Genomic DNA, 57,366 nt, shown 5'->3' on the forward strand with positions numbered 1-57,366 from the left:
TCGGCCTGCGCGGTTATGCGGTCCAGCTCCTTGACGAGCGACAGGGCAAGAAGTTTCCATCGGTCCAGCAATTCGATGGTCTCGCGCACCAGCGCTTCCTCCACCGGGAAATTGACGGTGTCGAAGCCCTCGCCCCGGGCGTGCCCGCCCAGCATCGCCACCGCCGCGCCTGCGCTGCCGATGGCGTCGTCGAGCGTGGCATGCGCCTTGTCGAGCGCGCCATCGAAGGAATGAGGTATGGCCATGAAAGCAACTCTCCCCTGCCTCTGAAGGCGAGACTAGCTGCTTCCGCGCGACATGAAAATGGCAGCGCCATATTATTGGGCGGCGACAGGATTCCTCAGATAGGCAATCAGATTGTCGAGATCCCTATCGCTCTTCAGGCCGGGAAACGTCATCCTGGTGCCCTTCACCAGAAATTGCGGGCCCGGGAGATATTTCCGCAGGAGAGCTTCGTCCCAAACCTTGCCGCCAGCCCCGAAGGCTTTCATCGCAGTTGAGTAATTGTAATCCGGAAAGGTCGCGACCGGGCGACCGACAATGCCCACCAGCGATGGCCCGACGCGGTTCTCTCGCTCGGTTGCGGTATGACAGGCGGCGCATTTCTTGAAAACGGCGGCGCCGGCCACCACATCCCCATCCGCAAAGGCCGCGGAACCCGAAGCGACGGTGGCGATTGCCAGTGTCAGACAGAATAGCTTCATCATGCCTCCCGATCGGCTCAATCCCGGCTGACCCGTGCTACCTTACGACAGGAAACGCCGTGACCACCCGCCGCAAAACGAAAGCGACGAGCCTCACTCCTCCGAAATCGCCGCTTCCCAATGGCGGCGGCAGAGCGAAACATACTTGTCGCTGCCGCCGATCTCGATCTGCGCACCCTCGCGCACGACTTCGCCGGCACCGTCCAGTCGCACCACCATGGTCGCCTTGCGGCCGCAATGGCAGATCGTCCGCACTTCGCGCAGCTCATCCGCGATGGTCAGCAACTCTTGCGATCCGGGAAACAGCCTTCCGTGAAAATCCGTGCGCAATCCATAGGCCATGACAGGCAGGCCGAGGCGATCGACCACATGCGCCAGCTGCCACACCTGCTCGCGCGACAGGAATTGCGCCTCGTCGACAAAGACGCAGGCCAGCGGCTCGCTCGCATGCATGTCATCGATCAGCGCATAGAGATCGTCAGCGGTTGCGAAAGGTATGGCATCCATCGTCAGGCCGATGCGCGACGCGATCTTGCCACGGCCCGCGCGATCATCCAGCGCGGCAATGAAGGCGGCGGTGCGCATGCCGCGTTCCTGATAATTGTAGGCAGCCTGCAGCAGCATGGTCGATTTGCCGGCATTCATCGTCGAATAATGGAAGTAAAGCTTGGCCATGACATTCTCCTTAGATGCTTCATGGGTGCTCCGGGACGATAAGAAAAGATATTCTCGGCGAAAACCACAGGAAACAGGATCAATTCGGTTGCGGAATGCCGACTTCCGCAACCTTCGGCCCGAAAAATGGGGGCGTCGCAATCAGCCCCCTCAAACCGGCGCAAATACACTGTGATCGGTTGAAAATGTCAGTTATTGATGGTTGCTTGGGAACGTTAAACTGGGAGTCACCTAATGATAAAAATGACCCTTACCGCAGTCGCTTTCGCTTCAGCTCTTTCGGCCCTCACATTCGGCGCTACAGCGGCTTCCGCTGCCGAGCCCGCAAGCTGTAGCACCGTCCATTTTGCCGATGTCGGCTGGACCGATATCACCTCCACCACGGCAACCGCCTCCATCCTCCTGAAGGCACTCGGCTACGATACGGACGTCAAGGTCCTCGCCGTGCCGGTGACCTATCAGTCCCTCAAGAACAAGGATATCGATGTCTTCCTCGGCAATTGGATGCCTTCCATGGCCGAGAACATCAAGCCGTTCGCCGAGGACAAGTCGGTTGAAACCGTGCGCGCCAACCTGGAAGGCGCCAAGTACACGCTGGCGACGAACGAAAAGGGTGCCGCACTCGGCATCAAGGACTTCAAGGATATCGCCGCCCACAAGGATGACCTTGACGGCAAGATCTACGGCATCGAGCCGGGCAATGACGGCAATCGCCTGATCATCGACATGGTCGACAAGAACACTTTCAGCCTGAAGGGCTTCGAAGTGGTCGAATCCTCCGAGCAAGGCATGCTCGCGCAGGTTTCCCGCGCCGACAAGGAAGGCAAGCCGATCATCTTCCTCGGCTGGGCCCCGCATCCCATGAACACCACCTTCAAGATGACCTATCTCTCCGGCGGTGATGACGTCTTCGGACCGAATTACGGCGGCGCAAACGTCTTCACCAACGTCCGTGCAGGCTATCTGCAGGAATGCCCGAACGTCGGCGCATTCATCAATAATCTCGTCTTCTCCCTGCCCATGGAAAACGAAATCATGGGCAAGATCCTGAACGACGGCAAGGAGCCGGAAGCAGCGGCAACGGAATGGCTGAAGGCCAATCCGGCAGCAGTTACGCCCTGGCTCGCCGGCGTCACCACCAAGGACGGTGGCGATGGCCTGGCGGCGGTCAAGTCCAAGCTTGGCTTGTAATAGTGGATTGAGGGGCGGCTAAACCGCCCCTTTCTCTTGCTTGGACGGACTGCTTCCTTCGCGTCCCGCCACCCCTGGGACAAGATCCCTGTGGCGCGACAGACCGTTATTCTTCGGCGGCACCTTCCGGAAATACGAGATCATCGGATAAGCCGCCCCCAATCGTGGGCAAAGACGTGAACTGGTTAAACGATTACCGCCTCCCCATCGGGCCATGGGCCAAAGCAGTCGTCGATTGGCTGATAGCCAATTTCACTTGGTTCTTCGACGGCCTTTCCTTCGTTGTCGCGCATGGGATCAATGCGCTGCTGTTTTTGCTGCAGGCACCACATCCGCTGATCGTCGTCGTCGTTTTCGCCGCCGTCGCCTACTGGATGCGCCGAAGCATCACCATCACGGTACTGACCTTCATCGGTCTGCTCATCACCATCAACCAGGGTTACTGGAAAGAGACGACGGAAACGCTCGCGCTGGTGCTGGCCTCGACCTTCGTCTGTATGCTGGTCGGCGTGCCCATGGGCATCGCCGCGGCGCGCCGCCCCTGGCTTTATGCCATTCTGCGCCCGATCCTTGACCTGATGCAGACCATCCCGACCTTCGTTTACCTGGTGCCGGCGATGATCCTGCTTGGCCTTGGCATGGTGCCCGGTCTCGTCGCGACAGTCGTCTTTGCTATTCCTGCCGCCATCCGCATGACCCGCCTCGGCATCATCTCGACACCGCCCTCGCTCGTGGAGGCAGCCGAAGCCTTCGGCGCGACACCACGGCAGGTGCTCCGCAAGATCGAGCTGCCCTTCGCCGCGCCGCAGATCATGGCCGGGCTCACACAGACCATCATGCTGTCCCTCTCCATGGTCTCCATCGCCGCGCTTGTCGGCGCGCCCGGCCTCGGCGTACCCGTGCTGCGCGGGCTGAACAGCGTCAACGTCGCCAAGAGCTTCGATTCCGGCTCCTGCATCGTCATTTTGGCGATCATCCTCGACCGTATGTTCCGCGCCCCCGGCGAAGGAGACCGCTCATGACCGCCGCCGTCGCATTCAACAATGTCAGCATTATCTTCGGTGATCGCCCGGACGCTGCGCTGAAGCTCGCTGATGAAGGTAAAACGCGCGATGAGATCGGCAAGGCAACCGGCATGGTGCTTGGTGTTGCCAATGCCACGCTCGAGATCGAAGAAGGCGAAATTCTCGTGCTCATGGGCCTTTCAGGCTCCGGCAAGTCGACGCTGCTGCGCGCTGTCAACGGCCTGGCGCCGGTGGTGCGCGGGAATGTCATCGTCAACAGCAAGACCGGCCCCGTCGATCCCTATGCTTGCAGCCCCAAGGCGCTGCGCGATCTGCGCATGCACACCGTCTCCATGGTCTTTCAGCAGTTCGCATTGCTGCCATGGCGTACGGTCGCCGACAATGTCGGCTTCGGCCTTGAGCTTGCGGGGGTCCCCGACGCCGAGCGCAAGAAGCGCGTCGACGAGCAGCTCCAGCTCGTCAACCTGACGCAATGGGCCAATCGCAAGGTCAACGAGCTTTCAGGCGGCATGCAGCAGCGCGTCGGCCTCGCCCGTGCCTTTGCAACCGGTGCACCGATCCTGCTCATGGACGAGCCGTTTTCCGCGCTCGACCCCTTGATCCGCACCCGCCTGCAGGACGAACTCCTGGAGTTCCAGCGTCGCCTGAAGCGCACCATCCTCTTCGTCAGTCACGATCTGGACGAGGCGTTTCGTATCGGCAACCGTATCGCCATCATGGAGAGCGGCCACATCATCCAGTGCGGAACGCCGCAGGAGATCGTCAAGAACCCGGCTGATCAGTACGTGGCTGATTTCGTGCAGCACATGAACCCGATCAGCATGCTGACGGCACGCGATGTCATGCAGCAGGGTGTCGGCCATGCGACATCAGGCGGTTCGGTCACCGCGACAGCCACCGCCGCCACCCCGCTTGTCGATATTCTCGATGCGCTGACGCGCCAGCCCGGCAATATCGGCGTTGTTGACAATGGCGCGATTATCGGAACGATCTCCGCGCAAGACGTCGTGGCTGGGCTCACCAGTCACAGGCGAAAGGAGTAGTCGTTCACGCCTGCTCCCGTATTCATGGAGCCGTTAATGAACGATAAACCATCCATCATCCGGGAAACTGATGAGGATGCGCGCAAGCAAGCGCGTGTCCTCATGGACACGGCCGCTCACGCGGCACTTGCCGTCATCGATCCGGAAACCGGCTTTCCCTCCGTCAGCCGTGTGCTAACCGCCACCGATACTGACGGCGCCCCGGTCATTCTCGTCTCGGGTCTTTCGGCCCATACCAGAACCCTGTTGAAAGATCCGCGTGCCTCCATCCTCTTTGGAGAACCGGGCAAGGGCGACCCCCTCGCCCATCCTCGCCTGACACTGCGCTGCCGGGCCGAGCGCGTCGAGCGTGAAGGCGCACCGCACGAGCGGATCCGCGGACGTTTCCTTGAATGTCACCCGAAATCGAAGCTTTATATCGACTTCCCGGATTTTGGCTTTTTTCGCTTCATTCCGCTCGATGCCAGCCTGAACGGCGGGTTCGGAAGAGCCTACATCCTGTCCTCAGAGGACATCGCGATTCTTTAAGCTGAAAACAAATTGGTGACTGCAGTAAGACCGCGGAATAGTGCGAGAATTAGTAGCCCAACACCCTAGCGTAGCATCGACCATTATTGGTAGGTTGCAATCCAAATATACCGAAAATCGGCATATTTGTGGCCCGGAAATGCCCACAATCGACCTAATTTGGGTCATTTCGTGCCCCTGAGAGACATTGATCCCCCATAATTCCATCGCTTTGCTGTCATACATACATATCTAAAACAGCATACTCGATACCTTAAATTTAGGTATATACAATCTTCGACCCGTCTTGGTATTGTTAGATATCGGTTTGGGACCGGCAGAGAAATAGCACAAATTCTGATGTACGCCCCACATTTGGAAGTTTAAAACATGAAGACAAGAAATTTAGCTGAACATTCCAATGTTGCGGCAGCATTATTATCAGCAATGGCAAACCCGAAGCGTCTTTTGATCCTTTGCAGTCTTGTTAAAGGCGAAGTTCCTGTTGGCGTTTTGGCCAATCAGGTTGGCTTGAGCCAGTCGGCACTGTCTCAGCATCTTTCGAAGCTGCGCGCTCAGAAGCTCGTAAAGACACGTCGCGACGCTCAAACGATTTACTACTCCAGCACTTCGGAATCGGTCATTCGAGTTCTCGAAACGCTGGAAGACATTTATTGTGAACCTGAAAAAAGTAGATCGGCTGCTTGAAAGCTTTAACAAAGCCCGAAGTCTGCCGGCGAATGGTCCGATGGGAATAATATGAAACCCTGAAGACCGCCTTGCTTTCATCACCAGGTGTTTAACTATTTTGGCCGGCAAATCTCTGATTTGCCGGTTTTTTCATGCGCATTTCAACGGCGACAACGCAGCCAGCAGCCTTCACGAGGGGTTTCAGCCGACAGGCCGGCATCTCTTTCAGAGATAGCCAATTCATGGCGCCCTTCCCATTCCGGCCACTATCTTTGCCTTGACGCCAAAAGGCCGGCTGATAATTTGACCAGGCAGTAAATATAATCACGCGACGTCACATCGCGATCGGGAAATGGCCCCCGAATGGCCATTGGAGAACAGCATGTCGGACCGTTTGAATGCCACCCCCAACGATTTGCGCGCCTTCTGGATGCCGTTTACGGCCAACCGTCAGTTCAAGAAGGAACCGCGCCTCTTCGTCAGCGCCAAGGATATGTACTACACCACCCACGACGGTCGGCAGGTACTGGACGGAACGGCAGGGCTATGGTGCGTAAACGCAGGACACTGCCGGCCGAAAATCACCGAGGCCATTGCCCAGCAGGCAGGTGAGCTCGACTATGCCCCCGCCTTCCAGCTCGGCCACCCCAAGGCATTCGAGCTGGCGAACCGGCTGGTGGATATCGCCCCGGATGGCCTCGACCATGTGCTTTATACCAACTCCGGATCGGAATCGGTCGAAACGGCCCTGAAGATCGCGCTTGCCTATCACCGCGTGAAGGGCAACGGTTCACGCACCCGTCTCATCGGTCGTGAGCGCGGCTACCACGGCGTCAATTTCGGCGGCATCTCCGTCGGCGGCATCGTCACCAATCGCAAGATGTTCGGCACGCTGCTGACCGGCGTCGATCACATGCCGCACACGCATGTTCCCGGCAAGAACGCCTTTACGCGCGGTGAGCCTGAGCATGGCGGCGATATCGCCAGCGAACTGGAGCGCATCGTCACCCTGCATGACGCCTCCACGATCGCAGCCGTCATCGTCGAGCCGGTTGCCGGCTCCACGGGCGTGCTCATCCCGCCGAAGGGCTATCTACAGAAGCTGCGCGAAATCTGCACCAAGCACGGCATCCTGCTGATCTTCGACGAAGTCATCACCGGCTTCGGCCGTCTCGGCACTCCGTTTGCTGCGCAATATTATGATGTCAAGCCTGATATCATCACCACGGCCAAGGGCCTGACCAACGGCGTCATCCCGATGGGTGCGGTTTTCGTTACCTCCGAGATCCACGACGCCTTCATGCAGGGACCCGAACACATGATCGAGTTCTTCCATGGCTACACCTATTCCGGCAACCCGATCGCATCGGCAGCCGCCCTTGCGACGCTCGACACCTACAAGGAAGAAGGCCTGCTGACGCGCGCAGCCGAGCTTTCGGACTACTGGGCCGATGCGCTGCATTCGCTGAAGGACTGCCCGAACGTCATCGATATCAGAAACACCGGCCTGATCGGCGCCATCGAGCTCGACCCGATTGCCGGCGAGCCCACGAAGCGTGCCTTTACGGCATTCCTCAAGGCCTATGAAAAGGGTCTGCTGATCCGCACCACCGGTGACATCATCGCGCTCTCGCCGCCGCTGATCATCGAGAAGCACCACATCGACGAGCTGTTCGGCAAGCTTCGCGAGATCTTGCAGAATAATATCTGAGGCATAGGCTCCAATACATCAACGCCCCTCTTACCCCCTTCTGATTAGACAGAATGGCCGGGTATGAGGGGCGATCCATATGCGAGGAATGAACAATGACCACCAAACTCGAACGCTATATCGACCAGGGCGTGGGCCGCGAGCCGGCGGATATCGTGCTGAAGGGCGGGCGGTTTTTCGATCTGGTGACGGGAGAGCTTGTCGCCTCCGATATCGCCATCTGTGGTGATCGCATCGTCGGCACTTGCGGCGAATACAAGGGCCGCGAAGAGATCGACATAACGGGCCGCATCGTCGTGCCGGGCTTCATCGATACGCATCTCCACATCGAATCCTCGCTGGTAACGCCGCATGAATTCGACCGCTGCGTGCTGCCCTATGGTGTCACGACAGTCATCTGCGATCCGCACGAGATCGCCAATGTGCTCGGCACCGAGGGCATCCAGTATTTCCTCGACTGTTCGCTGGAAACCATCATGGACATCCGCGTCCAGTTATCCTCCTGCGTACCGGCGACGCATCTGGAAACCTCGGGCGCCGATCTGCCGATCGAAAAGCTGCTGCCCTTCCGCCACCATCCGAAGGTGATCGGCCTTGCCGAGTTCATGAATTTCCCGGGCGTGATCCACAAGGATCCCGTCTGCATGGTCAAGCTCGAAGCCTTCCAGGGCGGCCATATCGACGGCCATGCGCCCTTGCTGCGCGGCAACGATCTCAACGGCTATCTCGCCGCCGGCATCCGCACGGAGCATGAATCGACCACCGCCGAAGAGGCATTGGAGAAGATCCGCAAGGGTATGCAGGTGCTTGTGCGCGAAGGTTCGGTCTCAAAGGACCTGCATGCGCTGATGCCGATCATTACCGAGCGCCTGTCGCCTCACCTCGCGCTCTGCACCGATGACCGCAATCCCCTCGATATCGCCGAGCAAGGCCACCTGGACTATATGATCCGCAACGCCATCGCGCATGGCGTCGAGCCACTGGCCATCTATCGCGCCGCATCCATCTCGGCTGCACGCGCCTTCGGCTTGCGGGATCGCGGACTGGTGGCGCCTGGCTGGCGTGCCGATCTCGTCATCATCGACAGCCTTGAGAATTGCAAGGCAGAGACTGTCTTCTCCGCCGGCCGCCGCGTCACCACCGAACTCTTTGCCACGCGCAAGCCCATCGCGCCGGTCGGTCTCGACAGCGTTAGGGCTCGGCCGATCAATGCCGCCGACTTCGGCGTGCCTGTCACGGAGGGCGAAAGCTCGGTCATCGGCGTTACCCCCGGCAAGATCATCACCGAACATCGCCGCTATCGCCTGCCCACCAAGGGCAACCAGACCGATATCGATCTCGGCAACGACGTCATCAAGGTCGCCGTCATCGAGCGCCACGGCAAGAACGGCAATCATGCCAATGGCTTCGTCCAGGGTTTTGGGCTGAAGAAGGGCGCGATCGCCTCGACCGTCGGCCATGACAGCCACAATATCTGCGTCGTCGGTGTCAGCGAGGATGACATGGCGCTGGCCGCCAATCGCCTCAGCGACATCAATGGCGGCTTCGTGGTTGTGGAAAACGGCGTCGTCACCGGCGAGATCGCACTGCCCATCGCCGGCCTGATGAGCCTCGAGCCCTACGAGAGCGTGCGCGACACGCTGCATCACTTGCGCCAGGCAGCCTATGCCCTGGGCGCAACGCTGGAAGAGCCTTTCCTCCAGCTTGCTTTCCTGCCCCTGCCCGTCATCCCGCATCTGAAGATATCGGACAGAGGCTTGGTCGATGTCGACAAGTTCATGCTGATCGGCTGATCAGTCGCCTAGATCTTGGGCAGCCCGATATCAGGGCAGCCTAATTTCAAACGTCACCATGTATTGGCTGTAATTCGGAACAACCGGCGGCTTGTCGAATGAGTAGGACGTCATCCGCGGCGGCGTGGATGGCGGCTTCACGTCCGGCCTCCAGGAAGCCTTGATGGTCACTCTTTCGGAGGCACGAAAGGAAAGATCGAGCTGACGATCCTTATTGGCGCCATCCCTCGACCGTTTGCCCGCCAAGGACCATTTGTCCCAGGTGGCGTTCACGCTCTCTATGGTCTGGGTGCCCTTTCGTTCATAGCCGCCGCCCAGCGACGCATTGCCGTCCTTGGCCGTCAGCGTATAGGCTTGTCCGGTAACTTTGCCGTCGAAATCCGTCGTGACGGTCGCACCGCCTTCCAGATAGCGTTTGCTGTCATCGCCCAGGCGTGCATGGACATCGAAAATGATGGTCTTGTTGCCGACATAGACGCCGACATTCGGATTGGCGCCGTTCGTTCTAAAGCCGATATCGCTTTTGGCTTTCGTGTCGAGAACGATTGGGCGCTCCGTGGTTGGGAAATACTTTGCCAGCAAATCCTGCTGCGGCTTGGTCGGAGCGACCGGCTTGCCAAACGGGTCGAACGCACCCATCACCGTGCAGCGACGGCCGCTGACCCAGCTGTTGACGGCAAAGATGAGAGATCCGTCGTCCACCATCCCCGCGACGCCCTGATGAAGGCTGTTGTTGAAATTGTAGCGACCGCAGCATGAGAGCGAATTCTCGCTTGCCGCCTCAAAAGAACGACCGGTAAAAACGACCCCCGACGGTAATCCTCCCGCCTTGTCTCCACCCAGAATAGGGCAACTGGAGAGCGGTATCAGATGAAAACGATCCAAGTCAGTTTGCGGCGTCTGGCCCAGCGGCCTCGTAAGCGGTGCTAATCCCATATTTGACCTGCCATTCTTCGATGTGTTGACGATGGGGGAATATGGACATTGCGCGAATGTCCTACCGTTGATTGGCTCCGTTGCAATCTTGATGCGATCTTTGCGTGTCAGATGCAAAAAACTAGGTAGGCAAGCCCATTTGTCCAGTCGGAAAATTCCCGCCCGCTAAAGTAGAGCAAAATTCTCTAGGCTGGCCTTGCAAAGCCAAGGACATCGGTTACGGGAGGTGTCTATTGCTTTTCTCGCAGCAGGAATACGGCTGGCGAAATCAGGTCAGCGACTAGTGTCGCCCTCATCAGGCCGACGACAGCCAGCTTGCGGATTGATCACACAGCCTTCCCGCAAAATACATCGAGCGCGGCCAGCGTTATGACCTTGCCGGCATGAGCAGCGCCAAAGCCCGGCATCGGCACGGTGTTCGCTATCGCAATTCCTGCCGGCAAGGTGACCTTCACCGGTTTGCGGGAAAGATTGAAAACAAAGAGCAGCGCCTCGTTGCCTTTTTGGCGCGTGAAGGCGAGTATATCTTCTTCGGTGTCGAGGAAGGTCATGTCGCCATCGCGCAAGGCGGCATGCTCCTTGCGGAAGGCCAGCGTCTGCCGATAGTGATGCAGCACGGACGCCTCTTCCGCCTCCTGCTTGTCGACGGCAAGCGCCGCATGCTGGTAGGGCACCGGCAACCATGACTTGTCGGCGGTCGTGAAGCCGGCATGGGCACGGCTTGCCTCCCAGGGCATGGGCGTGCGGCATCCATCACGCCCCTTGAAGGCCGGCCAGAAGCGAATGCCGTAGGGATCGCGCAGATCCTCGAAGGCAAGCTCCGCCTCGGGAAGACCGAGTTCTTCGCCTTGATAAAGGCAGATCGAGCCACGTAGCGTCGAGAGCAACGAAATCGCCAGCTTGGCGACGCGCGGCTGCTCGGCCTCCGTCTCGGCAAAGCGGCTGACATGGCGTTGCACGTCATGGTTGGAAAACGCCCAGCAGACCCAGCCGTCGACGACATTGTCCTGGAAATCGCTGACACACCGGCGGAAATGCGCCGGGGTGAAATCCGGTCCGAGCAGATCGAACGTGTAGCACATATGCAGCTTGTCGCCGCCGCTCGTATAGGCGGCTACCGTCTGCAGCGAACGGGCACCATCGCCCACCTCTCCGACCGTCGTGCGATCCTCATACTGATCGAGCAGCGCGCGGAACCGCTTCAGAAAGTTGACATTTTCCGGCTGCGTCTTGTCGTAGAGATGGTTCTGCATCCCGTAGGGATTGCTCTCCGGCGCATCGAGGCCCCCCGTCGCAACGAGTGCCGGCGGGTTATCCCGCAGCTTCTTGTCGCAGAAATAATAATTGACGGTATCCAGACGGAAGCCATCGACGCCGCGCTCGAGCCAGAATTTCACGGCGGCCAGCACCGCGTCCTGAACGTCGGAGTTGTGGAAGTTCAGGTCCGGCTGCGAGGTCAGGAAATTGTGCTGGTAATATTGGCGGCGCACGCCGTCCCATTCCCAACCCGGCCCACCGAAGATCGACAGCCAGTTGTTCGGCGCCGTGCCATCCGGCTTCGGATCGGCCCAGACATACCAGTCCGCCTTCGCATTGTCACGACTTGTCCGGCTCTCCACGAACCAGGGATGCTGGTCCGATGTATGGGAGATGACCTGATCGATGATGACTTTCAGCCCAAGCTGGTGCGCTGCGGCCATCATTTCATCGAAATCGGCAAGCGTTCCGAAAATCGGATCGACATCGCAATAGTCGGCGACGTCATAGCCCATATCGGCCATTGGCGAGGTGAAGAACGGCGCCAGCCAGATCGCATCGACCCCGAGTGCGGCGATATGAGGCAGGCGGCGGGTGATCCCCTTGATGTCGCCGAGCCCGTTGGCATCGGTATCCTGAAACGACCGCGGATAGACCTGATAGATCACTGAGCCGCGCCACCAGTCGGCTCCAGCCGCCTTCTTCGTCGATGTCATCAAACCGCCTCGATATCGCACAAGGCCTCCCAGTTTGCACACTCAGCCGCGACCGGCAAGCAGCAATCCGCCCACCGCTGAATCTCAACCATGACAAGCGTAAATTCGCAGTATCAATTTTAGAGAATTATCAATATGAAAACTGTCACACCAAGCCTCTGCGTCTTTTAGGGGCTTGAAAGCGACGTCGCTTTAGATAACTTCCCGCCTTGACCTGCACGTACGGGTCACCTGCGGGATCAAAAACAGCCTTGTAAAACAAGGATAATAACTCCAGAAAGGTGGGAAAACATATGACTCATTTCACCCGAAAATTTATCGCTGCGGCTTTCGTCAGCACCATATTGAGTGTTTCCGCGCATGCCGCGACCCTCAATATCCACAACGGCGGTGACCCAACATCGCTCGACCCGCAAAAAATTTCCGGCGACTGGGAAAACCGTATCGATGGCGATATTTTCGAAGGTCTGGTGACCGAAGATCCCAAGGACAACCCCATTCCGGGTCAGGCTGCGAGCTGGACCATTTCCCCCGACCAGAAGGTCTATACCTTCAAGCTGCGTGACGGCATCAAGTGGTCCGATGGCCAGCCTGTGACAGCACAGGATTTCGTTTTCGCCTTCCAGCGCCTGATGGACCCGAAGACCGCCGCCCAGTACGCCTATCTGCAATACACGATCCTGAACGCGGAAAAGATCAACAAGGGCGAGATCAAGGATCTGACCCAGCTCGGCGTCAAGGCGATCGACGACAAGACGCTCGAAATCACCCTTGAAAACCCCACCCCCTACTTCCTCAACGCCTTGATGCATTACACGGCCTATCCGCTGCCTAAGCATGTTGTTGAAGCCAAGGGCGACCAATGGGTCAAGATCGGCAATATCGTCACCAACGGCCCGTACAAGCCCACCGAATGGGTGCCCGGTTCGCACGTCAGCATGGTCAAGAGTGACCAGTATTACGACGCCAAGGACGTGAAGATCGACAACGTCAATTATTACACGCTGGAAGACCAGGCAGCCGCGCTGAAGCGCTACCGTGCCGGCGAATTCGATATCCTCACATCCTTCCCGGCCGACCAGTACGACTGGATCCAGAAGAACCTGCCCGGCCAGGCGCATGTGGTGCCGTTCCTTGGCACCTACTATTACGTCTTGAACTCCACCAAGCCGCCCTTCAGCGACAAGCGCGTTCGTCAGGCCCTTTCCATGGCCGTCAATCGCGAAGTCATTGGTCCGAAGATCCTCGGCACCGGTGAATTGCCGTCCTACTCCTGGGTACCGCCGGGCACGGCCAATTACGGCGACCCGGCCTATGTCAGCTGGAAAGACGAGCCCTACAAGCAGAAGGTCGAAGAGGCCAAGAAGCTTCTGAAGGAAGCAGGTTTCGGCCCTGACCATCCGCTGAAGGCACAGCTGCGCTACAACACCAACGACAACCACAAGCGTATCGCAGTTGCGATCGCCGCAATGTGGAAGCCGCTCGGCGTTGATATCGAGCTCTACAACACCGAAACCAAGGTGCATTACGATGAAATGCAGCGTGGTGAGGTGCAGATCGGCCGTGCCGGCTGGCTCGCCGACTATAATGATCCGATCAACTTCCTGAACCTTCTGTCCACCGGCGTCGAGATGAACTACGGCCGCTGGAGCAACAAGGATTACGACGCTCTGATCAAGCAGGGCAATGAAGAGATCGATCTGAAGAAGCGCGCCGAGATCTACAAGAAGGCCGAGCAGCTGGCCCTCGATGACAGCGCCGCGATCCCGATCTACTACTACGTGTCGCAGAACATCGTCGCCCCGAAGGTGCAGGGGTTCGTCGATAATATTCAGGACATTCACCGCACTCGCTGGCTGTCCATCAAAGAATAATAGGAAAAGGCCCCGCCGGCGCTTGCTGGGCGGGGCCTCAACGCACCCATGTTCCGTTACGCTCTCCGTCGTCTGCTGTCGACAATCCCCGTCTTGTGGATTGCCGTGACAGTGTGTTTTTTCATTCTGCGCCTCGCTCCCGGCGGCCCATTCGATGGCGAACGGCCATTGCCGCCGGAAGTCAAAGCCAACCTCGCGGCTCACTACAACCTCGACAAGCCCCTGGTTGAGCAATACCTGATCTATGTCGGCGACGTCATGAAGGGCGACCTTGGCCCCTCCTTCGCCAATCAGGATTTCACCGTCACCCAGCAAATCATGTCGGGATTTCCCTACACGCTGACCATCGGCGGTTCCGCCTTCGTGCTCGCCACGATCCTCGGCGTCTTCATAGGCTGTCTTGGGGCGTTGTATCAGAACCGCAGCGCCGACTACTGGCTGGGCGGAGGCCTGCTCATCGGTCTCGTCATGCCGAGCTTCCTCATCGCCCCGATCCTTCAGCTCATCTTCGGTAACACGCTCGGCTGGCTGCCGGTGGGTGGCTGGGGCGACGGTTCGATCCGCTTCCTGGTGCTGCCCATCATCGTTCTGACGCTGCCGCACGCAGCGCGTATTTCCCGCCTCATGCGCGGCTCGATGATCGAGGTTCTGGGTCAGAACTTTATTCGCACGGCCAAGGCAAAGGGGATCGGCCCGCGGCTCACTATCATGCGCCACGCGTTGAAACCGGCCATGATGCCAGTCGTCTCCTATCTCGGTCCGGCCGCCAGCTACCTGCTCACCGGTTCGCTGGTCGTGGAGAGCATCTTCGGTCTCCCCGGCGTCGGCCGCTACTTCGTCGGAGCGGCGCTTAATCGCGATTACGGCATGGTTCTCGGCACGGTCATTTTCTACATGGTTCTGATCGTGGTCCTCAACCTGCTGGTCGACATCGCCTATGCCTGGCTCGACCCGAAAGTGAGAATGCGATGATCCTCAATTCCGCCAAGAGAGAATTGCTGGAAGCGGAATTGCTTTCAGCAGAAGGGCTTGCACCCAAGGGGCGCTCCCTCACCGGCGATGCGATGCGCCGCCTGCTGCGCAACAAGGCTGCGGCACTGTCGCTGATCGTGCTGGCCGTACTGGTTCTGGTCGCCATATTCGGCCCGTATTTCCTGCCCTTCAACTATGAGGATCCGGACTGGAACTCCTTCCGAGGCGCTCCGGACTTCGCAGTCGGTCACTATTTCGGTACCGACGGCAACGGCCGCGACCTACTGTCGCGTACGCTCTACGGCACCCGCGTTTCGTTGACAGTCGCCCTGGTGGCGACGCTCGTCTCCGTCGTCATCGGTGTGCTCTATGGCGCCGTCGCCGGCTATTTCGGCGGCCGCGTCGACGCCATCATGATGCGCTTCGTCGATATCATGTACGCGCTCCCCTACGTCCTCTTCGTCATCCTGCTGATGGTTATCTTCGGCCGCAACGTCTATCTGCTGTTCGCAGCGATCGGCGCGCTCGAATGGCTGACCATGGCCCGCATCGTTCGCGGCCAGACCTTGTCCATCAAGCAGCGGGAATTCATCGAAGCGGCGCGCGCCTCGGGCCAGCGATCGTTCAAGATCATCCTCAAGCATATCGTGCCCAACCTCGTCGGACCGGTCGTCATCTATGCGACGCTGACCATTCCCGAGATCATCGCTACGGAAAGCTTCCTCTCCTATCTCGGCTTCGGCGTGCAGGAACCGCTGACCTCTCTCGGCACATTGATCGCCGAGGGCTCGGCCGGCATGGAAACGACCCCCTGGCTGCTGTTCTTCCCCGCTGGTTTCCTGATCGCGCTGCTGATGAGCCTGCTCTTCATCGGTGACGGTCTTCGCGACGCTTTCGACCCGAAGGATCGCTGACATGACAGACACGCTTCTCGAACTCAAAGATTACTCCATCACCTTCCGCACACCGGAAGGCGAAGTTGCCGCCGTCTCCAAGCTGAACCTGAAGATCGGCCGTGGCGAGCGCGTCGCCGTCGTCGGCGAATCCGGTTCCGGCAAGAGCCAGACCTTTCTCGGCCTGATGGGCCTGCTCGCCAAGAATGGCCGCACCAGCGGCCAGGCACTGCTCGACGGCAAGGACATCCTTCAGCTCAAGCCGCGCGAACTCGACCATGTCCGCGGCAAGGACATGGCGATGGTCTTCCAGGACCCGATGACGGCCCTCAATCCATCGCTGCGCATATCCAGACAGCTGACGGAACAGCTGGAAGTCCACGGTGGCTTGACTGCACGCGCGGCTTCAACTGCGGCACTCGATATGCTGAAACGCGTCGGCATTCCTGACCCGAGCCGCCGCTTCAACCTCTATCCGCACGAGCTTTCGGGCGGCATGCGTCAGCGTATCGTCATTGCCATGGCGCTGCTCACCAAGCCGAAGCTTCTGATCGCCGACGAGCCGACAACCGCGCTCGACGTTACCATCCAGGCGCAGATTCTCGATCTTTTCAATGAGTTGACGGCAGAAATGCATACGGCTCTTGTGATGATCACCCATGACCTCGGTGTCGTCGCAGGCCTCGCCGATCGCGTCGCCGTCATGTATGCGGGACGCATCGTCGAGGAGGCGCCGGTCGATGAGCTGTTCGAAGACCCGGCGCATCCTTATACGGCAGCGCTGCATGCCTCGATCCCACGCCCCGACCAGGATGTCGACGATCTCGCTGTCATTCCCGGCCGGCCGCCGAACCTGATGCACCTGCCACGCGGCTGTGCCTTCTCGCCGCGCTGCGCCCATGTGGAGGACAACTGTCTCGACGCGGCGCCACCGCTCGACCGGCTGGCGCCACAGCGTTGCGCGGCCTGCTTCCATCCCCTTTCGGCTAATCAGGAACGGAGCCTCGTCCATGGCTGAGCAAACGCTTCTGAAGGTCGAGCATCTCACAACCGAGTTCGAGCTTCCGTCCAAATCCTTCTTCAAGCCGCCGATGATCCTGACCGCGGTCAACGATGTCAGCTTCGAGCTGAAGACCGGGCGCACGCTTGGTATCGTCGGTGAATCCGGTTGCGGCAAGTCGACGCTCGGCCGCTCCATCCTGCGGCTGATCCAGGCGCAAAAGGGCCGCATCATGTGGCAGGGCGGCAATCTTCTCGATCTCACCGACGAGGAGATGCGCGCCGCGCGCCGCGACATGCAGATCATCTTCCAGGACCCGATCGCCTCGCTCGATCCGCGCATGACCGTCGGCGATATCATCGCCGAGCCGCTCACCGTCTTCGAGCCGAAACTGTCGAGAGCCCAGCGTCAAGATCGCGTCCGCGAGATCATGGCGGCGGTCGGCCTGGTGCCGGAGATGATCAATCGCTATCCGCACGAGTTTTCGGGCGGCCAGGCGCAGCGCATCGGCATTGCCCGTGCCGTCATCACCCGGCCGAAGCTCATCATCTGCGACGAGCCGGTTTCGGCGCTCGACGTCTCGATCCAGGGGCAGGTCATTACCCTCCTGCGCCGTCTGCGCAAGGAGTTCGGCCTGACGCTGATCTTCATCAGCCACGACCTTTCCGTCGTGCGCCTGATCTCGGACGACGTGCTGGTGCTCTATCTCGGCAAGGTGGTGGAAGCCGGCGACGCCTCGACGGTCTTCGACCATCCGGCCCATCCCTATACGCAGGCCTTGTTCTCCGCCGCGCCCATTCCCGACCCGAAGCTGGCGCGTGGCCGTGAGCGCATTCGCCTGCAGGGCGACCCGCCCTCGCCGCTCAATCCGCCGCCCGGCTGCGTCTTCTCGCCGCGCTGTTGGAAGGCGACGGATATCTGCCGCACGAAGATGCCGCCGACCGAGCAGGTGCGCCCCGGCCAGACGGCCGCCTGCTACCATATGGACAGACCCTAGCACGTCAAAAGTGGGCGGCACCCGCTGCCGCCCACCTTGCCCAAGCTGCCGCTTACGCGTATGCAGCAGCAAGACAAAGTGCAGGAGGAAGACTTGGGCGGGCGTTTTCTATCGATCGGCGAATGCATGGTGGAGCTGTCGCAGGCCGATGACGGCCATCTGCGCAAAGGCTTTGCCGGCGACACGTTCAACACGGCCTGGTATGCCCGCGCCTGCCTGCCAGCCGGCTGGTCGATCGATTATTTCACCGCCCTCGGCGATGACGGAATGTCGGACGAAATGGTGGCTTTCATGAGCGCCGCCGGCATCGGCACCGCGCAGATCCGCCGCCTTCGTGGCAAGACACCCGGCCTCTACATGATCAACCTGAAGGACGGCGAACGGACCTTCAGCTATTGGCGTGATAGTTCCGCGGCCCGCCAGCTCGCCACAGACGGCGATGCGTTGCGCACGGCAATCGAAGCCTCCGACGTCCTCTATTTTTCAGGCATTACGCTGGCGGTCCTGCCACGCGAGGATGCCTACACACTGCTGGCCGAGCTCCGTCGCGCCAAGGCCGTCGGCAAGATCGTTGCCTTCGATCCCAATCTGCGCCCACGCCTCTGGTCCAGCCTGGACGCCATGCATACGTTGATCGCGGATGGCGCCCGCGCTTCGACACTCGTGATGCCGAGCTTCGACGATGAAGCCGCGCATTTCGGCGACGATTCGATTAGCGGCACCATCCGTCGGTATCGCCAGTACGGAGCCAATATGGTCATCGTCAAGAACGGTGCCGACGGCGCGACCATCGGCATCGACACCGAAGAGACACTTGTTCCCGCAGTCAAGGTCGCCAAGCTGGTCGACACGACAAGCGCCGGCGACAGCTTCAATGGCGCGTTTCTGGCTCATTACCTGCAGCATGACGATCCGCTGGCCGCTGCTGGCTTCGCTGCGGAAATCGCCGCGAAAGTCATTCAGGAACACGGCGCCCTCGTCTCCCCCAAGAAGCTGAAAGTCGCCTGATCGGCGCTGTAATATTTCCATCATGGACACCCCCCACAATAGAGTGGGCGCGGGAATCATGTTTGAAGCACCGCAATCGCTTGCACCGCCATCATGAGGATGCGGTGCGGATGGGTAGTTTTGGGCATGTTGCAACGCTTGTCAGACATCGATCACGATACATGGGCCCAGGCAGCAACGCCTGTCGCCGTGCCGGAACGACTGCTCATCGTCAGCGATGCTTGGCATCCGCAGGTGAACGGCGTGGTCCGTTCGATCGAGAACACCAATCGCGAACTGGTCCGCATGGGCGTCGAAGTGTCGATGATCACGCCGGACGGTTTCCGCAACATCCCCTGCCCGACCTATCCCGAGATCCGGCTTTCGATCGCCAGCTATCGCAAGATAGCCAGCAGGATCGAAGCACTCAGGCCGACCTATGTTCACATCGCCACCGAAGGCCCCCTCGGCCTCACGGCACGGCGATGGTGCCTGCGAAACGGCATGCCCTTTTCAACGAGCTACCACACGCGGTTTCCGGAATATGTTTCGGCGCGCCTGCCGATACCGCAGAGCTGGCTCTACGCCTTCGTCAAATGGTTTCACAATGCCGGTTATGGCTGCATGGTGGCAACGCCAAGCCTCGCCGCCGAACTCAAGCAGCGGGGCATTCACAATCTGTTGCCCTGGAGCCGTGGCATCGATTCGACTCTTTTCCGGCCGCAGCCGCTGGAGGATAATCCCTTCGGCCTGCCGCGCCCGATCTTCATGACCGTCGGCCGCGTCGCTCTCGAAAAGAACCTGCCGGCTTTCCTCGATCTCGACCTGCCGGGATCGAAAGTCGTCGTCGGTGACGGTCCTGCGCGCGCGGAACTGCAAAAGCTCTATCCGAACGTGCATTTTCCGGGTGCAATGTTTGGCGAAGAATTGGCGCACGCCTATTCCCAGGCCGACGTCTTCGTCTTCCCGTCGAAGACCGATACTTTCGGCAACGCCATCCTGGAAGCGCTGGCAAGCGGCGTTCCAGTCGCCGCCTATCCCGTCACCGGCCCGGCCGACATTCTCGCCAGCAATGAACCGGCGGGTATCGTGGATGCAGATCTGGCGAAGGCCTGCCTTGCCGCCCTTTCTTGCTCCCGCGATGCGGCCCGCACAGTTGCCCTCAACTACTCCTGGGAAGCCGCCACCACCCAGTTCATCGGCAACGTCCGCATTGCCAATCATCGTGGCCGGATGCTAACGCACAACCATTGAGTTCACGGCATGACCGGGCTCGAGGTTGAATTCCCGATACATATCTCCAGATAACTGATTGCAAGGCGTGCATGCATGACAGGCGCTTTCATCACGTCTGAGCCCGTCCCTGTGAGGCGTTTTCCGAAAAACACAACAAAACCGTGACAGCCATATACGTTTTGGTGTACGATTGTTTATCGCACGATTTAGATGCTATTCCCTAGGGAGTATTGGAAATGGCGCACGACCCGTTGAAACTGGACACCTTCATCTGCTTCGCCCTCTATTCGGCGAACCACGCGATGAATCGGCTGTACAAACCCATGCTCGACGCGCTGAACCTCACCTATCCGCAATATCTCGTCATGGTGACGCTGTGGGAGCAGGATGGCCAGACCGTCGGCGGCATCGGTGAAAAGCTGTTTCTGGAATCGAGCACGCTGACGCCTCTGTTGAAGCGCCTCGAGGCGGCCGGCTACATCCAGCGTATCCGCAGCAAGGAAGACGAGCGCCAGGTACTGATCCACCTGACCGCCGAAGGCGTTGCACTGAAGAAAAAGGCGGCGGAAATCCCGCCCTGCATTCTCGACGCCTCGGACAAGACGATAGACGAATTGACGCGCCTGAAGGCCGAGATCATCACATTGCGCGAGGCGCTCAGCAAGAACGCAGCCTGACCGGATATATGCTCTGCGACTACCCCGGCGAGTGAAGCGGTTAGGACCGCTTCCTCTTGCTTTCGTAGGGATTGCTCTTCTTGTTTTCGAAGGGATTTTCCGACGTACGGAAATGGATGCGGATCGGCACGCCGGGCATGGCGAAATCCGCACGCAAACCATTGATCAGGTAGCGTACATAGGATTCCGGCAGCGCATCGGAGCGCGTGCAGGAAATCATGAAGGCCGGTGGGCGGGCCTTCACCTGCGTCATGTACTTCAGCTTGATACGGCGCCCGGAAACCGCGGGTGGCGGATGCTGAACCTGCTGCGTTTCCAGCCAGCGATTGAGCTTGGCTGTGGCAATACGCTTGTTCCAGACCTTGTCGGTATCGACGATCGCCTGCATCAGCCGATCCAACCCCTCGCCGGTCTGGCCGGCAATCGGGATGGCGCGGATGCCGCGGGCCTGCGGCAACAGCCGGTCGGTCTTTTCACGCAGATCGGCAAGCACGACCTGACGATCCTCGATCATGTCCCACTTGTTGAAGGCGAGAACTGCGGCGCGGCCCTCACGAAGCACGAGATCGACGATCTGAAGATCCTGCTTCTCGAAGGGGATGGTCGCGTCGAAGACGATGACGACGATCTCGGCGAAGCGGATGGCGCGCAGCGCATCGGCGACGGAAAGCTTTTCCAGCTTCTCTGTCACGCGAGCCTTGCGACGCATGCCGGCCGTGTCGAACATCTTTATGGTACGCCCGCGCCAGCTCCAGTCGACTGAGATGGAATCGCGGGTAATGCCGGCTTCCGGGCCGGTCAGCAGCCGGTCCTCGCCGAGGAAACGATTGATCAGCGTCGATTTGCCAGCATTCGGGCGGCCGACGATCGCGACGCGCAGCGGCTTCGTCTCGTCATAGGCAGGCTCTTCGTCGATCTCCTCGCCTTCATCGTCGGCGGCAGAGCGGGGAATGCTGACATTCGTTTCCGCTTCGTCATCCGTCTCCGGAAAGGCGCGTTCATGGCCGATCGCCTCGACGATCGCGTCGCGCAGATCCATCATGCCCTGACCATGCTCGGCCGAAATCGGGCAAGGCTCGCCAAGGCCAAGCGTATAGGCATCATAGAAGCCGCTGTCGGAACCGCGCGCTTCGGATTTGTTGGCAACCAGCACAACAGGCCGGCCGCGCTTGCGCAGCATTTCGCCCAGCGTCTTGTCGACATGGGTCAGGCCCATCTTGGCGTCGACGACGAACAGCGTCAGATCCGCTTCGTCGATCGCCGCTTCGGTCTGGGCACGCATGCGACCTTCGAGCGTTTCCTCATCAGCCTCTTCGAGACCGGCCGTATCGACGATACGGAAACGCAGATCGATCAGCTTGGCGTCGCCGGGGCGACGGTCACGCGTGACGCCCGGCGTATCATCGACGAGCGCCAGCTTCTTGCCAACGAGACGGTTGAACAAGGTGGACTTGCCGACATTCGGGCGACCAACGATCGCGACCGTGAAACTCATTTAAGGATCCGTCCTTCAGCCCTTTGCGACCGGAGCCTTGCCGGTAGCCGTGATAAGATCGAGCAGCATCTGCGCCCGATTGGCGACGTTGCGTGGGCTCTGCGGATCGTCGACGATCGCCTGGAACCACTGCCGCGCCTTGGCGAAATCGCCGGCCTTGTAAGCGGCAAGACCGAGAACGTCGCGCGCGGAATGCCGGAAGGTGTCTGCCGGTACCGCCAATTCCTGCGCTTCGGCCGCAACCTGATCATAAGTACCGGTGTCGACGAGCAGATAGGCTGCACGCAGGCGTGCAGCATCGCGGACAACCAGAGGAATATCCGTCTGCTTGCCGATAGCCGAGAAAGCGGCAATCGCAGCGGCCTTGTCGCCCTTCTGCGCTTGCAACGTGGCGGCACGCAAGCGCGCGAGCAACGGATAGGAGCCAGGGCCGTCCTTTTCCATGGCTGACAGCGCGGCAAGCGCCTCGTCCGTCTTGTTCTGGTCGGCCAATGTGAGGGCGGCCAGAAACTGGTCGCCACCGCTGCCGGCCTGATTGCCCGCCCAATAACGATAGCCGCTATAGGCCGCAGTCGCGAGAACGATAAGCACGGCTCCCCCAATGATGAGCTTGCCAAAACGGCGCCATACGAACCGCAACTGGTCCGAACGCAGTTCCTCGTTCACCTCGCGGATGAAGCTGTCGTCATTGAATGCCATTCTCGTCTCCGGCTCAGGCCAAGTTATTCCAAAGAGCTTAGGGGTTAGTGGGGCCTTCTACTCCATTTTACGGCTGATGTAAGGGGGAATGGCAGAAATCGTCACATAACCAGCGGTGAAACCCCGATAATCCACGCATGAAGCTTCCAAATGATGAGCGCCCAGGCAACGACACCGATGATGATCGCATAGAGATCGTACTTCGCCGAGACGAAGGGACGCAGCGTGATCTCGCCGGCGCGCTCGCGCCGCTTCAGTGAAATGCGCAGGATGACACCCCAGGCGAGGAAGGCGGCAAAGAGCAGGATTGCCGCGCCGTCACCATTGGACAGCAGATGCGCCAGCGCCCAGATCTTCACCGAAAGCACCATCGGATGCTTCGTCCTGACTGCGATATGCCCCGCCGGCAGCAGCGAGGCGACAAGACAGATCATCGCAAACAGCATCAGGAGGATGGTGATATGGCTCATCCAGAACGGCGGCGACCAGATGGGCGTCATGTCGCGGGCCTGACCGAACCCGTAGATCAGGAGGATCAACGTCAGGATGCTCACGATCGAGTAGGCAGCCTTCCAGCCGGATGCGCCGAGGCTGGAGATTAGGGAGGCCCGCAGACCCGGAGCGACGACGCGAATGAGGTGGAGGCCGAGAAAAAGAACAATGCCGAGAACGAGCAAAGCCATGAATGAAACCCCTTCTATTTTGTGAGCATATCCTTATCGGCTGCCGCAAAAAATTGCCAGCATCACCGCAGCTTCGCCGCATTTGCGCGAAAGGAAGGAAGCTACCCCGGAGCATGCCGCCTGAAATCGCCAGATGATCTTTGGCAAGCCATGCTCGATCCAGCAATGTCGGTGCCCATGTTACGCTCAATTTCCTGCCTCTCCCTTGCGCTTTCCCTTGCCCTGCCCGCCGCAGCCCAGGCCGATGGAAAACCCAAGCAGCTCGTGATGATTTCCTTCGACGGTGCGCATGATGTTGCGCTCTGGACCAAGAGCCGCGAGATCGCTTCGCGCAATGGCGCGCATTTCACCTATTTTCTCTCCTGCACCTTCCTGATGAACAAGGCGCAAGCCAAGGCCTATCAGGGGCCGAAGCAACGCGTCGGCAAGTCCAATGTCGGCTTTGCCAAGAGCGAGGACGATGTGCGCATCCGCATCGCCAACATCTGGGGCGCGCATCTGGAAGGCCATGATATTTCCAGCCATGCGTGCGGCCACTTCGATGGCAAGGGCTGGAGTGCTGCCGACTGGAAACAGGAATTCATGAACGCCCGTGTCGCGCTTCGCGATGCCTGGAAGAATGTCGGCGTCGCCGACAAGGAGCCGCAGGGTTGGGAAGACTTCGCCACTAACGACGTTAGAGGATTTCGCACACCCTATCTCTCCACCAGCGATGGCCTGGTGCCAGCGGAGAAGGAGATGGGCTTTCAGTATGACGCAAGCCTGGTGACCAAAGGCCCTGCCCTGCCGCAGGTGGTCAACGGCATCTATCGCTTTGGTCTGCCGCTGATCCCGGAAGGGCCGGAACATCGGCTGGTGATCGGCATGGACTACAATCTCTATGTCCGCCATTCCAAGGGCGTCGAGGACAAGGCCAATGCCAAGACCTATGAAGACCGCACCTTCGATGCCTTCGAAGCAGCCTTCAACAAGCAATATGACGGCGAGCGCATTCCTCTGCAGCTCGGGTTCCATTTCGTCGAGATGAATGACGGCGCCTATTGGCGCGCCCTCGACCGCTTCGTCAGCGATGTCTGCCACAAGCAGGATGTCGCCTGCGTCAGCTATTCCGAAGCCATTCCGCTGATTGCCGCAAGAGGCAAGCCGCAGCAGGGATGAGGAGTGGTCTTCGGAGCGAAGAGCAATCAACCCGGTGGGTCGATTTCCCCAGCGTCCGCAGCTCTCTCCTCCCCGGCGGGGCGAAGGAGATCAAGGGACTGCCGTCTTTCAAGGCGTATAGCCCCGTGACCCACTCATGAAAAAAAGGCCCCGTTTCCAGGGCCTCATCCCATTAGCCGTCGACGTGGGTGACGGATTGATCGCGTTCCAGATAGTGCTGATCGATCTTCGGTAGCGGCTCGTCGTAAATGGCGGCCTCGAACGCCTTTAGGCGTTTATGAATAGACATGAGCTCGATGATCGTCGTCCAGGAACTGACAAGAAACTGGAAGGAATTGCTGACCTGTCCGAAAGCGGTCAATATCTGCTGCCAAATACCAAGCGTAATCTTGTGAGCAACGATAGTCGGGATCAGCATGAAATTGAGGAAGATCGCGTCGAGCTGACCGTAGGTAAAGCGCGCAATGTTGAAATAGGCGTAGTGGAAGTACATCCTGAAATAATTGCGCCGAACATTGGAGAAGAGTTCCTGCACCGTGGGTGGCAGCGCGCGATCATCACGATCCTCTCCGTAGACAAGCTCCTTTCGATAGGCTGCCTCAACGCGCTGGTTGCGGAAATTCAGTCCCGGCAATTTAATTCCGAAGACCGCCAGCAGGAAAGTGCCGAATACCGACCAGAGCAGCGCCAGCCAAACGAGCGAGTACGGAATTGTGCCGATAATCGGCAGATCAGTGACATATTTCGACAGTTCGAGAAGGATTGGCAGGAAGACGATGAGCGTCATAATCGAGCCGATCAGACTGACGCCCAGTCCTTCGAGACTGGACGCAAAGCGCATCGTGTCATCCTGGACGCGCTGGGATGCACCCTCGATGTGGCGGAGTTTCTCCCAATGCGACATGTAGAAATCGTTCATCGCCCAGCGCCAGCGGAAGAGATAGTGGCTGAGGAAAAACGATGAAACAACGCTCACGGCTACGCCCACCATCCCGAGCTGCGTGAACGCCCATATAAGCGTGTAGAAATCTCCGTTTGTGATACCAGGCTTTCCGGCGAGCGCATTTTGCAGGAGATCAAAGAAGGGACGGCGCCAAACATTGATGGCAACGTCGATCTGAACACCGAAATAGGTGATGAAGACGATAAGTGCCGAACCCCAGACAGACCATGCCGCCCACCGGTTATCTCTCGAAACCGTGTGCCAGAAGCCGCAAAAGATGGCGCCACAGAGAATAAAATAGAGATAAAACAGGAAATTGGTGGGAGCTGCAAAAAACGCAGCGCCAACCGGTTGTTGCTCCTCCGACAAAGGCGGGAAGCCCATCGACGCGACAACGTGGATGCCCACAAAGTACCATAAGAAGACGCATATGAGCGCCCAGACAACTGCTGACGAAAAAAACAATCGCGGATTTGGAAAGAAGGAGTTGAACACGACGGTTAGGCTTCCTGTTGGTTCGGACGACCACGAATGGCGTCAATTTGCGGCAAGCCTAGGACAGTTCGCCAGGAGCGGCAACCGGCAGCGCCGCATTCTTACATAGATGTAATCGCTTATCCCATGATCGTGATGCGATAGTTCAGCTGGGAATTTCCACTCGTCCAGGCATTTCCCCACCCTTCCCTTCGCGCAGCCATCCGCTCAATCAAAAAAAACATCGCCGCATCTTGTAAGCAAATATCTTACGATATATATCGTACGACATGACTAACGATACAAACTCTCACACTTCACAAGGAGAAACGATATGAGAGGTTTTAGAGACCGTATGTGCGGCGATGGCTTTGACATGGTCGAGGCATATATCCTACGACATGGTCGAGGCCGTGAATCACACGGCGACCACAGGAGAGACTTCATGAGAGGCTTCAAGGGCGGCATGTTCGGCGGCGGATTTCGCACCGGGCGGAAGTTCGACGCAGCCGATCTGCAGCTCATCATTCTTGCCCTGCTGTCAGAGCAGCCGCGCCATGGCTATGAGCTGATCAAAACCTTCGAGGAGCGCTCCGGCGGCTTCTACGTGCCGAGCCCGGGCGTCATCTACCCCGCCCTCACCTATCTCGAAGAAACCGGCCAGGCCGAAGTCGAGGCAAGCGGCACGAAGAAGCTCTACCGCATCACCGAAAGCGGCCAGAAGCGCGTCGACGATAACAGCGACCTGGTGGAAGCGACCTTCACCAAGCTTGCCGCCATCGGCGAGAAGATGGCCCGCGTCCGCGAGGTTTTCGACGGTCAGGACGAGGACGGCCGCGACAGCCCGTTCGATCGGCATGGCGCCGGCGACGTCCATCGTGCCCGCCACCTGCTGCGCTCCGCACTGCGGTCGAAATTTCCGTGGGATAAGGCCGAGGGTGCCCGCATCGCGGCAATCCTCGAGCGGGCAGCCGCCGATATCATCCGCGGCGAAACGAAGACCTCGGAAGAGCCGAAAGCCAACGACTGAGCCGCAATGTCACTTGTCCGGCAAGGTCAGGATGACTGGCCCGTTGCGGGTGGTGACGATCGTATGCTCGAACTGAACCGTCGGCGCCTGCGGATCGGCATAAAGCGTCCAGGCATCGTCGCCGCCCTCCGCCCAGGTACCGCCGAGCGATAAAAACGGCTCGACGGTGAAAACCAGACCATCCTCCATGATCCGCGTCTCATCAGGGTCCGCCCAGGTAGAAACCTCGGCGGGCTCTTCGTGCAGCGAACGGCCGATGCCATGGCTGGCGAGATTGGCGATCAAAGTATAGCGGTTTTTTTGGGCAAAAGCGCCGACGGCATGGCCGATCCTGGAGAGCGGCGCGCCGCTGCGCACCTGATTGAGGCCGACCCAGAGCGCCCGCTTGCCATCCCGGCAAAGACGCTCGATCTTCGGCTTGACGGGCGGCACCGCAAAAGACGCGCCGGTATCGGAAAAGAACCCGTCCTTCTCGGCCGAGACATCGAGATTGACCAGATCGCCGGCCTTGATCACCCGAGGACCGGGAATGCCGTGGGCAACTTCCTCGTTGACGCTGATGCAGGTCGCGCCGGGAAACTTGTAGACGAGCTCCGGCGCGGACTGCGCGCCGGCATCCTCCAGCACCTTGCGGCCGATGGCATCGAGCTCCAGCGTGGTAATACCAGGCTCCAATGCGGCGGCCATGGTATGCAGTGCATTGGCGCAGATGCGGCCGATCTCTTTCAGCTTGGTCAGTTCGTCGTCGTTCGAGATGATCATTTGCGGCTTCCGGCAGTCTCGCGCTCTCGTCATTGCCTTGAGAGGTTAAAATCTGGCTTTCGCCTCTTCACTCGGTTCAGTCAATGCCTTTCTGGCGGTCGGCGCGACTTTCGCCTTCGTAAGATGGATCAAAGGCGTGGATCGTCGACAAGCAGCGCCCATCTTTCATGGTCGCACCAGACCCCGCCGATCTTCAGATATTTGGGCGAAAATCCTTCCTTGCGAAAGCCGAGCCGCTTCACGAGCGCGATGGAAGGAAGATTTCCCGGCTGGATATTCGCTTCTAGCCGATGCAGGCCAACGGCATCGAAAGCATGCGCCACAGCCAGCCGCAATGCCTCGGTCATGAAGCCCTGCCCGGCAAAGCCAGCCATGCCATGATAGCCGAGAAAGGCGCTGCGGAACCCGCCCCAGACGATCTGGCTGATGTTGATGACACCAACGATACCGCCCGAGCCGGCATCCCGAGCGACGAGCCCGATATTCGGCCCCGTAATTGTCTGGCCGAACCATCCGTCGAAGCCGTCGCGATCCAGGAAGGGATAGGCCCACGGGGCATGATGGGCGCGGCTGGCGATATTGGCGGCGATCAGTTCGTCCGCATCCGACTGCCTGACTGGTGCGATAATCACTTGCGGCATGGCTCGCTCCACCCTTGTTCGAGGGAGCGAGCCTTAGCAAATCGAATCCGAAATCAAAAGCTTCGCTGGAAGAACGGAATCATTTTCCGAACCGCTTCATATCGAAGATAAAGGCCGCCCCAGGCCATCAAGCCGAGATAGACACCGAACAGCACATGCGAGAAAAGCGGGCTGCCGATCCGCAAATGCGTCGCGATAGCCCCGCCGAGAAGGCCAGTGAGCAGGATTGCGCCCAGGACCGAAGTCCTCGGAATGGCATAGAGGATCGCGCAGCCAAGCGTGATCACGCCAAGCAGTCGCGCAAGCGCCGGATCGGCTGAGTAGCCAAGCCCCGCCATCGTCTCCGTGACAACCGCAAGCGGAATGAGCTTGATCACCCCATCGAAGACGAGGAAGGCGATGAGCACCCCGCTAAGGATCATGCCGACAACGCGTTGAGTGCGCGTGACTGACGGTACAGATGAATCGACCAAATAAGACATTTCACTATCCCCCGGAATTGAATCAGAAATTCAAATCTTTGCCGCCAGCGCGGCAAGCTGGTCGGCGCACTGGGCCCATCCCTCATGGAAGCCCATCTTCTCGTGCGCTTCGCGGTCCTCGGCCGTCCAATGCAGGACCGTTGCGGTGTAACGCGTCTTGCCGTGACCGAGATCGTCAAGCTGAATGGTCACGACCATGAAGGGCTTCGCTGAAGGTACCCAGGCGCTGGAAAAGGCATCGGTGAAGACGATCCGTTCGTTGGGGATGATTTCCAGATAGACGCCGTTGCCCGGATAATCCTCGCCTTCGGGGCTGCGCATGGTGATCGAGCTTGAGCCGCCGGCGCGAACATCTATGCTGGCGGCAGATATTGTCCATGGCAGCGGCGCGAACCACTGCTTCAACAGCTCCGTTTCCGTCCAGCAACGAAAAATCTTCGCGCGCGGCGCATCGATGATGCGGGTCAGCGAAAGCTCGTGGCGTTGGCTCTGTTCAGTCATATCCTGGTCCTCTCTCTGGTTTGACGCGGCCCGTTCGGCCTATGCCCCAAGGACGTGGGAGGAGATGCCTTCCCGACATCCGGAAAACAAAATTTTTGATTATTTTACAGCCGCAATGGCATCCGCATTCAGGCAATCGAGCTGATGCCGGATATGAGCCGCTTCCGCCGGTGAGCGGGCAAGCGCGATGGCCTTGTCGAAGGCAACGCGCGCCTCCTGCGGACGGGCGAGCTGCACCAGCAGGCCGCCTCTCAGCCCATGAAAGTAGAAATAGCTGTCGAGTTGTGCTTCGAGGGGCCCGATCAGTGCCAGCGCCTCCTCCGGCCCCTTCAGCTTGGAAACCGCGACCGCGCGGTTGAGCGTGACGACCGGAGACGGCGTCAGTCTTTCCAGCACCTGATAGAGCAGCTCGATCTCCGCCCAGTCGGTGTCTGCGGCGCGCTTGGCCCGCGAATGCAGCGCGGCAATGGCCGCCTGCACCTGATAGGGACCGGGCCGGCGATGGCGGATCGCCTTGTCGAGCAGAGCCAGTGCCTCGTCGATCGATGTCCGGTCCCAAAGCGTGCGGTCCTGTTCTTCCAGCAGAATGATCTGCCCATCCGCATCGAAGCGCGCCGCCTTGCGCGATTGCTGCAGCAGCATCAGCGCCAGCAGCGCCATGGTTTCCGGCTCGCCGGGGAAGATGCGAAGCAGCAGCCGGCCGAGCCGGATAGCCTCATCTGAAAAGGCGGCCGCCTCGCGATGCGTCCCTCCGACGGAATAGCCTTCATTGTAGATCAGGTAGATCATGGCGCTGACGAGCGCCAGCCGCTCGCTCCGCTCCACGGCTCCCGGTGTTTCGAACGCCACGCCGGCGGCGGCCACACGCGCCTTGGCGCGGGTGATCCGCTGCTCCATCGCACTGTCGCTCACCAAAAACGCGCGGGCGATCTGTTGTACCGAAAGGCCGGACACGATGCGCAGCGCGAGCGCAATCTGTTGGGTCGCGGGCAGATCTGGATGGCAGCAGATGAACAGCAGCCGGAGAATGTCGTCGCGGTAGCCGGAACCATCGAGCCGTTCGGCAAGGTCGCTCTCGGCATCGCCCGTATCGGAAATCGCCTCCTCGTCCGGCAGGCTCTGCATCCTCGCCTGCTTGCGCGTCGCATCGATACCGCTGTTGCGGCCGACGAAAATCAGCCACGCAATCGGGTCGCGTGGCGGCCCCTTGTCGGGCCAGGTCTTCAAGGCCCTGAGGCAGGCCTCCTGAAAGGCCTCCTCGGCGATGTCGAGATTGCGGAAATAGCGCAGCAGAGCGCCCAGCACCTGCGGCCGGGCATTGGTCAGCGCGATGTCGATCCAGGCAATATCCGTCATGTGGCAACCGCCCCCGGCCTGAACACGTAAAGTGGCCGAATCTCGTAGGAGCCGGCGCCGGGATTGGCCACGGCTAGCTCTTTGGAAAAATCAATCGCTTCGTCGAGCGATTCGAAGTCGACAACGTAGAAGCCCAGCAGTTGCTCTTTCGTCTCGGCGAAGGGTCCATCGATGATGATCGGTTCGTTCTTGCCCTTGCGCAGCGTCGTTGCTGCAGTCGTCGGCATCAAACGTGCCACGGGGCCAAGCTTGCCGGCCTCGGCGAGCGGCGTCTGCACCGCGATAAGCCGCGCCATCGTCGCATCCTCCTGCTCCTTGGACCAGGCAAACACGGTATCTTCGTCGTTGTAGCATAGGATTGCGTAGAGCATGAGGACCTCCTTCTCTCTCTAAAGACGAAGGAATAGCATCAGCTCCGACAGACCGCGTCAAAAAATTATGGCTGGGAGTGCTCGGCTTGGCGGAGGAGGTCGATCAAATTGGCGACCTCATGCAGCCGGGGAGACTTCAGCGGCAAATCGCGATCGGTGCGCTCGACAATGATCAGGTCGTCCTGCGGGATGACAAAGGCATATTGCCCACCCGCGCCCCAGGCGAAATAAGCGCCCGTCGGAAGGCGAAATGCATTTGCGCTCGCATCGGTGCCTGACGACGGCCGGTCGGCGGTCCACCAGAGATACCCATATCCGAATCCATGATCGGCGTCCGAATAGGGCGTGGTGCTTGACCGTACCCATTGCTGGGGCACGATCTCCTGCCCGTTCCAGCGCCCGCCATCGAGAAAGAGGAGAGCGAAGCGGGCAAGATCCCGCGTGCTCATCCGGAACGTATACGCGGGATGGATCGATGCGCGCCCGCGGACCTTGTGCTGCACATGCGGATCGTAATCCTGCATCCCGATTTTCCGGGCGATCTCATCCTCGAATGCATCGTAGATGGAGGCGCCGGTCGCCTTCTCGTAGATCGTGCCGAGGGCGTTGAAATCCCAGTTGTTGTAGTACCAGAACATCCCCGGCGCATGGCTGAAGCGCTGTGGCCGCCGCGCGGCCATCGCCTCGGTCTCATAGAGCGCCGGATGATAAATGCCCGATCGCGCCTCGAGAAGCATCCGGACCGTCGCCTGCTTCTCCTGATCGGACAGCGACGGCGGCTTGTCGTCTATACCCAATTGCTGAAGCGTGCTGCCAGGATCGATCTGATGACGCCCGACTGCGATCCCGATCAGGGAGTTAAGCAGGCTTTTGCGAATGGAGGCCAACTCCATCGGCTTGCTCGTATCGCCCCATTCGGCAACGACAGCACCATGCTGGACCACCACGACGGCGCTGACATCGTGCCCGTCGGCAAAGGCCTTCGCCTCGGCCAATTTCGGCGCCGACCATCCGGATGCCTCAGGAGAAACATGCGCCCATTCGGCCAAAGGCACGGTTTGCGCCAAAGCCGGTGTCGATAGCAGTCCAACCAATAGCAACCAGATGAAACGCATAGCCGATGCCCTGTGTCACACATCGCCATCGAATTTCCGGGCGAATAAGTCTTTTCGGCGGCTGAAGCTCGCCCGGCAAGTTTCTGCGACATCAGGGCGCATGCATTCCCCTTCGCGACGCGCGGAACCGGGGAGCTAGATGCCACCACGCCGGATCGTCAATGTCCCCGTTTCCGCATCCAGTTCCGCAACGGCTCCGATCAAGGCGCTGCCGGGGCTGCGCCCATGCCCCAGCGGCAAGCCGCCAAGGACCGGCACGCCGAGCACATCAAGATGTTCGCGCAGAATATCGATGACCGAAAAGCGGAGATCGAATTCGAAATCGGTAAACTGGCCAATCGCGACGCCTGCCAGGCCGTCGAGATGCCCGGCCTTGCGCAGCATGGTCATTTGCCGGTCCACCTGCCCGCGATAAAGGCTGACCGCTTCCAGCAGCAGGATCGCCCCATGCAAATCCGGCAAGGCCCAGCCTGCCGCTGTCGCTACCATATCGAGGTTGCCGCCGATCAGCCGGCCAGTGGCGGTTCCGCTTGTGGTCAGCGCCGATGTCGGCTCCCCCGGACGGGATTGGATAGTGATATCCTCCGTCGTCATCAAAGCCCGGCGGAGGGCACCGATGGTCTCAGGGTTAACATCTTCCTCCCCGGGGCCAGCGAAAAGGGCGCCATGAATGCCGATCAGGCCACTATGTTTCAGGAGGCTGAGATGCAACGCGGTGATATCGCTGAAACCGATGAGGAACTTCGGATCGCGACGGGCGGCCGCAAAATCCAGCCGGTCGGCGATCCGGTATGATCCCTTGCCGCCGCGCGTGGTGAAGATGGCCCGAACCTCTGGCTCGCGAAGCACGCCATCCAGATCCGCCAACCGCTCTTCATCGGTTCCGGCAAGATAATCGTGCTTGCAAAAGGCATGCTCACCGAAATCGACGCGCAGCCCCCAGCCCTTCAGTATTTCGGCGTGCCGGAGGACCCTATCCTTGTCGGGCGGGCTGGCGGGAGAGACAAAACGGATCTTGTCGCCCGGCCGCAATGGCGGCGGCATCACAATCCGATCGACAGTTTCACGGTTCAGTGATTCCATGCCGCGATCTTGGCATGGAATGATGACAGGCGTCAGCCTCGGATCGGATGGCTAGCGCGTCAGCCAAGCGACGGGTTTAAGACGGTAGCCTCTTTCGAGGGGGATCGCGCGGCTTTGGCATGAGCCTCGGATAGCTGTGCGGCTTTCGTCTTGCCTTCCCATAGTGGCAGACCAACCGACTGCGACACGGCGGGGTCAGTCGTGAAGACCGGATAGCCGCGCTCCATCAACCGCTCGAGTACTTCGCGATCCTTGCGAACATGCAGCCGGGTCAGGTTTTCCTGATTGTAGACATGGCCGCCGGAATCCGGGTTGATGCCGGTGATGATGACCGCGCTGGCACCGTTATAGAGGGCAAAAAGAACGGCATTGATGCCATTCGAGCATTTGTCGTCGGCACCGAGCTCGCTGCATTTCACGCCACCGACACGGTCGAGAAGCGCCATGCGCTTGTAGCGGTCGACGATCTGAAGCCTGTCATAGCCATAATTGAAGGCCTTCAACCCGTCTTCAAGACGTTTGAATTCCTCCCGCCAGAGCAGGACATAAAGCATCCTGGTGCGTTCGCCGTTCAGCACACGGCGCACCTCGACGGCATTGGTGTTCTTGCCCTCGATCTGATTGAACTGCACAAGCGTGACATCGGGGGCCTCTATCCCCCATGCCTTCGTCACCACCTGCGAACCATTGATGGTAATCACCCGGAAGGTCTCGTCGAAATCGGCAGGCTTGTTCGACATCGGCGCCGATCCCACGACGAGGACAGGCCCCTTGAACGGCTCTGCCAGCACGGGCGGCTTTGGTCGCGTCAGGTGATATTTGACCTGCCTGTATATATGCTTCTTCAGTTCGCTAAATTGAGCAGCCATTATCCGCCTTGTCATCTCCCAGGGTCGAGCCGGTGAAACGTGATTCGAAACATTCCGTTCCGAACGTTTGACGAGATAAGTATCGCTGCCTCTCCTCATATAAGCAAAATAAAGAAACTTTACACAATATAACCCAAGGTGAGGCAGGCCTGGCTGTCAGCAGCTTTACCGTGTGCTCAAGGTGCGCGACACAGCGTTTTTCCAGCCCTTCAGCTTTGCATTTCTGGTCTTGGCATCCATGTCGGGCTCGAACCTCCGGTCACGCGCCCAGGCCTTGGCAAAACCGTCACGATCCGGCCACACGCCGGCACGGCTGCCCGCCAGCCACGCTGCGCCAAGAGCCGTGGTTTCCAGGATCTTCGGCCGATCGACCGGAGCATCGAGCAGATCGGCGAGCCGCTGCATCGTCCAGTCAGAAGCCACCATGCCGCCATCGACACGCAGCACCGTGTCCTCGCCGTCGCCGTTGCGCCAATCCTTGTGCATCGCGTCCAGAAGGTCACGCGATTGATAGCAGACCGCTTCCAGCGCCGCCCGGACAATTTCCTCAGGCCCGCTGTTGCGCGTCAGCCCGAAGATTGCGCCACGCGCATCCGGATCCCAATAGGGCGCTCCGAGACCGGTGAAAGCCGGCACGAGATAGACTTCCTGCAGCGGGTCGGCCTTGGCCGCCAGCTCGCCGGAATCGGAAGCGCGCTGAATCGTCTTCAGCCCATCGCGCAGCCATTGCACGGCCGCACCCGCGATGAAGATCGAGCCTTCCAGCGCATAGGTCGTTTCACCGTCCAGACGATAGGCGATGGTGGTCAGCAGCCGGTTCCTGGAGCGTACCATGTCGGCGCCGGTATTCAGCAGCGCGAAGCAGCCGGTGCCGTAGGTGGATTTCATCATGCCGCGCTCGAAGCAGGCCTGGCCGATGGTTGCCGCCTGCTGGTCGCCGGCAACGCCGAGGATCGGGATCGCGGCACCGAAGAGCGAGGGATCGGTGATTCCGAAATCGGCAGCGCAATCCTTGACCTCTGGCAGCATCGCAGCCGGCACGCGCAGGATATCGAGCAGCTTTTCATCCCATTCATTGCTGCCGATATTGTACATCAGCGTCCGCGAGGCATTGGTCGCATCGGTGACGAAGCTCTTGCCGCCAGTCAGCCGCCAGATCAGGAAAGTGTCGATCGTGCCAAAGCAAAGGTCACCCTTGGCGGCGCGCGCACGAGCACCCTTCACGTTGGTCAGCAGCCAGGAAAGCTTGGTGCCGGAAAAATACGGGTCGAGCAGCAAGCCGGTATGGCGGGTAAAGAGCTTTTCCAGATCCTGCCGCTTCAGCTTCTCGCAATAGCTTGCCGTGCGGCGGTCCTGCCAGACGATGGCGTTGTGGATGGGCTTGCCCGTCTCGCGATCCCAGACGACCACGGTCTCGCGCTGGTTGGTGATGCCGAGTGCGGCGATGTCCTTCGCCGTGATGCCGGCGGCCTCGATGGCCTTGCGAACGGTGAAGAGGACCGATGACCAGATTTCCTCGGGATCATGCTCGACCCAGCCCGGCTTCGGATAATGCTGGGTGAATTCCTTCTGCCCGACACCGGCAACCTTCATCTTGCCATCGAAAACGATAGCCCGCGTCGACGTCGTTCCCTGGTCGATCGCCAAGACATAGCCGCTCATGCATTCCTCCCGACTGTTGCGTCCCAATCAACAGATACGCGAGCAAAACGAATGTGAAAAGAAAGCAAAACGAAATTTTTCATCGAAAATCCGCTTCCCCGCTCCCACCATCGTGGTCAACAGCCTCACAAAAGGATCTAGCGTCAATGCGATTGCCAGATCCGCAGGTTTGGGACTACAGCGCCGCGCGTCTTTTGAGACGCGCTAAGGACGCTGTAGCACCTTGAAATGCTGCATAATTTCATCCTTAAATCGATTCCGATTTAAGGAATTATGCAGTAGGCTCAAGCCACTTTTGCGTTGCAGCAAGACGCTGCGCTGTACAGGGAGAAGATCATGGCTAGAACAGTTGTCGTCACCGGTTCCACGAGCGGTATCGGCCTCGCCATCGCCACCGCCTTCGCCGCCAAGGGCGATAACGTTGTCATCAACGGCTTCGGCAAGCCCGAGGAAATCGATGCGATCAAGACCAGGCTCGAAGCCTCCGGCGGCGGCAAAGTGATCTATCATCCGGCCGACATGACCAAGCCTGCCGAGATCGCCGACCTGATCGCCACAGCCAATTCGACCTTCGGTAGCGTCGATGTTCTCGTCAACAATGCCGGCGTCCAGCATGTCGAGAAGATCGAGGACTTTCCGATCGAAAAGTGGGACCAGATCATCGCGATCAACCTGTCCAGCTCCTTTCACACGATCCGCGCCTCCATTCCATTGATGAAAGCCAGGAAATACGGCCGCATCATTAACATCGCTTCGGCGCATGCCCTCGTCGCCTCTCCCTTCAAATCCGCCTATGTCGCGGCAAAACATGGTATATTGGGCCTGACCAAGACGGCAGCGCTCGAGCTTGCCGAGTTCGGCGTCACGGTGAATGCCATCTGCCCCGGCTACGTCCTGACCCCGCTTGTCGAAAAGCAGATCCCGGACACGGCCAAGGCACGTGGGATGACCGAGGAACAGGTCAAGACCGAAGTCATCCTCAAGGCGCAGCCGACGCATGAATTCGTCAAGGCCGAAGAGATCGGCGCCTTGTCGCTCTATCTCGCCAGTGACGAGGCGCGCCAGGTCACCGGAACACACGTCTCGATTGACGGTGGCTGGACCGCGGCATAACGATAGACGGTTAGGGCCGGTTTCGCACAGGCACATCCGGCCCCGGCCAACGACAGAGAATTCGGGAACGATATGAACGACAGCATCCGCTTTATCCTCAACGGCGAGGATATTACGCTCTCCAATCTGCGCCCCACCGAGACGCTGCTCGATTTCCTGCGCCTGAAGCGGCGCCTGACGGGAACCAAGGAGGGATGCGCGGAAGGCGACTGCGGAGCCTGTACGGTGCTGGTTGGACGGTTGATCGACGGCGGGCTTCACTATGAGTCGGTGAACGCCTGCATCCGCTTCGTCGGCTCGCTGCATGCGACCCACGTCGTTACTGTCGAACATCTGGCTGCCCAGAATGGCACGCTGCATCCGGTGCAGCAGGCCATGGTCGATTGCCATGGCTCTCAATGCGGTTTCTGTACGCCGGGCTTCATCATGTCGCTCTACGGTCTCTGGCTCTCGACCGAAAAACCGAACCGGGCACAGATCGAGAAATCGCTCCAGGGTAATCTCTGTCGATGCACCGGCTACGAGCCCATCGTCAAGGCGGCCGAACTGGTCAGCGAGAAGCGCCCAAGCGCCCTCTTCGATCCGCTTGAGAAAACCAGGGCCGACATCATCGCACGCCTCTGGCCGATGCAGAGCCACGACACCATCACCATAACCGAAGGCGAGGATCGCCTGATCGTACCCGGCTCTGTCTCCGCCCTGGCGCAGGTGCTTGCGGACGAGCCGAAGGCAACCGTGGTCGCCGGATCCACAGACGTCGGCCTCTGGGTGACCAAGCAGATGCGCAGGCTGAACCCGGTGGTTTTCATCAATCATTTGAGTGAGCTGCAGAGGATCACTATCGAAGATGACGGCCTGACCATCGGCGCCGGCGTCACCTATAGCCGTGCTTTTGCTGCCATCGGCGAGAAGATCCCTGCGCTCTCGGGCCTTATCAACCGCATCGGCGGCGAGCAGGTGCGCAACATGGGCACCATCGGCGGCAATATCGCCAACGGCTCGCCGATCGGCGATTCCCCGCCGCCGCTGATTGCCCTCGGTGCGACCGTCAGGCTGCGCTCGGTGGCCGGTACGCGCAGCCTGCTGCTCGAGGATTTCTTCATCGACTACGGCAGGCAGGATCGTAACCCCGGAGAATTCGTCGAAAGCATCTTCGTGCCCTACCCCGCCGAAGACGTGCATTTTGCCGTCTACAAGATCACCAAGCGCCGCGACGAGGATATTACGGCCGTGCTCGGCGCCTTCCATCTGGTGCTCGATGATGTCGGCAACGTCGCCGATATCCGCATCGCCTTCGGCGGCATGGCCGCGACCCCGAAGCGCGCCCGCACGGTCGAGGCCGAGCTGATCGGCAAGCCATGGACGGAAGAGACCGTCACGGCCGTCCGCCCCGCCTTCGATGTCGATTACAAGCCCTTGACCGATTGGCGCGCCACCGCCGAATATCGGCAGCTGACCGCCAAGAACCTGCTTCTCCGCTTCTATCTGGAGACATCGGGTGCGCCGCAGGAGCTGAAACGCTTCGCGATGGCGGAGGCTTGAACCATGGATAAATCCGCTTTCGAAGAACGCAAGGTTGTCATCAACGGCTCGATGCATGGATCGCTGAAGCATGATTCGGCCCATAAGCACGTGACCGGAGCCGCCGACTATATCGACGATATTCCCGAACCGGCAGGCTTGCTGCACGGTGCGCTTGGCCTCTCCGACCGCGCCCATGCCGAACTCGTCTCCATCGATCTTTCGGCCGTCAAGGCCTATCCCGGCGTCGTCTGGGTCTTCACCGGCGCCGACGTTCCCGGCGTCAACGACACCAGCTCCAACGGCATGCATGACGAGCCGCTGCTCGCCGAGACCAAGGTCGAGTTTCACGGCCAGCCGATCTTCGCCGTCATCGCCGAAACGCGCGATGCGGCCCGTCGCGCCGCTCGCCTCGCCAAGATCGACTACCGCGACCTCACGCATTGGAGTGATATCGATGGCGCGCTCGCCAATGGCGCACCGCTCGTCTACGAGCCGATGACGCTGAAGCGCGGCGAGCCCGAAACGGAGATGGCAAACTCCAAGCACCGCATCAAGGCGCAGATGCGCATCGGCGGCCAGGAGCACTTCTATCTCGAAAGCCATATCGCCATGGCGATCCCCGGCGAGGACGATGAGGTCACCGTCTGGTCGTCCACCCAGCATCCAAGCGAAATCCAGCATATTGTCGGCCATGTTCTAAACATTCCGTCCAATGCCGTCACTGTCGTCGTGCGTCGCATGGGCGGCGGCTTCGGCGGCAAGGAAACGCAGGGCAATCAGTTTGCGGCTTTGGCCGCCGTCGCCGCCAAGAAGCTCGGCCGCGCCGTCAAGTTCCGCCCCGACCGCGATGAGGACATGAGCGCCACGGGCAAGCGCCACGACTTTCTGGTGGATTACGAAGTCGGCTTCGACGACGACGGCCGCATCCATACTGTCGATGCCACCTATGCCGCTCGCTGCGGCTTTTCCTCCGACCTCTCAGGCCCGGTCACCGACCGCGCGCTGTTCCATGCGGATTCGAGCTATTTCTATCCGCATGTGCACCTCACATCGAAGCCGCTGAAGACCCATACCGTTTCCAACACAGCCTTTCGCGGCTTCGGCGGCCCGCAAGGCATGGTCGGCGGCGAGCGCATGATCGAAGAGATCGCCTATGCGCTTGGCAAGGACCCGCTGGAAATCCGCCGCGCCAACTTCTACGGCCAGCCTGGTTCCGGCCGGACGCTGACGCCCTATCATCAGGAGGTCACCGACAACATCATCAACCGCATCGTCGATGAATTGGAAGCATCCTCCGATTACCAGGAACGGCGCAAAGCGATCATCGAGTTCAACCGCTCGAGCCGCTTCATCCGCAAGGGCATCGCGCTGACACCGGTGAAATTCGGCATTTCCTTCACCATGACCGCCTTCAACCAGGCGGGCGCGCTGGTGCATGTCTATCAGGACGGCTCCATTCACCTGAACCACGGTGGCACCGAGATGGGCCAAGGCCTCTATACGAAGGTCGCGCAGGTTTTGGCTGATAGCTTTCAGGTCGATATCGACCGGGTGAAAATTACTGCGACGACAACTGGCAAGGTGCCGAACACATCGGCAACAGCCGCCTCCTCCGGCTCCGACCTGAACGGCATGGCCGCCTATGATGCCGCCCGCCAGATCAAGGAGCGGCTCGTCGCCTTCGCCATCGAGAAGTGGGGTGTCGGCGCCGAAGAAGTGCAGTTCCTGCCGAACCGCGTTCGCGTCGGCGACACCGAAATCCCCTTCCCCGATTTCGTCAAGCAGGCCTATTTCGCCCGCGTGCAGCTCTCCGCCGCCGGCTTCTACAAGACGCCGAAGATCCATTGGGATCGCAAGGCCGGCCGCGGCACGCCGTTCTATTATTTCTCCTATGGCGCCGCCTGCTCGGAAGTCTCGATCGACACGCTGACCGGCGAATATCTGATCGATCGCGCCGATATCCTCCACGATGTCGGCCGCTCCCTCAATCCGGCAATCGACATCGGCCAGGTCGAGGGCGCCTTCGTGCAGGGCATGGGCTGGCTGACGACCGAGGAGCTCTGGTGGGATGCCAAGGGCCGTCTGCGCACGCATGCGCCCTCCACCTACAAGATCCCGCTCGCCTCCGACCGACCGAAGATCTTCAACACACGCCTTGCCGAATGGTCCGAAAACACGGAAGCCACCATTGGCCGTTCCAAGGCTGTGGGTGAGCCGCCCTTCATGCTCCCGATCTCGGTGCTTGAAGCATTATCGATGGCGGTTGCGAGCGTTGCGGATTACCGCGTCTGCCCGCGCCTCGACGCGCCGGCAACGCCGGAACGGGTGCTGATGGCGGTGGAGCGCCTGAAGGCGATGTGATGGCTATCGCGCCAGACAAAAGTGGCATGCAGAAAGTCGGAAGCCACAAAGCGAACTCGTGTTTGCCGCAGCAAGCCCCCAGCATTGACAATGCTCGGAAGTCATAGCCGCCCTGACGGCCACGACCCTTCGACAGCGTCTTCAGCCTATCGCAGCCGCATATCCTCATAACGCGGCTCACGCCCGTCCAGGAAACCCAGGTCGCGTTTCACCCGGTCCGGCATGTCTTCAAGATCCAGATGCGGGGATGGCTCGCCGTGCCTGCTGAAGACCTGCGCCAACGATTCCAGAACCCGAGCGAAGCCTGAAGGCTTGGCCATTTCTATCCGTTCCACAGCATAACAGTCCATGACAACACCTCAATTCAATCAACGATGTGAATTGCACTTTGCTGCCAAAAATGCTGAAATTCCAATCGAACTATCGTCTGGATGCATAAAGAGAACTTATCCATGAAGCTGTCGAAACGCTTCCCGTTGAATGCCCTGCGCGTCTTCGAGGCTGCCGCCAGGCTCGGCAGCTTCACCCGTGCCGGCGACGAGCTGGGCATGACGCAGACGGCCGTCAGCTATCAGATCAAGCTGCTTGAGGAGACCGTGGGCGAGCCTCTGTTTCTGCGCCGCCCGAGGCAGATCGAACTGACCGAAACCGGGGAGCAGCTGGCGCCAAAAGTAGCCGAAGCCTTTGCCATGTTGCAGGATGCCATGGCCTCGATCAGCGGCGACGCCGAGACCACGCTTCTCATCCATTCGACGCCGACCTTTGCCTCCCAATGGCTCGCACGCCATCTCGGCTCGTTTCAGCTCAAGCACCCCAAAATCGCCGTTCGACTGTCGACCTCAGGCTCGATCATCGATTTCGCTCGCGAACCGTCCGACATCGCCGTCCGCGCCGGCTTGGGCACATGGCCGGGCCTGCGTGCCCACTTGTTGATGAAAATGACCTTCACGCCCATGCTGAGCCCGGCGCTGGCAGAGACGATCGGCGGCGTGCACGAGCCGGCTGATCTCCTGAAGCTGCGCATCATCGATGCGGGTGATCCATGGTGGGTTACATGGTTCCAGGATGCCGGCGTTACCGACCCCGGCCTTCAGGGCAGGCCGCGAAGCAGGCTGGGTGCGCAATCCTTCGAGGCAAGTGCTGCCTTGGCCGGTCAGGGGGTCGCGGTTCTCACACCCGAATTCTACGCGGAGGAGCTTGCCTCCGGAAGGCTGATCCAGCCTTTCGATATCCTTTCGACCGACGGTGCCGACTATTGGGTCGCCTATCCGGAAAACAGGCGTCATACACCGCGCATCCGAGCCTTCAGGGACTGGCTCCTCACCGAATTCGGCCGGCCGCTGGAATAATGCGGGCGGACATTCGCCAAGACCACGGCTTTTGGCTCGCCTATCAAACTCTCCGCTTCCATCCGACCTCAACATTTTGCAAGGTGTCGAGTCGAAAGAGAAGAAGGGGGACCGCATGTACGAGTATGCCATAGCGTGGGAATGGCTGGCTTTTGCCGCCCGCTGGTTCCACGTCATAACCGCGATTGCCTGGATCGGTTCGTCCTTCTATTTCATCGCGCTCGATCTCGGGCTGGTCAAGCGCCCGCACCTTCCGCCCGGTGCCTATGGCGAGGAATGGCAGGTTCACGGCGGCGGCTTCTATCATATCCAGAAATATCTCGTGGCACCCGCGCAGATGCCGGAGCATCTGACCTGGTTCAAATACGAGAGCTATTTCACCTGGCTTTCCGGCTTCCTGATGATGTGCATCGTCTACTACGGCGGCGCCAATCTCTTTCTCATCGACCGGCATGTGCTCGACGTCAGCGTCCCCGTTGCCATCCTGATCTCGCTCGCCTCGCTCGCCGGCGGCTGGATCGTTTACGACCTGCTCTGCAAATCGCCGCTTGGCAACAATACCTGGGGCCTTATGGCGGTGCTTTACGCCGTGCTGGTCTTCATGGCCTGGGGCTATACGCATCTGTTCACCGGCCGCGCCGCCTTCCTGCATCTTGGCGCCTTCACCGCGACGATCATGTCCGCCAATGTCTTCATGATCATCATCCCCAACCAGAAAGTCGTCGTCGCCGACCTCATCGCCGGCCGCACGCCCGATCCGAAATACGGCCGCATCGCCAAGCAGCGCTCGCTGCACAACAACTACCTGACGCTGCCCGTCATCTTCTTCATGCTGTCGAACCACTATCCTCTGGCCTTCGGCACGGCCTACAATTGGGTCATCGCGGCGCTGGTCTTCCTGATGGGCGTCACCATCCGTCATTGGTTCAACACCACGCATGCTCGTAAGGGCCGCCCGACCTGGACCTGGATCGTCACGCTCGTCCTCTTTATCGTCATCATGTGGCTTTCGACGGTGCCGAAGGTGCTGACCGGTGAAAAGGATGCCAATGCGGTCGCGCCCGCCTTCCAGCAATTCGCCTCGGACGCGCATTTCCCGGCCGTCAAGCAGATGGTCTCGACACGCTGTTCCATGTGCCATGCGGCCGAGCCCGTCTATGAAGGGATTGTCCGACCGCCGAAGGATGTGATGCTGGAAAATGACGCGGAAATCGCTATGCATGCCCGGGAGATTTATATCCAGGCCGGCCGCAGCCATGCCATGCCTCCGGGCAACGTCACCGAGGTGACGCCCGAGGAGCGCAAATTGCTGGTCGCCTGGTTCGAAAGCTCCATCGGAGAAAAGAGCCAATGACCACCCTTCTGCGCGGCCGCCTGCTGTCCTTCAAGCGCCTGCCGCAAAGCCTCGATGATACGGATAGCTACGCTTACGAAAGCGACGGCGGCCTGCTGATCGAGGACGGCATCATCGTCGCGACCGGCCTCTATGCCGATATCAAGGCGCAGGCGCCGGAAAACGTCACCGAAATCGACCATCGGCCGCATCTGATCCTTCCCGGGTTCATCGACATGCACCTGCATTTCCCGCAGATGCAGGTGATTGCCTCCTACGCTGCCAATCTTCTGGAATGGCTGAACACCTACACCTTCCCCGAGGAATGCCGCTTCGTCGAAAGCGCGCACGCCGAGCGCATCGCCACGCATTTCTATGACGAGTTGATCCGCCATGGCACGACGACGGCCGTTGCCTATTGCTCTGTGCACAAGACCTCCGCCGACGCCTTCTTCTCCGAAGCCATGCGCCGCAACATGCGCATGGTTGGCGGCAAGGTGATGATGGATCGCCATGCGCCGCAGGGGCTGCTCGACACCCCGGAGATGGGCTATGACGAGACACGCCAGGTGATATCAGACTGGCATGGCAAAGGCCGCAACCATGTCGCCATCACGCCGCGCTTCGCCATCACCTCGACGCCGGCGCAGATGGAGGCGACGGCCGCCCTCGCCCGCGAATTCCCGGACCTGCACATCCAGACGCATCTGTCCGAGAACCACGACGAGATCGCCTTCACCTGCGAGCTCTACCCGGAAGCGATCGACTATACTGATATCTACGCCCGCTACGGGCTACTTGGCTCCAAGAGCCTGTTCGGTCATGCAATTCATCTCTCCGAGCGCGAGGCCGATGCCATGAGCGAGGCCGGCGCGGTCGCCGTGCATTGCCCGACCTCGAACCTCTTCCTCGGCTCCGGTCTCTTCCCGCTGAAGGCGCTGGCGCGCCGCGAGAAGCCCGTTCGTATCGGCGTTGCCACCGATATCGGCGGCGGCTCGAGCTATTCTATGCTGCGCACCATGGATGAGGCCTACAAGATCCAGCAGCTCCTCGGCGAGCGCCTGAACCCGCTGGAAAGCTATTACTACATGACCCGAGGCAATGCCGAGGCCCTCTCGCTCGCCGACAAGATCGGCACGCTGGACACCGGCACGGAGGCTGACCTCATCATCCTCAACGCCGCCGCCACGCCGGCCATGGCGTTGAAGATGGAAGTCGTAAAGAACCTCACCGAGGAACTGTTCCTGCTACAGACGATGGGCGACGATCGCGCTATCGTCGAAACCTATGTCGCCGGAAAGCCGATGAAATCGATCCTGCAATAGGGCGACAAGAAGCAACACAACCACCGAGAAGGCAGACAGCCATGACCGCGCCGCTTACCATTGCCGAACTGAAACAGATCGCCAAGCGGCGCGTGCCGAAGATGTTTTTCCAATACGCCGATTCCGGATCCTGGACGGAATCGACCTATCAGGCGAACGAGGCCGATTTCGCCAGGATCAAGCTGCGCCAGCGCGTCCTCGTCGATATGTCCGACCGATCACTGGCAACCACGATGGTCGGCCAGAAGGCCTCTATGCCGGTGGCGTTGGCGCCGACCGGCCTCACCGGCATGCAGCATGCCGATGGCGAGATGCTGGCGGCGCGCGCAGCCGAGGAATTCGGCATCCCCTTCACGCTGTCGACCATGAGCATCTGCTCGATCGAGGACATCGCCTCGGTGACGAAACAGCCCTTCTGGTTCCAGCTCTATGTGATGAAGGATCGCGATTTCGTCCTGAACCTGATCCAGCGCGCCAAGGCCGCAAAATGCTCGGCGCTGGTACTGACAGCCGACCTGCAGATCCTCGGACAGCGCCACAACGACATCCGCAACGGACTTTCCGCGCCGCCGAAAATGACGGCGAAGAACGTCTGGCAAATGGCGATAAGGCCGCGCTGGTGCATGGAGATGCTGAAAACGAAGCGCCATTCCTTCGGCAACATCATCGGCCATGCCAAGGATATTTCCGACATGACGACGCTGTCGCATTGGACGCATTCGCAGTTCGATCCCAAGCTCTCCTGGAGCGATGTCGCCTGGATCAAGGAGCAATGGGGCGGCCCGCTGATCATCAAGGGTATTCTTGACCCCGAGGATGCCAGGGCGGCCGTGGATACCGGCGCCGATGCCATCATCGTTTCCAATCATGGCGGCCGTCAGCTCGATGGCGCTCACTCCTCCATCAGCATGCTGCCAAGGATCGTCGACGCCGTTGGCGACAAGATCGAGGTGCATATGGATGGCGGCATCCGTTCGGGCCAGGACGTGCTCAAGGCCATCGCTTACGGCGCAAAGGGCACCTTCATTGGCCGCCCATTCCTCTACGGCCTCGGCGCCATGGGCAAGGAAGGTGTGACGCTGGCGCTCGAAATCATCCGCAAGGAATTGGATACTTCGATGGCACTTTGCGGCAAGCGCGATATCAAAGCGGTCGGGCGGGATATTCTCGCCGATCTCTAGCGCAACCAGCCCGTCGCCAGACCGCTTGCCCATTCGGCACGGCCCCTCTTCATCGCCAATTCCGCCATGGCCTGATGGTCATAAACCACATTCCGGAAGACCGGCAGCCAGCACTCGCCCTGCTTTTCCACGATCGCATAGGAGGCGAAGGGATGACCGACCTCCACCTTGTGATAGTAAGGCAGATCGTCGTCATAGGCCGGGCAGCCGACGCTGCCGGGATTGACAATCAGACGCCCGCCGGAAAGGCGGACGGCACGCGGAATATGGCTGTGACCACACAGGATCAGCGGAAACTCGACGCCGTCAACAAGCGCTTCGATCTCTTCCAGCGGCTTCAGATAGACATGGCCATCCGGCGAGACGGATTCGAGCCAGTAGACGTTGTCATTGGCGGGAGTGGCGTGGCAGAGATAGGCTTCGTTCTGGTAGACGGTGCTGAATGGCAGGCTGCGCAGCCAAGCGAGATGACGTTCGCTCAATTCCGCGTAAGCCACGCTATCAGAGGCGTGCATTGCCTCAGGCGCCTGCTCGATCAGGTATCGGTCATGGTTGCCGCGAACCGTCACGGCATCGAGCCCCAGCAGAATATCGGCAGTCTTCCCCACCGTCAGCGGTCCGCTGAAACAATCGCCAAGATTGACGATATCCGTGATGCCTTGCTTTCGGATATCCTCAAGCACCGCCTCCAGCGCCAGATGATTGCCGTGAATATCCGCAATCACAGCAAAGCGCATATCTCAGCTCCCGCGATAGGTGGAATAGCCATAGGGCGAGATGAGCAACGGCACATGATAATGCGCCGTTATGTCGGCAATGCCGAAACGGATCGGCACGAGATCGAGAAAGGCCGGCTCCGTCAGCTTCGCGCCGCTTGCGCGCAGATAGTCGCCGGCTTGGAACAGCAGCTCATAGGTGCCGGCGACGAAGCTGTCGCCGATCAGAATAGGACCACCGTCGACGCGCCCGTCCGAATTGGTCGTCACCGTCTTTAGATGGATGCGAGCATCGCCCTCGATCCTGAAAAGATCGATCACCAGGCCTTCGGCCGGCTTGCCGAGGGCCGTATCGAGCACATGGGTCGTCAGTCCGGTCATAGGGTCGGTGCTCCGATGATGAAGGGGGTATCGAAGAAGAATTCCACCAGGTTGTTTCCCGGCCCGTCGCGGTCGACGACCAGGAAATCGCTCTGCTCGCCAAGCGCCATCAATGGATAATGCCAGACTTTAGCGCGGTAATTCACGCCCTGATCCCCGCGTGCAAGGAAGATCTCCGGCTTGCCCGGCTTGCCGTCCTCATCCCGCGCAACGACCACCAGGAAGGGCCGACCGTTGAGCGGCACGAAGGCCTGGCTGCCGAAGGGGTGATGCTCCATCATCTCGATCGCATAGGGAAAGGCGCGCGGTTGGCCGCGAAAGATATTCAGGATCACCCGTGCCCCATCGCCGATGGCCTCGGCGCTGGCAAGCCCGTGAAAACGCTCCGTCGTGCCGCCATTGATGAGGCGCATCGTCGCCGGATCAGCCTCGATCACATCGCCGAATGGTGTGAATGCCGCCTTTGTCAGGGGGCGAATGTCCAGTTGCTGTGTCATTCTATGATTATTCGCCTTCCGCTCGCCAATGGCGAATGGAGTCCAGTTGTGAGAGCAGGTCCGGAACGGATGTTTGCGCCATATCCCATAGGGCCGTCAGCTCAATGTCGACATAGCCCTGCGCAATTCGATTCCGAAAGTCGCCTAGCGCATGCCAAGGCAGATCCGGATGGTCAACGGTAAATTCGGGATATTCCTCCGAAATGCGCGAGGCCGCTTCGCCCAGCAGCACGAGATTCATGCCGATAGCTCGTTGTTTCTCGAGGTCGTTGAGAAAGGCGTCACGATCAATCCCGTGTAGAAACGAACAGATTTCGGACGCCGCCCGCTGCATGCGATCGAGATAGGTAACCAGCCGATCCAAACTCATGTCACACGCCCTCTTTCAGCCCGGTCGCAAGCCTTGAGAGCTCCAGAAAGAGACAGCCCTCTCCGCATATCAGCTTTCCGGAAGCAGGGATTGCAGGCGCAACAGAGCGATCTTCTCTACCTGCGCCGTTGCCGTCGCAAACTCCGCCTCACGGTCATTGCCAACACGCGTTTCGAAGGCAGCCAGAATATCGTCCTTGCCGAGACCCTTCACCGCAATAATGAAGGGAAAACCGAACTTCGCCACATAGACGGTGTTCAGCTCCGTGAAGCGGGCGTGTTCCACCGGGCTGAGCCGATCAAGCCCGGCGCCTGCCTGCTCCTTGCGGCTGTCTTCGGTGAGCTCGCCGGCAATCGCCAGCCGGCCAGCCAGATCGGGGTGAGCCCGCAGGACGCCAAGCCGCTCCTCCGCACTCGCCGCGCGGAAAGACATCGTCAGGCCGGCATGCACGCCACCGGAGGTCAACGGCTCAGCAATTTGACCGGCATCATAAGCGCGCTCAGCAATGAAGGGAGAATGTTCGAAAACGCCACCGAAACGGCTCACAAATTCGTCGCGCGATACCATCTCAGCGCGCGCCTCCAGGGAGATGCTGCTCATACCAATGGTTGGCGATCTCGACGCGCCGGGGGATCCAGACCTTGTCGTGCTTCAAGACATATTCGATGAACCGTCGCAGCGCTGCGGCTCGACCCGGGCGGCCAACGAGACGGCAATGCAGGCCGACGGACATCATCTTCGGGCTGCCCTGCTTGCCTTCCTCATAAAGCGTGTCGAACGCATCCTTGAGATAGGTGAAGAACTGGTCGCCCGAGTTGAAGCCTTGCGGCGTGGCAAAGCGCATGTCGTTGGTTTCGAGCGTGTAGGGAATGATCAGGAACGGCTTGCCGTTCACGCCATCGACCCAATAGGGCAGATCATCGGCATAGGAATCGGAGGAATAGAGGAAGCCGCCCTCCTCCATGACCAGCCGCAGCGTATTGTCTGAAGGCTTGCCCTGGTACATGCCGTAGGGCCGCTCGCCGGTGATCTCGGTGTGCAGCCGCACCGCCTCGAGAATGTGCTTGCGCTCAAGATCCTCCGAAAAATCCTTGTATTCCAGCCAGCGATAGCCGTGGCTGGCAATCTCCCAGCCGGCCTCTTTCATCGCCGCAACCGCTTCGGGATTGCGTGCCATGGCAAGCGTCACGCCATAGACAGTCGCCTGGACCTTGAGTTCGGTGAACATGCGCCACAGCCGCCAGAAGCCGGCACGCGAGCCGTATTCGTAGATCGATTCCATATTGAGATTGCGCTGGTTCGGCCAGGAGGCGGCGCCGACGATCTCGGACAGCAGGTTTTCCGACCCCGGATCGCCGTCGAGGATGCAGCTTTCCCCGCCCTCTTCATAATTGATCACGAATTGCACCGCGACGCGTGCGTCGCCAGGCCATTTCGGATCGGGAGTGTTGCGGCCATAGCCGATGAGATCGCGGGAGTAGTTTTCCGACATTGAAGCACCTTCTCGAATAAGGAGAACGGTAGCACCCGTGCCGCGAATGTCGAGACGGAAAGTGGGAAAATCACTTTCTCTTCAATGGCAAGCCGCCAATACGGCTGGCACCGCTGACCTAGGCAATCTTGCGGGCACTGACCTTGCCCATCGGATGCAGGGAATGCACCCGGAAAGGACCGCCCGCGCCATCTTCCATCATCAGCGCGATATTGGAGACGGGAATTGGTGCCGCAAGCGATGGCTCGAAGAAGTCCCGCAGCGACCGTTCGATCCGCAGCATATCGCCCGGGCTGATCGTGCCGGTCAGCATCATCTGAAAGCGAAATTCATCCATCACATGCGGATGGCCCCACCGGTGCAAATTGGCAAATTGCGTCGCCGAAAGACCGTCCGGATCGATACGTTCGATCTCGGCTTCGCTCAGTGGCGCGCGATAGTGGTCGAAAGCCTGAACCAGCGACGCGGCGAGAAAATGCATCTGCTGGCTGGGTGCGGACGGCACGAGACCCAGGGCGCCGCTGAGCCGCGCGACTTCAAGCCTTGGAATTTCGAAGGGCGCGACCGAGCCGGAAAACCGCATGAGATCGCGCAGCAGCGCCGCCTCGGACACATCTTCCGCCAGGCGGAAAGGCGCCTTCAACAAACCCATGAACCCGTAGCGGCGGGGAACGGCGGTATAGAAAGCGATCTCATGGATCCCGAGGCCGCGCACCGCGGGCGGATCGACCATCTCGCCGGAATAGACGTTACGGCCGAGCCAATTTGCGGCCACAAGCGTCAGCGGATCGCTCGCGGACGGCGTGAAGCAAATGGCGTAGCGCATAAAATCTCCTCCCAGGCACGACAAACCGGCTGACCGAGCGGGTTGCTGACGGCCAAGCAGATAGGTGATTTGCGTGACAAATTGACGACCTGAAGGGGGCGTATATTCACATTTTGTGTGATACGACGGCAATATGACTTGCCAGGGTGAATGTCTGCGGCAACGTGAAGCAAGATGGCATGTCAACCGCTTCCCGTACGGCTGCTTCCGCCAGCCGATGCGCCAATCCGAAGCTCACCTTGAAACCGCCCGTCAGTGCGATCAATGAGGGATGATCGGGATGCGCGCCGACCATCGGGTCACGATCGATCGCCTTCGGCCGCAGACCGGCCCAACGCTCAACGACCTCAGCTCCCAGCAAGGCCGGCGCCATCGAGCGGGCTGCGGCCAGCAGATCATCCAACTGGCCATCCGTAGATAGCGGATCTTCGAACCGGTTCTCGCTGGTGCTGCCGATCGCGACCATTCCGCCCTCATGCGGGACGATATAGAGGCCATCACGAAAGATCACCGGCAGGCTGGCATCGACATCCGCCTTCAGCAGAGCCGCCTGCCCTTTGACCGGTTGGCCTAGAGAGGATTTGCGATCGCGGGTCAGTCCGTCGAGTATCGGGAAAGAACTGTGTCCGGCCGACAGAATGCAGCGGCCAAACAAGATATCGCCTTTGTTTGTAGTCGCCACACCTCTGTCCGGATCGATGCCCTGGACGCTCACCCCCTCAAGCAACCGGACGTGCCTGGCACCGGAGAGAAAGGTCAGCAGCGCTTTCAAAAGAGCACGTGGAGCGACCCGCGCCGCCAGCGTATCGAAGACGAAACCGCTTTCGGCCGCCGCGGGATCGATCCAGCCGGGAACAGGTGCCGCATCGACGACATGCCAGTGAAACTCACGCCCGCCCTGGTGCCAATGCGTTTGCGCATCCCGCGAATGACCAAGCGCGATCTCCCGCAGATGCGGCTTCGGCAGCGGGATCAGGCGCCCGGCGCGACGGTAACCGGCGGAAAGCCCGGTCGCCACTTCCAGCACCGCAATTTCTTCTTCCAGAGCCACGAGCGCGTCGAACTGAAACCGCTTCTTCCCGGACCACTTGTCCGGCATATGCGGCATCAGAGCGCCGAGCAGGCCACCGCTTGCGCCCTGTCCAAAACTGTTGGCATCGACCAGCAGCGTTTGAATGCCGAGGCGCTCGGCATGAACAGCTGCCCACAAGCCCATGATGCCGCCACCGACGATCAGAAGATCGACAGATGATTGACCGGCAGGCCCCGGAGGATTATCGGCTCTTTCCATGACAGATCCAGTTTCCGATCGGACGCAAACGTCCGAAACCAACACGGCAAGCCCGGAGCTCGAATGGCGCGACGGCGATATGCCCTATTCGCCGGCTTTTGGCGATCATTTTTATTGCCAGACCGATGGCCGGCTGGAATGCGGCCATGTCTTCCTGGCCGGCAATGGCCTGCCTGCGCGCTGGCAGGAGCAGCAGAATTTCCTCATCGGCGAGCTTGGTTTCGGCACCGGCCTGAATTTCTGCGAGACCTGGCGTCAATGGCGCCAGCAAGCCGGGCCGGAATCCGAACTGCATTTCATGTCCTTCGAACTCTACCCGATGCAGGCTGACCAGATCGATCGCGCCCTGTCGCACTGGCCCGAGATCGATCGCGAACGGCAGGCTCTCGTCGCCGCATGGCCCGGTGATCCGCAAGGCATCGTCTCGCTGCAACTCGACGCCCATATGCGCCTGACCGTCGTCTGCGGTCTGGCGCTCGAAGGGGTCAGCAATGCAAAATCCAGCTTCGATGCCTGGTTTCTCGATGGCTTCGCGCCATCACGCAATGCGGACATGTGGTCGCCGGAACTGATGCAGGCCCTTTACGACAAGACCGTCCCGAACGGCACCTTTGCCACCTACGCCGCCGCAGGCTTCGTGCGCCGCAATCTGCAGGCAACGGGTTTCACCGTCGAGCGACGGCCGGGCTTCGCCGGCAAGCGGGAAATGCTCTGCGGCGTCAAACCGGCCTAACTGTTGAAGCGTCCGGCCTGAAAAACCGCATCGCCCAGCCAGCGTTCGATCTTGGCCTCGAGAAGTTCCGGGCTGATCGGCTTCGACAAGCAGTCGTCCATGCCAGCCTCCATGCACATCGCGCGGTCCACCTCAAGCGCCTGCACCGTCACGCCGATGATCGGCACATGCCAGCCCTGCCCGCTCTGCGCCTCGAACTGCCGGATCATCCGCGTTGCTTGATGACCGTTCATGACCGGCATGGAGACATCCATCAGGATCAGCGACGGCCGCAATTGACGCCATGCATCCACGGCCGCCTCGCCATTTTCCACGACAAGAAAACGCAGACCCGTCGCTTGCAGGATCTGCGTAAAGACGATCTGATTCACCTCGTTGTCCTCGGCCACGAGAACATCGATGGCGTTGCCGGGTCTCGCCGAGGCCAACTGTTCGCTCGCCTCGATCGCGGCGGCAGCTTCCGCCTCTATCGGCATGGCCCGGGCAACGGGGCTCGGTTGGCCGATCATCTTGCGCCGGCGTGACGTGCGGACCACGTCGACAACCGTGCTGCGCAACACATTGGCCCGCACCGGCTTCATCAGATGCGCCTGTCCGTTGACCGCGGTCAGTTCCTTGTCATAGCCGACCACTCCCATCGATGTCAGAAACATCACCGGCAGCGAAACGAAACGGGGATCGGCTCGGACAGCGCGTGCGACCTCATAACCATTCATATCAGGCATGCTATAGTCGATGATCATGGCATCGACCGGTACGCCCATGCCGAACGCGGTGTCCAGAATGGCAAGGGCGGTGCTGCCGTTCTCGGCCGCATAGCTGTCGAAACCCCATTGCACCAACTGTTCGGTCAGGATGCGCCGCTGGATCTCATTGTCCTCGACGATCAGGATGCCGGCATTCTTGACATCGGCGGGCAGATCAAGCGGTTTACCGCGGTCAACGACCAGCGGCACCGGCAGATGGACGGTAAAGACCGAACCCTTGCCCCATTCACTTTCCACCGCCAGCGATCCACCGAAGAGGTCGACCAGCCCAGCCGTAATGGCAAGCCCGAGGCCGGAGCCTTCGAGGCGCCGCGCAAAGGAAGAATCCGCGAGCGAGAATTTATCGAAGATGCTGTCGAGCTTGCCATCCGGAATGCCGATACCGGTGTCCTCGACGCGCAGCATCAGCGAGACGTCTTCGCTGAAGATCGGCTGGCTGCCCAGTTCGATGAGAACGTGGCCACGCTCGGTAAACTTTATCGCATTGCCGACGAGATTGGTCACGATCTGGCGGAAGCGCCCGGCATCCCCTAGCACTGCTGCCGGCACATCGGGCGCGGCGCGCATGATCAGCTCGATATTCTTCTCCGACGCAGCGGCCGCCAGCAGCGTCGTGATATCCTCGACCGCCTCCACCGGATCAAACGCTATCTTGCGCAGGTGCATCGCGCCCGTATCGATCTTTGAGAAATCGAGCACGTCGTTGATGATGGTCAGAAGCGCATTGCCCGATTTGACGATGATATCGACGAATGTCTTCTGTCGCGCGTCCAGATCGGTCTTGGCCAGCAATTCCGCCATGCCGAGAACGCCGTTCATCGGCGTGCGGATTTCATGGCTCATATGGGTCAGAAATTCGGACTTCGCACGATCCGCGGCGTTGCTACGGGCCAGCAGAAGCTGCAGCTCCGCCTCTCGCTCCTTCATATCGGTGACATCCGTCAGCACGACGGTCCAGCGGCGATGACCGCCGATCGCGCCGTCGAGCTGTATCCAGCGGCCGCCAACGACCTGAAATACGCAGGAGATCGGCGTGCCCGCAGCGATGCTCTCGCTCCAGGATTGCCGTATCGCCTCCGCATCGTCACCGTAATCTCCGCGCGCGGCGCAATAGTCGAAGGCGGCAGACCAGTCCTTGCCGACTTCGAGAAGCTCCGCCGGTAGCTTCAGCATATGCTTCAGCCTGTCGTTTGCCAGCATGATCGTGCCGTCCTGCACGATCAGCAGACCCTGCGACATGGCCTCCATCGCATCCGCCATGAGCTCGCCGAGCCGCTCCAGCGCAAGCTGCGTCTCGGTGATCTCCTGTGATTGCTGCTTCACCGAGGAAATGTCCGTGTAGGACATCAGCGTCCGGCCATTGGAAATGCGGCGCGCATCGATGATGACGGATTTGCCGTCGGCAAAATTCACTTCCGTCTGCAGATGTGGCCCTGCCTTGCGCAGCGCAGCCAGACGAGCCTCGTAGATGTCGTCGACGCTGCGATCCGAGCCGAAGCGTTCGAGTTCAAAATGCTTGGCGATCAAATCGCGATAAGGCCGCCCCTCGAAACGCTCGTCCTTCGGGAATTCCGAAATGTCGTACCAGGCGTCGTTGACGTATTCGACGATGTAATCGCTGTTGTGGATCAGAACCCCGATCGGCATCGAGCGAAGGATATTGTCGAGGTCCTGATGCAGCGCCTCGGCGCGGGCCTGCGCCTCGATCAGTTGCATCTCTCGCTGTTTCAGTGCCGACGTATCGGCGACGGAACCTATCGTGTAGTGCTTGCCGTCAGGCGTCGTCGCGCGATTGACACGGATCTTGACGGGGCGTTTCACCTGCTGCCGATCGACGATTTCGCTTTCGAATTCGTGCTCTCGCCCTTCCCTCAGCGCAGCCTCGTTTTCCGCAAAGAACTCGTCGGCGCCGACATCGAACATTTCATGTTCGGTCTTGCCGAGCATTTCCTCGCGATCGAGGCCGATGATGGCCGCATGGGCTGCATTGGAATAGATCAGCCGATGGTCGGCATCGCGCACGAAGGTCGCGACCGGCAGATCCTCCAGAACAGCACTGAAAAAGCCTACATCGTCGACCTTCTCTCGCACTTGACCCGCAGGTGAGACCTTGCCCGAGACAGCCGGGGTGCCGAGAAACATCCCGAAAACATAAACACGATCTTCAGAAGCCGAGAAGCTTTCGATCTGAATGCCCGAACGCCGACGTCCTGTGGTGTCGAAGCACAGCGTTGTTTCCTCGGAGCCGAAGACGAGAGCTCGGCGCTCCTTGTCTTCCCTCTCGGCACTCTCACCAGCGTCGAGGAGATCGTGGCTGCGATTGCCGATGAAATCGGAGATGTCGCGGCCGAAAAAACGCGCATAGGCCTCGTTGACGGCGACGTAGCGTAGCTCGCTGTTCTTGATGTAGGCAGGCCTGTCCAGACTGGCGATCCGGCGGCACGCTATCTCCAGCAGTTCACCGTCCAAGGTCAAACGGAGCCTCTCTTCTCAGCGCGCATAGTGGTTCATCAAACGACGCTCTATCACGAACCGCTTTAACAAGGCGTTAACTATGGTGAACGAATTATAGATGAAACAACAGCCACTTGAAGCATCACGTTACCGCCCGTTACCGGAGATCTTACCCGAGCGTTCGCGATGCAAAATGGAGGTGGATTAGGGGAGATCAAACATCTTTGACAACTTTAATCGACTTTCCCAGTTCGCAATAAACCGGCGCACGATCTCGACGCCCTCGCCCGCAGCGCGCTGGAGAGCATTGATGATCAGAACGGACGTGAAGTCGTAAACCTCAACACGAATGGAGGATTTAGCCTTGCCGATCGCATCGACGATGCGCTTTTCCCACCGTTCGGTTGGTATAAAGCAGACGCTGACCTGTGCGGTCCGTCTGCGGACCGAGAAACGCAGGGGTTGCGTTCAGCAATATCACCAACAGGGCTGCTAAATGTCTGATCTGCAGAGAGTTCAAACTCAAGGTCCGCTTCGATGGAAATCGCTCGCGTAAACACCGTAGCTCGTGCCGCGACCTTCCACCACAATCCGCATCCCTGGCCTTATACTCTGCCTCAACTCTTAAGAAACCCTGCAAAAGCTAGCGACGGGGAACGGCAAGTCTTGAAGATCGGCCGGCGAACGGCATCCTTTACACACCAATAGCTGTGATTTCACGGCACCGCATGCTGCACGGAAGCCTATATTTGACACCTCACCAAGCAAGAACACAACGAGAACAAATAAGATCAAGCATCGTCTTGATTTACACGCAATTCAATAGAAAGGACCAATGTCGATAGGCAGAAATCGAACGAGATAAGTGTTTGGGGGCCAGTGAAAAGGCGCCCCAAAAGAGCGGCTTTTGTCGTTCTGCGAACCGATAAAGGGCTAGCCAAACAGGGTCAGAAAAATAATCCCGACTACCGTCAGGGCTCCTAAAATTGGCAGCAACATTATCACTATAAGACGAAACAACTTGTTGCGCTCGTTCTAGGTCAGCGTGACCCATTCGAAATTAGCTTGGCTTATTGCAATTCTTCGCCCCTCTTTGAATAATGGCGCGAAGAATTCGGGTGTAAGGTATAGGGGCAGTGGAGGCTATGCAATCGGCAAGGGCGAGACTAAATGGTTTTGCAACGCGCATGTATGGCGAGATCATCAGCAACCAAGGTACAATAAGGAACCGTAAGAGGCCGCTAGCATCGGAGTGTGAATTATTGCAGGCCGCCGACTACGATAAAAGGAGATGCGTTTTGATTGATAGAAAGGAATTCGACCGAAGGCGACGGAGAGCAATCGAAAAATCACCTTCATTCAATGACATCAATCTGCATATTGTCGGCGTGACGACCGCCTTAGATATATACTAATATGGCCTCCAGGTTTTCGGATGTAATCTT

55 protein-coding genes (1 of these 55 only partly in view) are annotated in these 57,366 nt (G+C 59.7%); 26 read left to right on the top strand and 29 right to left on the bottom strand.

Features of this window, described 5'->3' with window-relative positions:
- From A6U86_RS07575 to A6U86_RS07585, 3 genes are all read right to left on the bottom strand, one after another.
- A protein-coding gene (locus A6U86_RS07575; RefSeq protein ID WP_068388472.1) for a hypothetical protein crosses the window boundary here: on the bottom strand, positions 1–245 show its start. The gene continues 775 nt to the left of window position 1, outside the view; the window shows 245 of its 1,020 coding nt (coding positions 1–245); its start codon is at positions 243–245; its stop codon lies off the left edge, out of view.
- A gap of 72 nt (positions 246–317) precedes the next feature.
- Positions 318–704: a c-type cytochrome gene (locus tag A6U86_RS07580; RefSeq protein WP_068388670.1), complete on the bottom strand. Its 387-nt coding sequence runs from the start codon at positions 702–704 to the stop codon at positions 318–320.
- Positions 705–797: 93 nt separating this feature from the next.
- Entirely contained in the window at positions 798–1,379 is a 582-nt protein-coding gene (locus tag A6U86_RS07585) for a thymidine kinase (protein ID WP_068388475.1), read from the bottom strand.
- A 243-nt stretch (positions 1,380–1,622) separates the two neighbouring features.
- Here A6U86_RS07585 and A6U86_RS07590 point away from each other — a divergent pair, with 243 nt between their 5' ends.
- The 7 genes from A6U86_RS07590 to ade all read left to right on the top strand — a co-directional run bounded on the left by A6U86_RS07590 (position 1,623) and on the right by ade (position 9,339).
- Positions 1,623–2,570 (top strand): choline ABC transporter substrate-binding protein, encoded by a 948-nt coding sequence (locus A6U86_RS07590; RefSeq protein ID WP_244509852.1) that lies wholly within the window; start codon positions 1,623–1,625, stop codon positions 2,568–2,570.
- Between the two features lie 176 nt (positions 2,571–2,746).
- Positions 2,747–3,592 (top strand): choline ABC transporter permease subunit, encoded by an 846-nt coding sequence (gene choW / locus A6U86_RS07595; RefSeq protein ID WP_068388671.1) that lies wholly within the window; start codon positions 2,747–2,749, stop codon positions 3,590–3,592.
- Entirely contained in the window at positions 3,589–4,638 is a 1,050-nt protein-coding gene (gene choV / locus A6U86_RS07600) for a choline ABC transporter ATP-binding protein (RefSeq protein WP_068388481.1), read from the top strand. The genes choW and choV overlap by 4 nt, the downstream gene beginning before the upstream one ends.
- A 36-nt stretch (positions 4,639–4,674) precedes the next feature.
- A complete protein-coding gene (locus A6U86_RS07605) occupies positions 4,675–5,166 on the top strand; it encodes a HugZ family protein (RefSeq protein WP_068388485.1) in 492 nt (163 codons plus the stop codon).
- A gap of 369 nt (positions 5,167–5,535) precedes the next feature.
- A complete protein-coding gene (locus A6U86_RS34630; protein WP_004116664.1) occupies positions 5,536–5,853 on the top strand; it encodes a helix-turn-helix transcriptional regulator in 318 nt (105 codons plus the stop codon).
- 364 nt (positions 5,854–6,217) lie between these two features.
- Positions 6,218–7,546, top strand: a complete 1,329-nt coding sequence (locus A6U86_RS07610; RefSeq protein WP_068388674.1) for an aspartate aminotransferase family protein — start codon at positions 6,218–6,220, stop codon at positions 7,544–7,546.
- A gap of 95 nt (positions 7,547–7,641) precedes the next feature.
- A complete protein-coding gene (ade, locus tag A6U86_RS07615) occupies positions 7,642–9,339 on the top strand; it encodes an adenine deaminase (RefSeq protein WP_068388488.1) in 1,698 nt (565 codons plus the stop codon).
- Positions 9,340–9,369: 30 nt separating this feature from the next.
- Here the strand turns inward: ade and A6U86_RS07620 are convergent, their stop codons facing one another.
- Together A6U86_RS07620 and A6U86_RS07625 are read right to left on the bottom strand one after the other, a co-directional pair.
- Positions 9,370–10,044: a hypothetical protein gene (locus A6U86_RS07620; protein ID WP_068388491.1), complete on the bottom strand. Its 675-nt coding sequence runs from the start codon at positions 10,042–10,044 to the stop codon at positions 9,370–9,372.
- Positions 10,045–10,601: 557 nt separating this feature from the next.
- Complete coding sequence (locus tag A6U86_RS07625; protein WP_068388493.1) at positions 10,602–12,248, bottom strand: alpha-glucosidase family protein; 1,647 nt, start codon at positions 12,246–12,248, stop codon at positions 10,602–10,604.
- Between the two features lie 293 nt (positions 12,249–12,541).
- On the opposite strand from A6U86_RS07625, the gene A6U86_RS07630 reads away from it, so the two are divergent.
- The 8 genes from A6U86_RS07630 to A6U86_RS07665 all read left to right on the top strand — a co-directional run bounded on the left by A6U86_RS07630 (position 12,542) and on the right by A6U86_RS07665 (position 20,884).
- A complete protein-coding gene (locus A6U86_RS07630; protein WP_068388496.1) occupies positions 12,542–14,122 on the top strand; it encodes a peptide ABC transporter substrate-binding protein in 1,581 nt (526 codons plus the stop codon).
- 48 nt (positions 14,123–14,170) lie between these two features.
- Positions 14,171–15,094, top strand: a complete 924-nt coding sequence (locus tag A6U86_RS07635) for an ABC transporter permease subunit (protein WP_068388499.1) — start codon at positions 14,171–14,173, stop codon at positions 15,092–15,094.
- Positions 15,091–16,008 (top strand): ABC transporter permease, encoded by a 918-nt coding sequence (locus A6U86_RS07640; RefSeq protein WP_068388501.1) that lies wholly within the window; start codon positions 15,091–15,093, stop codon positions 16,006–16,008. The genes A6U86_RS07635 and A6U86_RS07640 overlap by 4 nt, the downstream gene beginning before the upstream one ends.
- A 1-nt stretch (position 16,009) precedes the next feature.
- Positions 16,010–17,005, top strand: a complete 996-nt coding sequence (locus A6U86_RS07645) for an ABC transporter ATP-binding protein (RefSeq protein ID WP_068388504.1) — start codon at positions 16,010–16,012, stop codon at positions 17,003–17,005.
- Positions 16,998–17,984 (top strand): ABC transporter ATP-binding protein, encoded by a 987-nt coding sequence (locus A6U86_RS07650; RefSeq protein WP_068388507.1) that lies wholly within the window; start codon positions 16,998–17,000, stop codon positions 17,982–17,984. Before A6U86_RS07645 ends, A6U86_RS07650 begins: the two co-directional genes overlap by 8 nt.
- 93 nt (positions 17,985–18,077) lie before the next feature.
- Positions 18,078–18,992: a sugar kinase gene (locus tag A6U86_RS07655; RefSeq protein WP_141683651.1), complete on the top strand. Its 915-nt coding sequence runs from the start codon at positions 18,078–18,080 to the stop codon at positions 18,990–18,992.
- Positions 18,993–19,118: 126 nt separating this feature from the next.
- Complete coding sequence (locus A6U86_RS07660; protein WP_068388513.1) at positions 19,119–20,225, top strand: glycosyltransferase family 1 protein; 1,107 nt, start codon at positions 19,119–19,121, stop codon at positions 20,223–20,225.
- A gap of 218 nt (positions 20,226–20,443) precedes the next feature.
- Positions 20,444–20,884: a MarR family winged helix-turn-helix transcriptional regulator gene (locus tag A6U86_RS07665; protein WP_068388516.1), complete on the top strand. Its 441-nt coding sequence runs from the start codon at positions 20,444–20,446 to the stop codon at positions 20,882–20,884.
- Between the two features lie 40 nt (positions 20,885–20,924).
- On the opposite strand, the gene der is transcribed toward A6U86_RS07665, so the two are convergent.
- The 3 genes from der to A6U86_RS07680 form a co-directional block, all read right to left on the bottom strand.
- Positions 20,925–22,379, bottom strand: coding sequence for a ribosome biogenesis GTPase Der (gene der, locus A6U86_RS07670; RefSeq protein ID WP_068388519.1), 1,455 nt, complete (start codon positions 22,377–22,379; stop codon positions 20,925–20,927).
- A 15-nt stretch (positions 22,380–22,394) separates the two neighbouring features.
- A complete protein-coding gene (locus A6U86_RS07675; protein WP_068388522.1) occupies positions 22,395–23,078 on the bottom strand; it encodes a tetratricopeptide repeat protein in 684 nt (227 codons plus the stop codon).
- 101 nt (positions 23,079–23,179) lie between these two features.
- Complete coding sequence (locus A6U86_RS07680; protein WP_068388525.1) at positions 23,180–23,761, bottom strand: NnrU family protein; 582 nt, start codon at positions 23,759–23,761, stop codon at positions 23,180–23,182.
- A 177-nt stretch (positions 23,762–23,938) separates the two neighbouring features.
- Here A6U86_RS07680 and A6U86_RS07685 point away from each other — a divergent pair, with 177 nt between their 5' ends.
- Positions 23,939–24,919 (top strand): polysaccharide deacetylase, encoded by a 981-nt coding sequence (locus A6U86_RS07685; RefSeq protein WP_068388677.1) that lies wholly within the window; start codon positions 23,939–23,941, stop codon positions 24,917–24,919.
- A 172-nt stretch (positions 24,920–25,091) separates the two neighbouring features.
- Here the strand turns inward: A6U86_RS07685 and sbmA are convergent, their stop codons facing one another.
- Positions 25,092–26,357 (bottom strand): peptide antibiotic transporter SbmA, encoded by a 1,266-nt coding sequence (sbmA, locus tag A6U86_RS07690; RefSeq protein WP_068388528.1) that lies wholly within the window; start codon positions 26,355–26,357, stop codon positions 25,092–25,094.
- On the opposite strand from sbmA, the gene A6U86_RS35570 reads away from it, so the two are divergent.
- Together A6U86_RS35570 and A6U86_RS07695 are read left to right on the top strand one after the other, a co-directional pair.
- Positions 26,293–26,466, top strand: coding sequence for a hypothetical protein (locus A6U86_RS35570; RefSeq protein ID WP_198929032.1), 174 nt, complete (start codon positions 26,293–26,295; stop codon positions 26,464–26,466). The two genes, sbmA and A6U86_RS35570, sit on opposite strands and share 65 nt — an antisense overlap.
- Positions 26,467–26,781: 315 nt before the next feature.
- Complete coding sequence (locus tag A6U86_RS07695) at positions 26,782–27,366, top strand: PadR family transcriptional regulator (protein ID WP_068388531.1); 585 nt, start codon at positions 26,782–26,784, stop codon at positions 27,364–27,366.
- Positions 27,367–27,375: 9 nt separating this feature from the next.
- On the opposite strand, the gene map is transcribed toward A6U86_RS07695, so the two are convergent.
- The 10 genes from map to glpK all read right to left on the bottom strand — a co-directional run bounded on the left by map (position 27,376) and on the right by glpK (position 36,208).
- Positions 27,376–28,128, bottom strand: a complete 753-nt coding sequence (gene map, locus A6U86_RS07700; RefSeq protein ID WP_068388534.1) for a type I methionyl aminopeptidase — start codon at positions 28,126–28,128, stop codon at positions 27,376–27,378.
- 128 nt (positions 28,129–28,256) lie between these two features.
- The gene (locus A6U86_RS07705) at positions 28,257–28,769 is read right to left on the bottom strand and encodes a GNAT family N-acetyltransferase (protein ID WP_068388679.1); all 513 of its coding nucleotides are present in this window, start codon (positions 28,767–28,769) and stop codon (positions 28,257–28,259) included.
- Between the two features lie 53 nt (positions 28,770–28,822).
- Positions 28,823–29,251, bottom strand: a complete 429-nt coding sequence (locus A6U86_RS07710) for a DoxX family protein (protein ID WP_068388539.1) — start codon at positions 29,249–29,251, stop codon at positions 28,823–28,825.
- Between the two features lie 30 nt (positions 29,252–29,281).
- Positions 29,282–29,752, bottom strand: coding sequence for an SRPBCC family protein (locus tag A6U86_RS07715; protein WP_068388542.1), 471 nt, complete (start codon positions 29,750–29,752; stop codon positions 29,282–29,284).
- A 99-nt stretch (positions 29,753–29,851) separates the two neighbouring features.
- Positions 29,852–31,108 (bottom strand): RNA polymerase sigma factor, encoded by a 1,257-nt coding sequence (locus A6U86_RS07720; protein WP_068388545.1) that lies wholly within the window; start codon positions 31,106–31,108, stop codon positions 29,852–29,854.
- A complete protein-coding gene (locus A6U86_RS07725) occupies positions 31,105–31,479 on the bottom strand; it encodes a YciI family protein (RefSeq protein WP_068388548.1) in 375 nt (124 codons plus the stop codon). The genes A6U86_RS07720 and A6U86_RS07725 overlap by 4 nt, the downstream gene beginning before the upstream one ends.
- 65 nt (positions 31,480–31,544) lie before the next feature.
- Positions 31,545–32,594 (bottom strand): serine hydrolase, encoded by a 1,050-nt coding sequence (locus A6U86_RS07730; RefSeq protein ID WP_068388551.1) that lies wholly within the window; start codon positions 32,592–32,594, stop codon positions 31,545–31,547.
- 135 nt (positions 32,595–32,729) lie between these two features.
- Positions 32,730–33,677: an LD-carboxypeptidase gene (locus A6U86_RS07735; protein WP_068388553.1), complete on the bottom strand. Its 948-nt coding sequence runs from the start codon at positions 33,675–33,677 to the stop codon at positions 32,730–32,732.
- Positions 33,678–33,736: 59 nt separating this feature from the next.
- A complete protein-coding gene (locus A6U86_RS07740) occupies positions 33,737–34,546 on the bottom strand; it encodes a membrane-anchored protein (RefSeq protein WP_068388556.1) in 810 nt (269 codons plus the stop codon).
- A 165-nt stretch (positions 34,547–34,711) separates the two neighbouring features.
- Positions 34,712–36,208 carry a glycerol kinase GlpK gene (gene glpK, locus A6U86_RS07745; protein WP_068388559.1) on the bottom strand — a complete coding sequence of 499 codons (1,497 nt, stop codon included), beginning with the start codon at positions 36,206–36,208 and terminating at the stop codon, positions 34,712–34,714.
- A gap of 336 nt (positions 36,209–36,544) precedes the next feature.
- Here glpK and A6U86_RS07750 point away from each other — a divergent pair, with 336 nt between their 5' ends.
- The 3 genes from A6U86_RS07750 to xdhB all read left to right on the top strand — a co-directional run bounded on the left by A6U86_RS07750 (position 36,545) and on the right by xdhB (position 41,206).
- Complete coding sequence (locus A6U86_RS07750; RefSeq protein ID WP_068388682.1) at positions 36,545–37,321, top strand: 3-hydroxybutyrate dehydrogenase; 777 nt, start codon at positions 36,545–36,547, stop codon at positions 37,319–37,321.
- A gap of 72 nt (positions 37,322–37,393) precedes the next feature.
- The gene (gene xdhA / locus A6U86_RS07755) at positions 37,394–38,863 is read left to right on the top strand and encodes a xanthine dehydrogenase small subunit (RefSeq protein ID WP_068388562.1); all 1,470 of its coding nucleotides are present in this window, start codon (positions 37,394–37,396) and stop codon (positions 38,861–38,863) included.
- Positions 38,864–38,866: 3 nt separating this feature from the next.
- On the top strand, positions 38,867–41,206 hold the full coding sequence (gene xdhB, locus A6U86_RS07760; protein WP_068388565.1) for a xanthine dehydrogenase molybdopterin binding subunit: 2,340 nt from the start codon (positions 38,867–38,869) through the stop codon (positions 41,204–41,206).
- A 146-nt stretch (positions 41,207–41,352) separates the two neighbouring features.
- Here xdhB and A6U86_RS07765 read toward each other — a convergent pair whose 3' ends face one another.
- Positions 41,353–41,556 carry a hypothetical protein gene (locus A6U86_RS07765; protein ID WP_068388568.1) on the bottom strand — a complete coding sequence of 68 codons (204 nt, stop codon included), beginning with the start codon at positions 41,554–41,556 and terminating at the stop codon, positions 41,353–41,355.
- 81 nt (positions 41,557–41,637) lie between these two features.
- Between A6U86_RS07765 and A6U86_RS07770 the strand changes: the two genes are divergently transcribed.
- The 4 genes from A6U86_RS07770 (at position 41,638) to A6U86_RS07785 (ending at position 46,394) form a co-directional block, all read left to right on the top strand.
- Complete coding sequence (locus A6U86_RS07770) at positions 41,638–42,555, top strand: LysR substrate-binding domain-containing protein (protein ID WP_068388571.1); 918 nt, start codon at positions 41,638–41,640, stop codon at positions 42,553–42,555.
- 115 nt (positions 42,556–42,670) lie between these two features.
- Positions 42,671–43,909, top strand: coding sequence for a urate hydroxylase PuuD (locus A6U86_RS07775; protein ID WP_034476572.1), 1,239 nt, complete (start codon positions 42,671–42,673; stop codon positions 43,907–43,909).
- Entirely contained in the window at positions 43,906–45,213 is a 1,308-nt protein-coding gene (gene guaD, locus A6U86_RS07780; protein WP_068388573.1) for a guanine deaminase, read from the top strand. Before A6U86_RS07775 ends, guaD begins: the two co-directional genes overlap by 4 nt.
- A gap of 41 nt (positions 45,214–45,254) precedes the next feature.
- On the top strand, positions 45,255–46,394 hold the full coding sequence (locus A6U86_RS07785) for an alpha-hydroxy acid oxidase (RefSeq protein WP_068388576.1): 1,140 nt from the start codon (positions 45,255–45,257) through the stop codon (positions 46,392–46,394).
- Here A6U86_RS07785 and A6U86_RS07790 read toward each other — a convergent pair.
- The 8 genes from A6U86_RS07790 to A6U86_RS07825 all read right to left on the bottom strand — a co-directional run bounded on the left by A6U86_RS07790 (position 46,391) and on the right by A6U86_RS07825 (position 51,967).
- The gene (locus A6U86_RS07790) at positions 46,391–47,131 is read right to left on the bottom strand and encodes a metallophosphoesterase (RefSeq protein WP_068388579.1); all 741 of its coding nucleotides are present in this window, start codon (positions 47,129–47,131) and stop codon (positions 46,391–46,393) included. The two genes, A6U86_RS07785 and A6U86_RS07790, sit on opposite strands and share 4 nt — an antisense overlap.
- Positions 47,132–47,134: 3 nt before the next feature.
- The gene (uraH, locus tag A6U86_RS07795) at positions 47,135–47,491 is read right to left on the bottom strand and encodes a hydroxyisourate hydrolase (protein WP_068388582.1); all 357 of its coding nucleotides are present in this window, start codon (positions 47,489–47,491) and stop codon (positions 47,135–47,137) included.
- Positions 47,488–47,988, bottom strand: a complete 501-nt coding sequence (locus A6U86_RS07800) for an ureidoglycolate lyase (protein WP_068388587.1) — start codon at positions 47,986–47,988, stop codon at positions 47,488–47,490. The genes uraH and A6U86_RS07800 overlap by 4 nt, the downstream gene beginning before the upstream one ends.
- Positions 47,989–47,995: 7 nt before the next feature.
- Entirely contained in the window at positions 47,996–48,358 is a 363-nt protein-coding gene (locus A6U86_RS07805; protein WP_068388590.1) for a DUF86 domain-containing protein, read from the bottom strand.
- 69 nt (positions 48,359–48,427) lie between these two features.
- A complete protein-coding gene (gene uraD / locus A6U86_RS07810; protein WP_068388684.1) occupies positions 48,428–48,925 on the bottom strand; it encodes a 2-oxo-4-hydroxy-4-carboxy-5-ureidoimidazoline decarboxylase in 498 nt (165 codons plus the stop codon).
- Between the two features lies 1 nt (position 48,926).
- Positions 48,927–49,850: an allantoinase PuuE gene (gene puuE / locus A6U86_RS07815; RefSeq protein WP_068388593.1), complete on the bottom strand. Its 924-nt coding sequence runs from the start codon at positions 49,848–49,850 to the stop codon at positions 48,927–48,929.
- 118 nt (positions 49,851–49,968) lie between these two features.
- Positions 49,969–50,676, bottom strand: coding sequence for a DUF1045 domain-containing protein (locus A6U86_RS07820; protein WP_068388597.1), 708 nt, complete (start codon positions 50,674–50,676; stop codon positions 49,969–49,971).
- Positions 50,677–50,782: 106 nt separating this feature from the next.
- Positions 50,783–51,967 (bottom strand): FAD-binding oxidoreductase, encoded by a 1,185-nt coding sequence (locus tag A6U86_RS07825; protein WP_068388601.1) that lies wholly within the window; start codon positions 51,965–51,967, stop codon positions 50,783–50,785.
- Here A6U86_RS07825 and mnmD point away from each other — a divergent pair.
- Entirely contained in the window at positions 51,966–52,700 is a 735-nt protein-coding gene (gene mnmD / locus A6U86_RS07830; protein ID WP_068388602.1) for a tRNA (5-methylaminomethyl-2-thiouridine)(34)-methyltransferase MnmD, read from the top strand. The two genes, A6U86_RS07825 and mnmD, sit on opposite strands and share 2 nt — an antisense overlap.
- On the opposite strand, the gene A6U86_RS07835 is transcribed toward mnmD, so the two are convergent.
- Entirely contained in the window at positions 52,697–55,942 is a 3,246-nt protein-coding gene (locus A6U86_RS07835; RefSeq protein WP_068388605.1) for a response regulator, read from the bottom strand. The genes mnmD and A6U86_RS07835 overlap by 4 nt on opposite strands.
- Positions 55,943–57,366 lie beyond the last annotated feature (1,424 nt).

Source organism: Rhizobium sp. AC27/96 (assembly GCF_001692325.1).
In the GTDB taxonomy this organism is placed as follows: domain Bacteria; phylum Pseudomonadota; class Alphaproteobacteria; order Rhizobiales; family Rhizobiaceae; genus Rhizobium.

Excerpts from the sequence above, each read along its gene's own strand:
- A6U86_RS07580 (WP_068388670.1), bottom strand. The coding sequence starts at position 704 with ATGAAGCTATTCTGTCTGACACTGGCAATCGCCACCGTCGCTTCGGGT.
- A6U86_RS07585 (WP_068388475.1), bottom strand. The coding sequence starts at position 1,379 with ATGGCCAAGCTTTACTTCCATTATTCGACGATGAATGCCGGCAAATCG.
- A6U86_RS07590 (WP_244509852.1), top strand. The coding sequence starts at position 1,623 with ATGACCCTTACCGCAGTCGCTTTCGCTTCAGCTCTTTCGGCCCTCACA.
- choV (WP_068388481.1), top strand. The coding sequence starts at position 3,589 with ATGACCGCCGCCGTCGCATTCAACAATGTCAGCATTATCTTCGGTGAT.
- A6U86_RS07605 (WP_068388485.1), top strand. The coding sequence starts at position 4,675 with ATGAACGATAAACCATCCATCATCCGGGAAACTGATGAGGATGCGCGC.
- A6U86_RS34630 (WP_004116664.1), top strand. The coding sequence starts at position 5,536 with ATGAAGACAAGAAATTTAGCTGAACATTCCAATGTTGCGGCAGCATTA.
- A6U86_RS07610 (WP_068388674.1), top strand. The coding sequence starts at position 6,218 with ATGTCGGACCGTTTGAATGCCACCCCCAACGATTTGCGCGCCTTCTGG.
- ade (WP_068388488.1), top strand. The coding sequence starts at position 7,642 with ATGACCACCAAACTCGAACGCTATATCGACCAGGGCGTGGGCCGCGAG.
- A6U86_RS07620 (WP_068388491.1), bottom strand. The coding sequence starts at position 10,044 with ATGGTGGACGACGGATCTCTCATCTTTGCCGTCAACAGCTGGGTCAGC.
- A6U86_RS07625 (WP_068388493.1), bottom strand. The coding sequence starts at position 12,248 with ATGACATCGACGAAGAAGGCGGCTGGAGCCGACTGGTGGCGCGGCTCA.
- A6U86_RS07630 (WP_068388496.1), top strand. The coding sequence starts at position 12,542 with ATGACTCATTTCACCCGAAAATTTATCGCTGCGGCTTTCGTCAGCACC.
- A6U86_RS07635 (WP_068388499.1), top strand. The coding sequence starts at position 14,171 with ATGTTCCGTTACGCTCTCCGTCGTCTGCTGTCGACAATCCCCGTCTTG.
- A6U86_RS07640 (WP_068388501.1), top strand. The coding sequence starts at position 15,091 with ATGATCCTCAATTCCGCCAAGAGAGAATTGCTGGAAGCGGAATTGCTT.
- A6U86_RS07645 (WP_068388504.1), top strand. The coding sequence starts at position 16,010 with ATGACAGACACGCTTCTCGAACTCAAAGATTACTCCATCACCTTCCGC.
- A6U86_RS07650 (WP_068388507.1), top strand. The coding sequence starts at position 16,998 with ATGGCTGAGCAAACGCTTCTGAAGGTCGAGCATCTCACAACCGAGTTC.
- A6U86_RS07660 (WP_068388513.1), top strand. The coding sequence starts at position 19,119 with ATGTTGCAACGCTTGTCAGACATCGATCACGATACATGGGCCCAGGCA.
- A6U86_RS07665 (WP_068388516.1), top strand. The coding sequence starts at position 20,444 with ATGGCGCACGACCCGTTGAAACTGGACACCTTCATCTGCTTCGCCCTC.
- der (WP_068388519.1), bottom strand. The coding sequence starts at position 22,379 with ATGAGTTTCACGGTCGCGATCGTTGGTCGCCCGAATGTCGGCAAGTCC.
- A6U86_RS07675 (WP_068388522.1), bottom strand. The coding sequence starts at position 23,078 with ATGGCATTCAATGACGACAGCTTCATCCGCGAGGTGAACGAGGAACTG.
- A6U86_RS07680 (WP_068388525.1), bottom strand. The coding sequence starts at position 23,761 with ATGGCTTTGCTCGTTCTCGGCATTGTTCTTTTTCTCGGCCTCCACCTC.
- A6U86_RS07685 (WP_068388677.1), top strand. The coding sequence starts at position 23,939 with ATGTTACGCTCAATTTCCTGCCTCTCCCTTGCGCTTTCCCTTGCCCTG.
- A6U86_RS35570 (WP_198929032.1), top strand. The coding sequence starts at position 26,293 with ATGAGCGCCCAGACAACTGCTGACGAAAAAAACAATCGCGGATTTGGA.
- A6U86_RS07695 (WP_068388531.1), top strand. The coding sequence starts at position 26,782 with ATGAGAGGCTTCAAGGGCGGCATGTTCGGCGGCGGATTTCGCACCGGG.
- map (WP_068388534.1), bottom strand. The coding sequence starts at position 28,128 with ATGATCATCTCGAACGACGACGAACTGACCAAGCTGAAAGAGATCGGC.
- A6U86_RS07705 (WP_068388679.1), bottom strand. The coding sequence starts at position 28,769 with ATGCCGCAAGTGATTATCGCACCAGTCAGGCAGTCGGATGCGGACGAA.
- A6U86_RS07710 (WP_068388539.1), bottom strand. The coding sequence starts at position 29,251 with ATGTCTTATTTGGTCGATTCATCTGTACCGTCAGTCACGCGCACTCAA.
- A6U86_RS07715 (WP_068388542.1), bottom strand. The coding sequence starts at position 29,752 with ATGACTGAACAGAGCCAACGCCACGAGCTTTCGCTGACCCGCATCATC.
- A6U86_RS07720 (WP_068388545.1), bottom strand. The coding sequence starts at position 31,108 with ATGACGGATATTGCCTGGATCGACATCGCGCTGACCAATGCCCGGCCG.
- A6U86_RS07725 (WP_068388548.1), bottom strand. The coding sequence starts at position 31,479 with ATGCTCTACGCAATCCTATGCTACAACGACGAAGATACCGTGTTTGCC.
- A6U86_RS07730 (WP_068388551.1), bottom strand. The coding sequence starts at position 32,594 with ATGCGTTTCATCTGGTTGCTATTGGTTGGACTGCTATCGACACCGGCT.
- A6U86_RS07735 (WP_068388553.1), bottom strand. The coding sequence starts at position 33,677 with ATGGAATCACTGAACCGTGAAACTGTCGATCGGATTGTGATGCCGCCG.
- A6U86_RS07740 (WP_068388556.1), bottom strand. The coding sequence starts at position 34,546 with ATGGCTGCTCAATTTAGCGAACTGAAGAAGCATATATACAGGCAGGTC.
- glpK (WP_068388559.1), bottom strand. The coding sequence starts at position 36,208 with ATGAGCGGCTATGTCTTGGCGATCGACCAGGGAACGACGTCGACGCGG.
- A6U86_RS07750 (WP_068388682.1), top strand. The coding sequence starts at position 36,545 with ATGGCTAGAACAGTTGTCGTCACCGGTTCCACGAGCGGTATCGGCCTC.
- xdhA (WP_068388562.1), top strand. The coding sequence starts at position 37,394 with ATGAACGACAGCATCCGCTTTATCCTCAACGGCGAGGATATTACGCTC.
- xdhB (WP_068388565.1), top strand. The coding sequence starts at position 38,867 with ATGGATAAATCCGCTTTCGAAGAACGCAAGGTTGTCATCAACGGCTCG.
- A6U86_RS07765 (WP_068388568.1), bottom strand. The coding sequence starts at position 41,556 with ATGGACTGTTATGCTGTGGAACGGATAGAAATGGCCAAGCCTTCAGGC.
- A6U86_RS07770 (WP_068388571.1), top strand. The coding sequence starts at position 41,638 with ATGCATAAAGAGAACTTATCCATGAAGCTGTCGAAACGCTTCCCGTTG.
- A6U86_RS07775 (WP_034476572.1), top strand. The coding sequence starts at position 42,671 with ATGTACGAGTATGCCATAGCGTGGGAATGGCTGGCTTTTGCCGCCCGC.
- guaD (WP_068388573.1), top strand. The coding sequence starts at position 43,906 with ATGACCACCCTTCTGCGCGGCCGCCTGCTGTCCTTCAAGCGCCTGCCG.
- A6U86_RS07785 (WP_068388576.1), top strand. The coding sequence starts at position 45,255 with ATGACCGCGCCGCTTACCATTGCCGAACTGAAACAGATCGCCAAGCGG.
- A6U86_RS07790 (WP_068388579.1), bottom strand. The coding sequence starts at position 47,131 with ATGCGCTTTGCTGTGATTGCGGATATTCACGGCAATCATCTGGCGCTG.
- uraH (WP_068388582.1), bottom strand. The coding sequence starts at position 47,491 with ATGACCGGACTGACGACCCATGTGCTCGATACGGCCCTCGGCAAGCCG.
- A6U86_RS07800 (WP_068388587.1), bottom strand. The coding sequence starts at position 47,988 with ATGACACAGCAACTGGACATTCGCCCCCTGACAAAGGCGGCATTCACA.
- A6U86_RS07805 (WP_068388590.1), bottom strand. The coding sequence starts at position 48,358 with ATGAGTTTGGATCGGCTGGTTACCTATCTCGATCGCATGCAGCGGGCG.
- uraD (WP_068388684.1), bottom strand. The coding sequence starts at position 48,925 with ATGGTATCGCGCGACGAATTTGTGAGCCGTTTCGGTGGCGTTTTCGAA.
- puuE (WP_068388593.1), bottom strand. The coding sequence starts at position 49,850 with ATGTCGGAAAACTACTCCCGCGATCTCATCGGCTATGGCCGCAACACT.
- A6U86_RS07820 (WP_068388597.1), bottom strand. The coding sequence starts at position 50,676 with ATGCGCTACGCCATTTGCTTCACGCCGTCCGCGAGCGATCCGCTGACG.
- mnmD (WP_068388602.1), top strand. The coding sequence starts at position 51,966 with ATGACAGATCCAGTTTCCGATCGGACGCAAACGTCCGAAACCAACACG.
- A6U86_RS07825 (WP_068388601.1), bottom strand. The coding sequence starts at position 51,967 with ATGGAAAGAGCCGATAATCCTCCGGGGCCTGCCGGTCAATCATCTGTC.